We start from the raw sequence: 56,117 nt of genomic DNA on the forward strand, positions 1-56,117 counted from the left end.
TAGTTCAGTCGGTTAGAATACCGGCCTGTCACGCCGGGGGTCGCGGGTTCGAGTCCCGTCCGCTCCGCCACTACTTAAGAAGCCCAGTCGAAAGACTGGGCTTTTTTTCGTTTCCGACACCGTCCTTATTTCCCCCGAATTGCCTCTTTTTCCTCACGCGACTCAGTAAAACACGCAGAGCCAGACGGTGGTCATGTCGGGATGGGTCCACTCGACCCTGTGCTTCTGGCGGGCAGGGATATTGATGTGATCTCCCGGCCCCAGCTGGACCAGCTGCTGTTGCTGAGTTTGCGGATCGATGAACAGCAGGCTGGCTTCACCCTGCACCACCAGGATCCACTCATGTTCGTCCTGATCGTACCATTCACCGGGGGCCGTCTGATGGCCGTGGGAGAGAATGCGCTCGATCCTCAGGTGATTGGTGCTGACCAGATCCTGAAAGAGTTCGGTGGGGAGTGGCGAGGGGATATCGTTCAGCAGATTGCGGGTGTGCATGGGTATCTCCCGTCTGGCGGCGTGAAGGGTTACCTGCAGTATAGGTGGGTCGTTTACGCTCGCAGGGGAAGAGGGGCTGCCTGAACCCGTCATATCTGTGCCCGAACGAGAACGTTCCCTGTGATTTTGATGAAAAAATCAGGGAAATCGCTGCAATCCGGATAAATTCTTGCTATTTTGCGCGCCATTCACGCAAACGATTTCCTTCACACTTTCAGGATTAGTTATGGCAAAGCAAGATATGGCCGCCCAATCAGGGAATGGCGGCTTTCTGGACTCTTATTTTTCCATTTCTGCGCGCGGCAGCAGCGTGCGTCAGGAGCTGGTCGCAGGGCTGACCACCTTCCTGGCTATGGTCTACAGCATCATAGTGGTGCCGAACATGTTGGGTGCTGCTGGCTTTGAGCAGGGGCCGGTGTTTGTGGCGACCTGTTTGATCGCCGCTTTCGGCTCCCTGCTGATGGGGCTGTGGGCCAAGCTGCCGATGGCCATCGGTTGCGCCATCTCCCTCACCGCCTTTACCGCCTTCAGCCTGGTGCTGGGGCAGGGGCTGAGCATTCCGGTGGCGCTGGGCGCCATCTTCCTGATGGGTGTGCTGTTCACCCTGATCAGTGTCACCGGTGTGCGCCAGTGGATCCTGGACAACCTCCCCTCCGGCATCGCCCACGGCACCGGCATCGGTATCGGCCTGTTCCTGCTGCTGATCGCCACCAACGGTGTCGGCATGGTGATCAAGAACGAAGGAGCCGGTCTGCCGGTACAACTGGGTGAAGTGACCGCTTTCCCGGTCATCATGACGGTGCTGGGTCTGGCCGCCATCTTTGGTCTGGAGCGTCGCAAGGTGCCGGGCGGCATCCTGATGGTGATCATCGCCATCTCCATCCTCGGCCTCATCTTCGACCCGAAAGTGACCTGGCAGGGCTTCTTCGCCATGCCGAGCCTGACGGGCGAGAAGGGCTCTCTGGTAGGCAGCATGGATCTGCTGGGTGCCCTCAATCCGGTGGTTATCCCTACTGTGTTGGCGCTGGTGATGACCGCGGTGTTTGATGCCACCGGCACCATCCGTGCCGTAGCTGGCCAGGCGGGCCTCATCAACGAGCGTGGCCATATCATCAGTGGCGGCAAGGCATTGACTGCCGACTCCGTCAGCAGCATGGTGGCAGGCGCCGTCGGTGGCGCACCGGCTGCCGTCTACATCGAGTCCGCCGCAGGCACTGCCGCCGGCGGCAAGACGGGTCTGACCGCCACCCTGGTCGGCGTGCTGTTCCTGCTGATGATCTTCCTCTCGCCGCTGAGCTATCTGGTACCGGCATATGCCACCGCACCGGCGCTGATGTACGTCGGTCTGCTGATGCTGGGCAATGTCACCAAGCTGGACTTCAACGACTCGGTCGATGCGCTCTCCGGCATGCTGTGCGCCGTCTTCATCGTGCTCACCTGCAACATAGTCACCGGCATCATGCTGGGCTTCGTGGCGCTGGTGATCGGCCGCCTGTTTGCCGCCGAGTGGAAGAAGCTCAACATCGGCACCGTCATCATCGCCGTGGCGCTGGTCGTTTTCTATGCCGGTGGTTGGGCCATCTAACCCGTCAGCTTATTGCTGTTGTAGCGAAGGGCCCCTGCGGGGCCCTTTTTGTTGGCTGTGAGACGGCTAACAGTTTTCCTCTTATTTGCTCTGCGCTGTTTCAGATTGAAACGCCAACCTCTCTTCTGCTGTTTCAAATCCGAACCAAACCGCCCGTCATTTTTATCCTCTTTTCTGCCGTTAGACTGGCTCCATCAACCATTTGCCCACCCGAGCGGTGGCAAGCCAAGGAGTGAGCCATGAAGAAACTGATCAATGCCGTCGATGCCGTGGTCCGTGAACAACTGATGGGGATGGCCGCCGCCCACCCCGAGCTCAAGGTGCGTATCGAGCCCCACTTCATCACCCGTGCCGATGCTCCCGTGATGGGCAAGGTGGCGCTGGTTTCCGGCGGTGGCAGCGGCCACGAGCCGATGCACGGTGGCCTGGTGGGCAAGGGGATGCTGGATGGTGCCTGCCCCGGCGAGATTTTCACCTCGCCGACTCCGGATCAGATGTATGAGTGCGGTCAGGCGGTCGACGGCGGTGTTGGCGTGCTGTTTCTGGTGAAGAACTACACCGGCGACGTGCTCAACTTCGAGACTGCGGTCGAGCTGCTGCACGGTGACGGGGTCAAGGTGGGCTTCGCCCTCATCGATGACGATGTGGCGGTGAAAGACAGCCTCTATACCGCCGGTCGCCGTGGCGTTGCCACGACCGTGCTGTGCGAGAAACTGGTCGGTGCCGCCGCCGAGGCGGGCTACGATCTGGCGCGCTGCGAGGCGCTGGCCCGTCGCGTCAACAACCAGAGCCGCACCATAGGGGTAGCCATGCATGCCTGCACAGTTCCCGCTGCCGGCAAGCCCTCTTTCACCCTGGCGGACAACGAGGTGGAGTTCGGCGTCGGCATCCACGGCGAGCCGGGCATCGAACGTCGCCCCTTCAACGACCTCAATGCCCTGGTGGACGACATGTTCAAGGAGCTGGTCGACAACACCCCCTATGGCCGCACCCTGCGCCACTGGGACAGAGCCTCCGGCAGCTGGCAGGAGGAGCACACCTTCATCGAGCCGTTCAACAAGGGCGACCGGGTCATCGCGCTGGTCAACAGCCTCGGCGGCACCCCCATCTCCGAGCTCTACGGCGTCTATGGCCGCCTCGCTACCCTGTGCGAAGAGGCGGGCATCCATCTGGTGCGCAACCTGATCGGCCCCTACTGCACCTCCCTCGACATGACCGGCATCTCCATCACCTTGCTCAAGGTGGATGACGAGCTGATGACCCTGTGGGATGCCCCCGTTCACACCCCCGCCCTGCGTCGCGGCTGCTGAGGAATATTCATGTTAAGCAAGCATCAAATCGTCAACTGGCTGCTCGACTGCGAGCACATCTTCACCGAGCAGCGTGACTACCTCACGGCGCTGGATACCGACATCGGCGACGGCGACCACGGCCTCAACATGCAGCGCGGTTTCGCCAAGGTGGCAGAGAAGCTGCCGGCGGTGGCAGACAAAGACATCGGCCAGGTGCTGAAAACTACCGGCATGACCCTGCTCTCCTCGGTCGGCGGCGCCAGCGGCCCGCTCTACGGCACCTTCTTCATCCGGGCCGCGGCGAGCAGCGACGCCTGCCAGAGCCTGACCCTCGGCCAGCTTGGCAAGATGCTGAGCGACGGGGTGGAGGGGATCGTCTCCCGCGGCCGCGCCGAGCCGGGTGACAAAACTATGTGCGACGCCTGGTGGCCGGCCCTGGCCGCCCTGCAGCAGGCGGAGCAGCAAGGCTTGCCGCTGCCCGAGGCGCTGGACAAGGCGGTGGCGGCCGCTGCCGCCGGCACCGAGGCCACCATCCAGATGCAGGCCCGCAAGGGGCGCGCCAGCTATCTTGGCGAGCGCAGCATCGGCCATCAGGATGCCGGGGCCACCTCGACCCTGCTGCTGCTGACCGCCCTGCGCGACAGAGCGAGGTTGTAAACATGATCGGAATCGTAGTGGTCTCTCACAGCGCCCAGCTTGCGGCCGGCTTGAAAGCGCTGGCCGACCAGCTGGGCAGCCCGGCAAAACTGCTGCTGGCGGCCGGAGTCGATGACCCCGACCACCCCATCGGCACCGACGCCATCGCCGTGATGAGTGCGATTGAAGAAGCTGATGACGGCAGCGGCGTGCTGGTGCTGATGGACTTGGGCAGCGCTCTCCTGAGCGCCGAGACCGCCCTCGAACTACTGCCCCCCGAGCTGGGCGCCCGGGTACGGCTCTGCCCGGCCCCGCTGGTCGAGGGCACCCTGGCCGCCGTGGTGGCGGCCGGTTCCGGCCTGACGCTGGATGAGGTCGCCGCCGAGGCGCTGGGGGCCCTTGGCCCGAAACAGGCGATGCTGCCGGGCAAGGCGGAGCCGCAGGCCGTTGAAGCCGCTCCAGCCCCTGACGACGGCTGGCTGCGCTGCGAAGTAGTGGTGGACAATCCCCACGGCCTGCACGTGCGCCCCGCCGCCCGCCTGGTGGCCGCCCTCAAGCCCTTTGCCGCCGAACTCAAGCTGCAGAAGGGGGACAAAGAGGCCAATCCCCGCAGCCTGACCCGACTCACCATGCTCGATGTGCGCCAGGGGGACACGCTCACCCTGCTGGCACGCGGGGAGGATGCCGAGGCCGCCTTGGCCTGCTTCCAGCAGCTGGCTGCGGAGCGCTTCGGCGACTGACGCCACTGTTTCAAGGCGCTGCACTCGCTTGCTGAGCCGGTGCAGCCCCATTCAAGACGAAGGACTCCCCGGCACTGCCGCCCCTTCGCCTCCTTTAGTTTCAAAAGAAGTCTTACGAAATAAAGAGAGAGGGATAAAATATGGACCGCATCATCATCAGCCCCAGCAAATACGTGCAAGGCAACGGGGCCCTCGCCAATATCGGCAACTACGTCAAAGCGCTCGGCAGCAAGCCACTCATTCTGGCCGACGCCTTCGTCACCAAGCTGGTTGGCGATACCGTGGCCACCAGTTTCCACGGCGCCGGTATCAAGCCGGAGTTCGACTGCTTCAACGGCGAGTGCTCCCGCCCCGAGATCGACCGTCTGCTGGCCCGCTGCAAGCAGACCCCGTTTGACGTCATCATCGGCATCGGCGGCGGCAAAACGCTGGATACCGCCAAGTCGGTCGCCTTCTACCAGAAGGTGCCGGTGGTCATAGTACCCACCATCGCCTCCACCGATGCCCCCACCAGCGCGCTGGCGGTCATCTACACCCCGGAAGGACAGTTCAGCGAATACCTGATGATCCCGACCAACCCCAACATGGTCATCATGGATACCGGCGTGGTCTCCCGCGCTCCGGTGCGGCTCTTGGTCTCCGGCATGGGGGATGCGCTCTCCACCTACTTCGAGGCGCGCGCCAACAAGGTCTCCGGCTGCCAGACCATGGCCGGTGGCGCCTCCACGCTGGCGGCGCAGGCCATCGCCGAGCTCTGCTACCAGACCCTGCTGGCCGATGGCTACAAGGCCAAGCTGGCGGTGGAGCAGGGGCTCTGCACCAAGGCGGTGGAGAACATCATCGAGGCCAACACCTATCTGAGCGGTATCGGCTTCGAGAGCAGCGGTCTGGCCGCCGCCCACGCCGTTCACAACGGCCTGACCCAGCTGGCCGAGTGTCACCACCTCTACCACGGTGAGAAGGTGGCATTCGGTACCCTGGTGCAGCTGGTGCTGGAGAACGCGCCCATGGCGGAGATCGAAACCGTGTTGGGTTTCTGCCGCTCCATCGGCCTGCCCACCAACCTGCATATGATGGGGGTCAAGGAGCTGGACATGGCGCGCCTGATGGAGGTGGCCAAGGCCTCTACCGCGGAAGGGGAGACCATCCACAACATGCCGTTCAAGGTCACCGCCGAGGATGTGCTGGCGGCCATCGTCACCGCCCACCAGCTGGGGTTGTAATGACCAGCCAGCTTGCCATAGAAAAGGCCCCGCATCTGCGGGGCCTTTTTCATGTTCAGCGAACCGATATGTAGTGGCTCGGGCCGGCGTCAGCCGTGATAGTCGGCAGGATCGATCTCGAGCAGCTTGAGCCGCCGCCAGAGGGTGGTGCGGCTGATGCCAAGATGCTGGGCCATCTGGCTCACCTGCCCCTTGCAGGCGTGGGCGCAGCGCAAAATGGCCTGGCGCTCCAGCTCGGCCAGGGTGAGCAGCGGCTGCCCCACCACCTCGTCCGCCACCCGCTGATAGCCGTGGCGAATGGCCGCGGGCAGCGCCTCCGGCGGGATCGGCCCCTGACCGGCATGAAGCAGTGCATGCTCGATGGCGCTGCGCAGCTCCCCGAGATTGCCGGGCCAGGGGTAGGCGAGCAGGCAGTCGAGGGCCGCCGGGCTGAACTGGCGCACCGGCTCGCGCCCCTGCGCAGCCAGCTGCTGGCTGATGAGGCCGGGCAGATCGGCGGCGCGCTCGCGCAGGCCTGGCAGCCACAGCTCGCACGCCTGCAGGGCATAGAGCAGCTGGCGGCCGAAGTGCCCCTCCTGCACCTTCTGCTCCAGCGGGGCGCTACTGGTGGCGATGATCCGCACCTTGAGCGGCAGGATACGGGCCGAGTCGAAGCGCTGAAGGCGACCGGTCTTGAGCAGTTGCAGCAGCGCCGCCTGCATGGGGGCAGAGAGGCACTCCACCTGCTCCAGCACCAGCGTGCCGCCGTGGGCCAGCTCGAACTTGCCGGCCCGCTCCTGTCCGGCCTCATCGGAGCCCATCAGCTCCAGCGCCATCCGCTCGCTCGGCAGGGCCTGACAGTTGAGGGTGATGAGCGGCCCGGCGGCCCGTTCGCTGCCGAAGTGGATCGCCTCCGCCAGCTGGGCCTTGCCCACCTCCTCCTCGCCGCGCAGCAGGATGGGGCCCGGGCTTTGGGCCGCCTGCCGGGCGTAACGCAGCAGCTTGCGCATGGCGCTCGATTCGCCCACCAGCGCCGACAGCTCGGGCACCGTCTGGCGCAGCTGATGAATGGCCCGCAGCCGATCGACCGGGTGCAGCAGGGCGATAAAACTGACCCCGTCCGGCCCGGGCAGCGGCTTGAGGCTCACCAGCGCACTGATGAACTCCGCCTCTTGCCTGCCCACCCGCTCCAGCGTTACCTCCACGTGGCTCAGGGTGGTCTGCCCCTTGATGGCGAGCTGCAACCGCTGGGGCAGCAGCAGGTGCTGCTCCAGCGGTTGGCCGAGGCAGAGCGCCGGATCGAGCCGCAGCCGATTGGCCGCCAGCGCGTTGAGGTAGCGCAGCCGGCCCTGCGGATCCCAGGCCAGTACGCCGTCATCCATGCCATCCAGCAGGGCGTAGAGCTCGCTCAGGTGGTGCTGGGACTCCTGCATCAGGGTCTCCATCTGCAGCAGGTGGGCCAGCTCGCGCCCGGCGCTGACGGTGAGCGCCAGATCGCCGGCGCTCGCCTCCTCCACCTTGCAGGTCAGCGCCATGATGGCGACCTGACGGCCGTTGCTGTTGTAGACCGGGCTGGCGCAGCAGTGCCAGGGGTGCAGGGTCTGGTTGAAGTGCTGGGGGCCGCTGACGCAGAGCGGCACTCCCTCCAGCGCCGCCAGATTGATGGCATTGGTGCCGATGCGCCCCTCGCTGAAGAAGGCGCCGGGGCCAAACCCCAGCGTCGCCAGCTCACGCAGGGTGTCGGGGTGGCCGGTCTGGGCCAGCAGGCAGCCGCTCTCGTCGGTGAGCAGCAGGGCGCAGGGGCGCCCCTCCATGAATTCGTAGAGATCCTCGAGTGCCATCTCGCCGGTGGTGAGCAGGTCGCGCTTGCGCTGGCGCAGGCTCTGCAAGGTCTGCCCCTTGGCGCTGTGGGGCGGATGCCAGAGGGTGGCGCTGGTCTGGTGGGCGCAGCGCAGCCAGGAGGCTTGCAGATAGTCAGGCCAGGCCCGGGCTGGCGGCATGGAGGCGGACAGGATGGTCACGACAAGATCCGGCAAAGAGACGAACGCCCATTTAACCACCCTTGCCGGCCCGATTCAGTGACCTGCCTCAGAGGGATGGCAAACCATTCTCGGCGGGAGCGGAGTCGGCAAACTGCAACTCAAGCCAGCGACAGAAGGCGCGGCACTCCGGCATGGTCTCGCTCTCCTGATGTACCAGCAGATGCCACTGTGGCCCCTTGACCCTGTGGGTGGAGAGCGGCAACAGCTGCCCCTGCTGACGGGCGGGATGGGAGAGCCGCTCGCTCACCAGGGCGATGCCGAGCCCCTGACAGGCGGCGTCCAGCAAGAGGCCGGGATCGGAGAAGTTGAGGCCCCGGGTCTGCAGATGCAGATCTTCTCCGCCCTTGAGGATCCAGTGATGCCAGTCCAGCTCCCGCTCCCCGTGCAATGTGGTGCGCTCTGCCGCCGGCAACGCCAGCACGGCGGGGGCGGCCACCGGCAGCAGGCGGTCTGCCAGCAGCAGCTGGTGGCGGCACTCGGCCTGGGGGGCCAGATCCCAGCGCAAGGCAAGATCGATGGTCTGCTCGGCCATGTCGGGCTCTTCGTCGCTGGTGAACAGCCAGAGATCGACCTCGGGATGGGCGCGATGAAACGCCCCCAGCCGCGGCAGCAGCCAGTGGCGGGCGATGGCTGTGCTGGTGTTGAGCACCAGCTGGTTGGGTTTGCGGTACTGCTCCAGCCGCTGGATCCCCATCGCCAGCTGCAACAGCACGCTCTGGGTGGTTTCCAGCAGATCCTGCCCCGCATCGGTGAGGGTGACCGAGCGCCCCTGCCGGTGAAACAGCGGCTGGCCCAGCAGCTCTTCCAGCGAGCGGATCTGCTGGCTGATGGCTGACTGGGTCAGGTGCAGCTCCTGCGCCGCCTGATGAAAACTGCCGAGCCTGGCCGCCGCCTCAAAGCCCCGCAGCACGTTGAGCGGGGGCCACTGTTTGAACACCATTGATTAGCTCCACTTATCACTTTTACGGAAAATTGATCGTTTGTTCGCCACCCATGCGACAGATAGTCTACTACTCAACGCAATTTGATTAACAGCGCTTGTCATTTTCGGCCACTCATCGACGGTCAAGAGCGCAATCATCCAAGGAGTTTTTCATGTCATCCCGACGCAACGTCTTGAAACAGCTGGCCGCCATTGGCGCGCTGGCCGGGCTCGGCAACCTGCCGGGCAAGGTCAGTGCAGCCAGCAACAACGCAGGTGAAGATACCGCCACCAGCGGCGAGCCGTTCCATATGCCCGATGAGGCCGCCCCCCAGACCCGGGTCTGGGTCGCCTTTGCCGCCAGCGCGGATATCTGGGGTCGTGATTACCAAGAGGTGCAGGCGACCATAGGCCGGCTGGTGCAGGCCATGGTGCCCTATACCCAGGTAAACGTGCTCTGCCGCGCAACCGAACAGGCGCTGGCCCGCCAGCTCTGCGGCGAGCAGAACACCCGCTTTGTCGTCGCCGAGCTGGACGACATCTGGCTGCGCGATACCGGCGGCGTCTTCGTCCAGAACGGCGAAGGGGCGCTGGGGCTGGTGGATTTCAACTTCAACGGCTGGGGTGACAAGCAGGAGCACGAGCAGGATGCGGGGGTGGCCGAGCTGGTCAGCCAGCAGGCCAGCGCCCGTTATCTGCGGAGTAAGCTGACCGGTGAGGGGGGCGGCATCGAGGTGGATGGCAACGGCACCGCCATCCTGACCGAGAGCTGCTGGCTCAACAACAACCGCAATCCGGGGGTGAGCAAGGCGCAACTGGAGGCGGAGCTGAAGGCCAATCTGGGGCTGCGCAAAATCATCTGGCTGCCCGGCATCAAGGGCAAGGACATCACAGATGCTCACGTCGACTTCTACGCCCGCTTCGTGCGCCCCGGGGTGGTGGTGGTCAATCTGGACAACGACCCGCACTCCCACGACTACGAGGTGACCCGCCGGCACCTGGCCATCCTCAAGCAGGCCACCGATGCGGACGGCAACAAGCTGGAGCTGCATGTGCTGCCACCACCGCTGGACGGGCGGGACAACCGCTTTAGCCGCAGCCGCGATTTTGCCGCCGGCTATATCAACTATCTGCCGATCAATGGCGCCGTCATCGCCCCCGAGTTTGGCGACAAGGCCGCCGATAGCTACTGCCACGAGCTGCTGACCCGCCTCTACCCCGGCCGCGAAATCGTGCAGATCAACATTGACCCGGTCGCCGCCGGTGGCGGCGGCATTCACTGCATCACCCTGCACCAGCCAGCCTGATACTCCCTTGCCATGAGCTGACGGGGCGCTTCGGCGCCCCTGTTTTCCTCTCAGCAGTCCTCAGATCCCTGTCATGCCGATCTCGTCCAACTGCACATGGGCGGGTTGACGCAGGGTGTAGAGCACGGCCTCGGCCAGATCCCCGACCTGCAACCAACCGGGTTTGCGCTCATCAGCACAGGCCGGTGGTGGCACCTGGACCAGGCCGGGACAGAGGGTGTGAACCCGAATGCCCTGATGCTGGACTTCTTCCCGCAGCGCCTTGGCAAACCCCAAGACGGCAAATTTGGCGGCGCAGTAGACGCTGGCCCTCGCATAGCCGTTTTTGGCGGCCTGGGAGGCGATGTTGATGATGGTGCCGTGGCGTCGAGACAGCATGTCCGGCAGGCAAACCTGGGTCAGCAGGAAGCTGCCCTTGGCGCAGGTGTCCATCACTCTGTCCCACTCCGATTCCGGCAGATCCTGCACCAGATAATCGCTGCCGACCCCGCTGTTGTTGACCAGCAGATCGATGGGGCCGAGCAGTGCGCTGGCCCGGGCATGCTGGGCTCGAACCTGGGGAGCATCGCAGACATCCAGCACCAGAGGCAGGACTCTTACCCCATATTGCGTCGAGATGCGGGCAGCCTCTTGCTCCAGCAGGGCGTGGCGGCGGGAGGCCAGCACCAGCTCCACCCCTTCCCGAGCCAGCGCCTCGGCGATGGCCAGCCCAATGCCGCTTGCGCCGCCGCTGATCAGGGCGCGGGTTGCTCTCAGTTTGTTCATCTGTTGTTCCTCCTGAATGGTGGCGCCATTGTGGTGGGCGGCAGCGAGAGGGAACAGGGGGAGAAAGGGGTTGGCTCGAACCTTGGTTCGGATTTGGCGGAAAACGTTCGAACTTTGGTTCTGTGCCGGCACAAGGCCTTGCTCTTTGGCTCTTGTCTTTAAAACAACAACGCCGCCCTCTCTGGCGGCGTTTGACCTTATGACAGTGCCTTGTCATGAGGTGGGGCGTCTACTTTGTCACCGGTAGGGTGGTCACCCTCCTTGATCCAGGCATCCAGCAGGGTGTAGCCCACCGCCAGCACCACGGGGCCGATAAAGAGGCCGATGATCCCCATCGCCAGCAAGCCGCCGATAACCCCCACCAGAATGAGGATGAGCGGCAGGTCTGCACCGCGCTTGATCAGGAAGGGGCGCAGGAAGTTGTCCATGGTGCCCGCCAGCAGCGACCAGACCAGCAGGAAGGTGCCCCAGGTGGTGTCGCCGCTCCAGTAGAGGTAGCCGACGCAGGCCAGCAGCACCGGGAAGGGGCCGATCTGGGCGACGATCAGCAGGAACATCACCACCACCAGGATCATGGTGTAGGGGATGCCGGCAATCAGCAGACCGATACCGGCCACCGAGGATTGCACCAGGGCGGTCACCACGACCCCCATGGCCACGGCGCGGATCGCCTGTGAAGCGAGCACGGTGGCGTTGTCGCCGCGCTCGCCGGCCAGCCGGTGGGCGAAGCGGCGAATGCCGGTCGCCACCACTTCACCCGAGTGGTAGAGCAGGCCGCAGATGCCGACAGTCAGCAGGAAGTGGACGAATAGCAGCCCCAGATTGCCCGCCTGGGAGGCGAGCCAGCGGGCAGTCTGGCCGAAGTAGGGGGCCAGCTTGGCGAACAGCACCTGACCACCGCTCGCCAGGATCTGCTGCCAGAAGTCGTAAAGCTTGCCGCCCACCAGTGGCACCTGCTGCAGCCAGAGCAGCTCGGGGGGCGGGGAGTGGCTGATGGTGGTGCCCAGCTCGATCAGCATGGGGGCCTTCTCCGCCACGTTGGCCAGCGCCATGAAGAGCGGGATGACGAACATCAGCAGCAGCACCAGGGTCATGAAGAGGGCCGCCAGGGCGCGCTTGCCCCACAGCAGGCGCTGCACCATCAACATCAGCGGCCAGGTGGCGATGGTGATCATGGTGGCCCACACCAGCGCGGGCAGGAAGGGGCGCAGCACCATGAAGCAGGAGACGATGAGGAGGCTGATAAATAGCACTCCCAGGGTTATCTTGGCTAAATCCACTTTTTTCATATTCATAGCAATCCCTTGTCAGGGCCTGGGCCCTTGGGTAGCGGGTCATTATTCACGAGAGAGAGTATCCACCAGAGACCGGCGCTCAACCAGAGCCCCAGGCAACAATAAAGCAGCCACTGGCCGAGCAGAATGAGCCAGGAGCTGGTCAGCCAGAGCGGCAGCGCCCACCACAATGCCCCCAGCGGCAGGCCACCGAGCAGGGCCAGCAAGGGGAGGCGCCAGCCGGCCTGCACCGTGCGCGGCAGCGGCAACAGCATGCCGAGGGTCAGCCCCAGGCTGAAGGTGGCCAGGCCCGCCAGTGCCGAGGATTGGCTCCACCCGGCGGCCAGCGTGCAGGCGAGGGTCAGCCCGGCCCAGCTCCACGACTTGGCCGCCAGGTTGGCGAGGCGAGGATGCAGGGCCAGCAGCAGGGCGCCAAGCAGCAGGCCGGCCGCCACATCCGACAGGAAGTGAACCCCGAGCCAGACCCGGGCCAGCCCGGTCAGGGTGGCCAGCAGCAAGGCCAGGGCGGCGCTGCGCCAGGGGTTGGCGGGCCAGCAGGGTCTCAGCAATACGCCCCAGAACAGCAGCGCAGAGGCGGCGTGGCCGCTCGGCATGCCGAAGCCCTGGGCGCTGCCCTGTGCCAGGGCGGGGTCGAGGTGGAGGGGTCTGGGCCAGCCAATCCCCTCCTTGGCCACTTGCACCAGCAGGGTGAGGGTCAGCATGGCCAGCAGCAGTTGGCGCACCCGGGGCCAGCCCAGCCAGGGCAGCAGCAAGGGTAGCAGGGCAAGCTGAAAGGCGGCTGAACCGAACAGGTTGCTGACCTCGAGCCAGCGCACCTGGGCACCGAGCCAGGTCTGCAGCTGGTGGATCAGCGGGACTTCCATTTGGTGCAGTGCATTGCCTTCACCACGAAAATCGGGCAGCCACAGCACAGGGCTGTCGGGCATGGTGGCCAGTTGGGGGGCCAGCCAGTCGAGCTGGGCCGGGAAACGGCGTTGATCATCCGGCAACCGGGCCGGCGCGATCAGCCTGGCGTTGAGGATCTCGCCGCCCAGATTGGGGGCCTGCAGCAGGGAGACGAAGCCAGAGCCGGTCTGTGCGCGGATGGGCTCCAGAGTTTCACAGGCAAACAACAGGGCGCGCTGCCATGGCCCCAGCTCGGCGACGACCCTGCCCCGCAGACCGGTCTCTTCATACAGCTCCCGCAGCGCCGCCTGTTGCGGCGTCTCTCCTTCATCTATGTAGCCACCGGTCAGGCTGTAGCGGGAGGAGACCCTGTCCTGCACCAGCAACAACTGCTGCTGGTGCTTGACCACGCAGACGGCCGCCGTCGGGGCGGCAAGGAGGGGCGGTGACGACAGCAGGAGGCAGAGCAGCAAAAAACAGTGGCGCAACATGAAGGCCTGACCGATAGGGGGTGATGGACACAAGCGTCACAGAAATCAGATAGTTGGGCAATGGTTTGTGGCCGGGCGCCGGGGCCGGGCCGGCGTGGCAAGCGGGCGACCCGGCGCGCAAGGATTGCCGTGGGGTAAGGCAGTCCCTAGTATTGGCAGCTATGTTATTTCCATGCAGCAAACCTTGGGACCTTCCATGAAACAGTTTGGTTTTTTTCTGGGCATCGCCATCGGTGTCATCCTGATCCTGTTCGGCAGCATCGTCATCTTCCAGGCCCTGCCTGCCGCGCTGGACGTGCTGGAGATGCCGAGCCGCATCCCCTTCGTGCGCGAGGTGTACACCTGGCTGATGACCAGTGCCAGCGGCCTGACCGGCCAGCTGGAGCAGAACTTCCTGGAGGCGTTCCAGACCGTGCTCAAGCTGATCCTGCTCATCACCTTCATGTGGGTCTGCGTCAAGCTGGTCAACATGGGGGTCTTGATCATCCGGGCCGGGGTCGACCTCATCCGCACCGCCATCGAGCACAGCGAGGGCGCCCAGAGCAAGAAGTCCGAGCACGACCATCACTTCCAGTGAGCGGCTCACACCATGAAACAGGCCACCTTCGGGTGGCCTGCTTGCATCTGGTACTTACTCTATTCGCGGCAGGTGATCGGCCGGCGGTGGCTGCACCACATCCTGGTAGCGGGCGATGAGCTGCTTGAAGGCCTCCCCCTGTCTGACCTTGTCGAGCGCCTGCTGCAGACGGGCGACCTGCTGTTTGTCCGCCGCCGGGTTGAAGGCGAAGCAGTTGTCCTGATCCGCCAGGGTGGCGACGGTGACGAAGGTATCGGACGAAAAACCGAGCTGCCTGGCCTGATGAAACAGCATCACCTCGTTGCCGGCCACCAGATCGGTGCGGGCCATGATGAGCTGGCGCACCACCTGATCCATGCGCTCCACCGACATCAGGTTGGCGGGGCTGATGCCCCGGTTGAGCAGCAGCTGCTCCCCCACGTCCGCCTGCATCACCCCGATCTGCAGCCTGGTCAGATCGGCCTTGCCGGTCACCTTGGGGGCATCCCGCTTGCGGCCCACCAGCGACACCCGCGAGTGGCTGATGGGGCAGACCCAGAGGAAGTGGGGATCCCGCGCCCGGGTGTGGGCCGTGGTGAACAGCACGGCATCCGGCTGCTGGGTCAGCAGGTACCAGGCCTTGGCCCAGGGCATGAAGTGGATGGGCTGCTCCGGCTCCCCCATCTCCTGCCACATCAGCCTCAACAGCTCCACCGCCAGGCCGGTGCTGTTGCCCTTCTCATCCTGGCCGTTGAACGGCATGTTCTGCTCGGAGTAATAGGTGAACGCCGAGGCGGGCAGGGCGGCCCCCAGACAGCAGCAGACAAACAGACCGAGCAGACGCGACATGGCAGCACTCCTTGCGAAAAGTCGTCTTCATCCAGTTTAGGGAGTTATACCGAGAAGTTCATGATTTCCGCTGCCAGGGAGCGGGCGGAAGGGGAGTGCGGGAGGGGAAAACAGCCAGGCCATCTTGCGATGGCCTGGGGAGGGGTTACTTGAGCAGTGCTTCCATCTCGGCTTCGGCGGCGGCGCGCGCGGCTTCGGCCTTGGCGGCCGCATCGGCGACCGCCTTGCCGGCGGTGGTGGCATCCGCGCTGCTGACCGCCTGCTTGGCCGGTTCGGTCACGGTCTTGGCGGCCTGCTGCTGCACGGTGGAAGCGGCACTGCTGACTGCCTGCTTGGCGGGTTCGGTCACGGTTTTGGCGGCCTGTTGCTGTACGGTGGTCGTGGCGCTGCTGACTGCCTGCTTGGCAGGTTCGGTGACTGTCTTGGCAGCCTGCTGTTGCACGGTGGTCGTGGCGCTGCTGACTGCCTGCTTGGCGGGCTCGGTCACTGTCTTGGCGGCCTGCGGCTGCACGGTGGCAGCGGAGCTGCTGACTGCCTGCTTGGCGGGCTCGGTCACTGTCTTGGTGGCCTGCTGCTGCGCGGTGGCAGCGGCGCTGCTGACTGCCTGCTTGGCGGGTTCGGTCACGGTCTTGGCAGCCTGCTGTTGTACGGTAGCAGTGGCACTGCTGGCTGCCTTGCCGGCTTGTTGCTGGGCCGAGGTAGCGGCGCCGTTCACGACCTGCTGGGTGGTGTCAGCCATGGTCTTGCTGGCGCCCTGCTGCAGGGAACCCAGCACGCTGCCGAAGAGCGAGCTGCCGGTGGCCGTGCCACTCAGGCTGTTGGTGGCACCGGAGAGCGCACTGGCTGCCGGATTGCCCTGCGCCTGCCAGTTCTGCATCTCGCTGGGCCAGCTCGGAGTGCTGGCCGCCAGGTTTTCGCCAAAGACCTGGGGCGTGCCGTCGCCCTTGAGCAGCATCACGGACATCTGGTTGGTTTGCGAGTTCCAGACCATGCCTGCCTGTTTGGCCACCTCGGGCATGGGGGCATAGCGGGAGACCACGTAGAACAGTGGCCCCTCCTGCTGCAGCTCGTTGGCGGTCTTGAGCAACTGCATGGTGCTGTCGTAGTTGGGGCCGAGGATGGCGGTCATCCGGTCCTTGATCAGGGGCTGTTCAAACAGGTTGGCCTGGTTGGGATCGAAGCCGACCAGGGGTTTGAGCAGGGCCCACATCAGCTGGCTGGTGGGGCTCATCATCAGCAGGGGGGCAACGCAGGCGGACAACATCAGGCTCAGGCAGGCCGCCTGGAGCAACGGCATGATACGCATTGGGATAATATCCAAATAACGATTTGATTAATAAGGTTATATTTGTCTGGGGCCGACAAATTCAACGGGTTTTCCTGGCCCGGTTCTGAGACGGGCGGGCAGGCGCTGGCAGGCTACCATATTGGCTTGGGAATGCCAGAGAGGGCACCGCTTATTAATCAAGTTTGTGCGGCTGCCGGTCGCTTCCATTCTTCATCAAGCGAGGAGTGACATCATGAATTTAGGCAAGAGGGCAGGCGGCTGGCTGCTGCTGGCGCTGCTGGGCGGTGCGACCGGTATCGGCGTGGCGGCAGAACCGAAGCGGACGGAAGTGGGCAGCGAGCTGGTGTTGCCGCTGGGATCGCTGCCGGAGCGGGTCTGCTGGTATCAGGATCAGAAGTATTCGGCAGGGGCCCGGATCCGGCAGGGTGATGACTGGCTGGAGTGCGCTGCGCAAAACGAACAGGAGAGCAACGGGCCTCTGGTCTGGCGCGAGCCACAAAGGGCGTCGGATGCGGCTGGCAAGGCGACGCAGAGCGGCACCATCACCGTGGACCAGTGAGGCTTTTCTTGATCCAGCTAAAGACATGGACGTGACCTCTATCGCATAATGCGGCTCTTTTCCTCTCTTGACTGGGACTTCAGAAATGGCTCGTCGCTCTTCCAACACTCAACGTCGTCGCAACAGCTGGTGGTACAAACGCCTGTTGGTACGGGAACGTGCAGAGCGCGAAGCGCGTTCCGTTCGAGATTGATACTGCAGTGAAACACGGAGCCTCTGGCTCCGTTTTTTATTCATCATGCGCCGTGATGATGCGGGGGCCCTTGGGCCCCTGTTTTGTGTGTCTGCCGCCCGGTGCAGCCAGCGGACGGGGCCGTTCACCTGGTCCGGCTCGCGGCGCTGACCCATGACGATAGTTGCCGGATCGTCTGCGCAAATAACCGTGGCAGGGGGATGACCGGACCCTTCTGATACTGCATGATGAAGTTTTCGAGAAGGAGCCTCAGATGCAGATCACCATTCGTCACGCCGAACCGGCCGATGCCCCCGCCTTGCGGGATCTCTATGCCATGCCCAATGCCCAGGCGGGCACCCTGCAACTGCCCTATCCGACCCTGGGGGTCTGGCAGAAGCGACTGGAGAGCGGCAGCGTGGTGGCGCTGGTGGCTGAGGTCGACGGTCTGCTGGTGGGGAATATTTCACTCCATATCGAGCCCAACCCGAGGCGCAAACACGTGGCCTGTATCGGCATGGGGGTGCGGGATGACAGGGCGGGCAAGGGAGTGGGCTCCGCCCTGTTGGGGGCCGCGCTGGAGATGGCCGACAACTGGCTCAACCTGCGCCGCATCGAGCTCACCGTCTACACCGACAATCAGGGGGCGCTGGCGCTCTATCGCAAGTTCGGTTTCGTCGAGGAGGGGCTGGCCCGTGGTTTTGCCTTTCGCCAGGGTGAGTATGTGGATGCCCTCTACATGGCGAGGATCCGGCCATGATCGACTACCGCCGCCGGCTCATCCCGGTGCTGCGGGCGCTGGAGCAGGATCCGGATCTCACCATCGAGGCGCTGGCGGAGCGGGCCTGTCTCTCCCTCTACCATTTTCACCGTGTGTTCACCGCCGTGGCGGGGGAAGCTCCGGGCGAGATGTGCCGGCGCCTGCGCATGCAGCGTGCCGCCTGGCAGCTCTGCTACACAGATGCCAGCGTCACCGCCATCGCGCTGGGGGCGGGGCTCGGCAGCTCCCAGGCGTTCGCCAAGGCGTTTCGTCGCTACTATGGCTGTACCCCGGGGGCCTTTCGCCGCGACAAGGGCAAGAATGGACACCTGGAGAGCAAGGATGGACACGCATGGGATGGTCTGTCCCCTTATGCTGAAGGCCACTCATCAGCAAGGAGCAACACCATGAAAACCGTCGAGATGGATGCCCGTACCCTGGCCTATGTGCGGGTCACCGGTCCCTATGGCGAGGGCTATGACGCCGTCTGCGGCCGCCTGCACCAGTGGGCCGCCGCCCGCGGGCTGGAGGGCGGGGAGTGGATCTTCATCTACCACGACAACCCTGAGGTGACGCCGCCGGCCCAGTGCCGCACCGATATCGGCATCACTGTGCCGCCCCAGACCCGGGGCGAAGGGGAGGTGGAGACCCAGCTTATTCCGGCCGGCCGTTATGCCCAGTCCCGCTACCTCATCACCGATCGCAGCCAGTACGGGCCGCGCTGGCAGGAGCATGTGGGCGACATAGTGGCGGCCGGGCTGGAGTTCGGCAGCGGTCCCTGCTTCGAGTTCTACCACAGCGTGAGCAACGATCCCCTGCGCGACGACGTGAGCTTCTGCTCCAGCGTGCGCTAGACGTGCGGCAATAAAACGAGGCGCCTGTGGCGCCTCGTTTTATTTGGGATGAAGGCTGACCGTTACTTCATCAGGGCTGGCTGGGCACCTTGTCCCGCCGGGATTTCCACCACCAGCGCAGGCGGATCTGGGAGATCAACATGCCCGCCAGCATCAGGGCGCAGCCGACGAAGGCGCGCTCGTCCAGGGTTTCCCCCAGCAGCAGGACGCCGCCGATGGCGGCGAACACCGTCTCCAGGCTGAGGATGATGGCGGCATGGGCCGGGTGGGCGCCACGCTGGCCCACCACCTGCAAGGTGTAACCCACCCCCACCGACACCAGACCGGCGTAGAGCAGTGCCTGCCAGCCGGCCACGGCACCGGCCACCGAGGGGGTCTCGATGAGGAAGGCGGTGGCCAGGCTGAGCAGGCCGCACACCACGAACTGCACCCCGGCGAGGCGAATGGGGGCGACCCGGCTCGAGTAGTGATCCAGTACCAGCAGGTGTACGGCCCAGAACAGGGCCCCCACCACCTGCAGCAGGTCGCCGTAGCCGATGGTGAAATCCTCGGTGACGCTGAGGTAGTAGAGCCCCGCCATGGCGATGAGGGCGCCGACCCAGGTGTTGGCGCCCGTCTTGTGGCGCAGGGCCAGGCCGATGACGGGCACCAGTATGATGTAGAGGCCGGTGATGAAGCCTGCCTTGGCGGCCGTGGTGTAGAGCAGCCCCACCTGTTGTAGCGATGCGGCGCTGAACAGCACGGTACCGGCGATGAGGCCGCCGGTCAGCAGCAGGCGGCGATCTCCGGCCTGCCCGCCCGGCTGGCGGGATTTGAGCCACCACAAGAGCGGCAGCAGGGAGAGGGCCCCCAGCAGAAAGCGCAGGCCGTTGAAGGTGTAAGGGCCCATGTGGTCCATCCCGAGCCGCTGGGCGACGAAGCCCAGCCCCCAGATGGCGGCGGCCATCAATAACATCATGTTCGAACGCATAGATTCATCCCTGAAAGACGGACGGGCAGGGCCGTGCCGCAAAGCTTCAGCCTCCAAGATAACCGTGAGCGGGGGGATTTGTCTTGCGCTGTGAGGTTGGCGGCGTGAGCGGTTATCCCGCTGCACTGCCGCAGGCCAGGGGAGTTAGCCGTTGGCGATCCTGGCCAGCAGGGGAATGAGGGCGAGCAGCAAGAGGTTGCCGCGCAGGATCCAGATCACCCAGAACTGCTGCTGAATGGAGACCATGGGGGCGCGTCCCTGGCGCAGGGAGCGGCGCCAGCGATAGAAGAGGCGGCTGGGGTAGCCAAAGCTGATGGCCATCACGAAGAACAGCAGCAGCTTGGTGCGGTAGCCCGGATTGGCGAGCAGCACGGCCGGTTCGTCGGGGTGGGCGAGCACCTGCAGCACCCCGGTGATGAAGATGAGCAGCAGGGCCAGCGCCGCCAGACCGTCGGCCAGCAGCAGCTTGCGCACCTGCTCGATGGACATGCCGCGGCGGAACAGGAAATATTCGGAGGTGATCGCCCCGGTCAGGGTGATCACGGCGCAGTAGTGCAGCGCCATCAACAGGTCCGGGTTCAGCATCCGTGTCGATTACCTCTAATTGAGCAGATAAACAGCTTCCTTTTGGACGCCATCTCGCGCTGCTGATATTCTGACACTACGCGTGGTCTGGCAATAGCAGGAGTCAGGATTGGTTAAACGAGCGGTCGCCAAAAAAACCTGGTCCCTGGTAACAAGGATGCGTCTGGGCCTGCTTTTGCTGTTCATTCCGGTGCTGATGCTGGGTGGTATCTACTACCTGCACATGGAGCGGAGTCTGCAAAGCGAGCTGCAGCAACGCCTGCTCGCCACCAACCACCAGCTTCGTCACGTCTTCATCGAGCCCTATCTGCACGAGATGGAGCGCCAGTTCACCCTCATCTACGACAGGGTCAAGGTTGAGGACATCAGCGGCCCTCGTCTGCTCAACACCGAGACCTATCTGAAGGAGTGGCAGCTCTACAAGGGGATCATGGCCGATCTGGTTTACATCTATGTCGGCACCGCCGAGCGCCAGATGCTGATCTACCCCGATTGGCAGGCGGATGCCAACTTCGATCCCAGAGTACGCCCCTGGTATCAGCTGGCCAGCCAGCACGTGGGCAAGATGGTCTGGACCGAGCCCTATTACGACTACACCAACGGCAACCTGGTGATCGCTCTGGCGCGGGCCCTGACCGACAGGGAGGGCAAGGTGCGCGGGGTCCTTGCGGTCGATGCCATTCTGGCTCCCTTCTCCGCTCAGCTGAATCGTCAGCTGGGTGAGGGCTACCAGATGATCGTCAACCAGTCCGGCAAGGTGCTGGCTCATCCTGACGCGGCCCAGCTGCTCAAGCCCATGACCCATCCAGAATGGCTCGCTCGCTTCACCCAGGAGGACGGCATCTTCCTGGACAAGGACTCCCGCCAGTTCGTGGCCTACAGCAGGCTGCAGGAGCGCAACTGGGTACTGATCAGCGTGCAGCCGGCGGCCAGCGTGATGGCGGTGGTGGACAGGGTCTCCCTCAACGTGCTGCTGATGGTGGCGCTGGCCTGTGTGCTCTACCTGATGCTGGCGCTGATCTGGTCCCGCTATTTTCGCCGCATGCTCGACGAGATCTCGAGCATGATCCGGGCCAGCCGGATGGAGCCTGACGGGGTGCCCCAGGGGGGCATGCGCGAGCTCAGGCACGTTTATGCCGAGCTGGCCGAGGTGAGCAAGGATTATCACGAGGCGCGCCAGCAGGCCAACCTGGACAAGCTGACCGGCCTCTACAATCGCCGCTTCTTCGACGAACGTTTCAACCGACTGCTGCAGGATCAGCAGCCGTTCTGCCTGGCCATGGTGGATCTGGACGACTTCAAGCGGGTCAACGATACCTTCGGTCATCAGACCGGGGATGTGGTGCTCAAGCGGGTGAGCCAGCTCGGCCGGGCCCTGCTGGGGGATCACGGCTGGGTCTGCCGTTACGGTGGCGAGGAACTGGTGGTGTTGCTGGTCAACCCGGACATCCACTTCTGCCAGATGCTGCTGGAGCAGTTCCGCAAGGGGGTGGAGTCACTGGACTGGCGCGAGCCGGGGCTCAGGATCACCTTGAGTGGCGGGCTGGTGGCCAGCCGGGTGGGGATGGATGGCAAGGCGCTGCTGGCGGCGGTCGATGCCGAGGTGTATCGCGCCAAACGCGACGGCAAGAACTGCATCCATCTGGGCCGAGCAGAGGCGAAGGGGCAGGAGGATACACCCCCTGCCGACGATGCACTGCTGAGCAACGAAGAGGCCTGAGGGCCTCTTCTTCATTCAGGAGGCCAACTGCCAGTCGAGGGTGGGCCAGGCCTGCTCGGTGGCGATCTGGCGCAGCCCCGGAGCGGGGTTGACCGCGTGGGGGTGGGTCACCGCCTGCAGCAGCGGCAGGTCGTTGTGGGAGTCGCTGTAGCCGTGGCTCTCCCGCCAGGGGTCGGCGCTTGCGGCAAACAGCTGGTTGATGCGGGCTACCTTGCCCTCGCGAAAACTGAGGGTGCCGCGGGTCTGGCCGGTCAGCATGCCGACCTCTTCATCCAGCAGGATGGCCACGCAGTGATCCATCCCCAGCATCTGCGCCATGGGGGCCACCAGGTGCTCGCCGGAGGCGGAGATGAGCACCAGCTCGTCGCCCCGCTTGCGGTGCCATTCGATGCGCTCCACCCCCTCAGGGTAGATGCGCTCGCGCAGCACCTGCTCGGCAAAGCGGGCACAGAGCGGGTCGAGCCACTGGCGTGACTTGCCTGCCAGCGGCTGCAGGGTGAAGGCCATGTACTGGTGCATGTCCATCTTGCCCTGATGGTAGAGGGACATCATGGCCTGCTCCTCGGCGATCATGCCGGCCGGGGCCAGCTCCTCGGTCACCATGTACTCCAGCCAGAGGCTGGCGGAATCCCCCGCGATCAGGGTCTCGTCCAGATCAAACAGTGCCAGTGCCATGGGTGCTCCTCGCAGTGAAAATGGAAATGTAATGGGGCGTCATGCTACCTCACAGAGTTGATCCCGGGCCACCGCCAGGGTCACGGCGCTGCCCACCGGCAGCAGATCCCGGGCCGAGCGGTTGAGGCAGTCCACCGTCAGCAGGCCCGCCGCGCAGCTCACCTGATAGCGGATCACGTTGCCGAGCAGCTGCTGCCCGCTGATAACCCCCGGCAGGTGCGGCTCGTCGCTGCGGGCGCCGGCCGGCAGCAGGGAGAGGGATTCAGGTCGCAGCGCCAGCTTGCCACGGCAGTGCTGGCCGAACAGGGCCTTGGCCTGCTCGCCATCGAGCAGGTTGTAGTTGCCGATAAAGCCTGCCACGAAGGCGTCGGCGGGGCGGGTGTAGATCTCCTCCGGCGTGCCGCTCTGGACGATGGATCCCTTGTTCATCAGGAAGATCCGGTCCGACATGGTGAGCGCCTCCTCCTGATCGTGGGTGACGAAGATGGTGGTGAGCTCGAGGCGCTGCTGGATCTCGCGGATCTGCTGGCGCAGGCTGCGGCGGATGCGGGCATCCAGCGCCGAGAGCGGTTCGTCCAGCAGCAGGATCCGCGGCTGCACTACCAAAGCCCGGGCCAGCGCGACCCGCTGGCGCTGGCCACCGGAGAGCTCGGCCGGATAGCGGCGCTCGAAGCCGGTCAGCTCCACCAGCGCCAGCGCCTCCTGCACGCTGGCGGCCAGATCCCGCCCCGGCTGGGGCTTCATCTTGAGGCCGAAGGCGACGTTGTCCCGCACCGTCATGTTGGGGAACAGGGCATAGCTCTGGAACACCATGCCGATGCCCCGCTTCTGGGGTTCCTGCCAGGTGATCTCCTCACCGGCCACCTGCACCTGACCGCCATCCACCGGGGTGAGCCCGGCCAGCGCCCGCAGCAGGGTGGACTTGCCGCAGCCGGAGGGGCCGAGCAGGGTCACCAGCTCCCCCTTGCGGATGCCGAATTCAATCCCCTCGAACACTCTGGTGTCGCCGTAGGATTTGTGCAGTTGATTCACTTCTAGATGGAACATCTTGATTCACCTATGAAATCTGTTCGCCGCCCAGGTGAGCAGCAGGGTCAGCAGGAAGTAGCTCATCACCAGCGCGCTGGTGAAGTGGCCCGAGGTCGAACGCATGTTGTAGAGGTAGACCTGCAGGGTCTCGTAACGGGTGCCCACCAGCATGTTGGCGAACACGAACTCGCCAAGCAGGAAGGAGAGCGACAGAAACAGCGCCGCCAGCAGCCCCTTGCGCAGGCAGGGGATCACCACCAGCAGGAAGGCGCGCCGGCTGCTCGCCCCCAGCAGGTGGGCGGCATCCATCAGATCTTTCAGCGGCACCCCCTGCAGGCTGTTGGCCAGCGCCCGGTACATGAAGGGGAGCACCACGGTGAACCAGGTGCCGATCAGGATCCATGGCGTGCCGATAATGGGCAGGGCACCGTCGGCGTAGATCTGCAGCAGCCCTACCGAGGAGACCACAGGCGGCACCGCGAAAGGGAGCAGGATCAACAGGTTCATCCAGGGATCCAGCTTTGGGAAGTAGTAGGCCACCACCAGCACGGTGGGCACCAGCACTAGCGTGCCGAGCAGCAGGGTGGCGAAGCAGACCAGCAGGCTTCGGCCAAACGCTGCCAGAAAGCGCGGATCGCCCCAGAGTTTGAGATACCAGTCGAGGGTGAAGCCGTCTGGCAGCAGGGTGGCTCCCCAGCGGGTGGAGATGGAGTAGAGAAAGGTGGCTAGCAGCGGCAACAGCAGGGTGGCCACCAGAGCCCCCAGCACCCAGCGCGGCCAGCCAGGTTTCAAGTCATGCATGGGGTTGCCCCTTGTTCACGTAGCTCTTTTTCAGCAGCCACTGGTTGGCGGCCGTCACCACCCCCAGCAGCACCATCAGGATCACCGCCAGCGCCGCCGCCATATTGGGCTCGAGGAAGATGTCGCCGGAGACCAGGCTGGCCACCCGGATGGTCACCAGGTTGAAGTTGCCGGTGGTGAGGGCATAGGCGGAGGCATAGGCCCCCACTGCGTTGGCAAACAGGATGATCAGGGTGCCGAGCAGCGCGGGAGTGAGCACAGGCAGCGCCACGTGCCAGACATATTGGCTCTTGCTCGCGCCGAGCAGGGCAGCGGCCTGCGGCCACTCATCCTGCAGGGCGTCGAACGCCGGGTAGAGCAGCAGCAGGGCGAGCGGGATCTGGAAGTAGGTGTAGATGAGGATGAGGCCGGTGCCGGAGTAGAGGTTGAAGCCGTCGATGAGGCCCCAGGATTTCAGCAGCAAGGTCACGGCGCCATTGATGCCGAGAATGATGATGAAGGCGAAGGCCAGCGGCACCCCGCTGAAGTTGCCGGTCATGGTGACGAAGGCCAGCAGCAGCCGTTTTACCCGCTCGCCGCTGTGGCGCAGCGCCGCCGCCCCGAGCGTGCCGATGGCGAGCCCCGCCAGGCTGGCGATGCCGGCGATGCGCAAGGAGTTGCCGAACGATTGCAGGTAGAAGGGGGAACTCAAAATCTCCCGGTAGTAGTCGAGGCCCCAGCCATCCGGGGTCTGAAAACTGCCCACCAGCACCCATACCATGGGGGCGAGCTGGAACAGGATCATCAGGAGAACGAACGGCAGCAGCACCAGGGCGGGCAGCCAGTGGCGACGCAGCCGGCGCCGGGTGACGGTCGGTTGATCCGCGAGGATCTCGGTGGTGGCGGGCATCATCAGTGTACCTCCGGCAGGTTGCCGGCCTTGAGCAGCGGCGGGCAGCCCGGCTTGTCGTGGGAAACTCCCAGCAGGTCGGCCATCAGGGCGCAGAGCTGGGTCTGCTGCATGGCGGGGCCGGCCGGCCACTGGGCCACGAACGCATCGCCAAACAGCCAGAGCGGTACCCGGCGCTCTTCGGTCAGGGTGCCGCCGTGGCTCAAGTCGTTGTTCATGCCATGATCCGAGGTGATCACCACCTGATACCCCTCCGCCAGCCACTGGGGCAGCAGGTCGGCCAAGAGGCTGTCCATCCGGCGCGCCTGATTGCGGTACTGACGGGAGTCGAGGCCGAACTGGTGGCCCGCGTCATCCACTCCCATCGGGTGGATCAAGAGAAAATCGGGGTCGTACTGGCTGCGCAGCCACTCGCCATCCATCAGCAGGTGGCTGTCGGGGTAGCCGTCATCCCAGTAGAAACAGCCGTGCTGGATGGGCAGTCGCTCGTCGTGGGTGAAGCGATCGCGGGCCGCTTGCCAGGGGCTCTGGTTGTAGAGCTCGCTCACCCAGTGATAGGCCGCGGCTGCGGTGCGTTTGCCGCCCGCCCGGGCCAGATGGAAGATGGACTCCTGCCGGCTCAGACGGCTCACCCCGTTGTGGGTGATGCCGCTCTCCACCGGCGTCGCCCCGGTCAGGATGCACTCGTAGAGGGGCCGGGAGAGGGAGGGCAGGGCGCAGCTCAGGGTGGCCTGCAACCCTTGTCCCGCCTCCACCATGCCCGCGAGGTAGCCCATGCAATGGGCTACCTCGGCTGCCAGACCATCCACAAGTACCACTATCACCTTGTGTTGCACTGGCCGCTCCTTACTGCATGTTGATCATGACGGTTTCCTGCCACTGGCGCGGCAGGGCCTTGGAGCTCTGCTCCCAGGCTGCGTGATCCTGGACCGGTTTGGCATTGGCGTACTGCTCGGCCGGCAGCAGCTTGGCCTTGACGTCATCCGGCAGAGTCACGTTGCTGCGGATGGGGCGGGCGTAGCCGCGTGCCAGGTTGATCTGGCCGGCGTCGGAGAGGATGTATTCCCGCGCCAGCTTGGCGGCGTTGGGGTTTTTGGCCCACTTGTTGATGATGGTGGTGTAGCCGGCGATGACGGAACCGTCGCTCGGGATCACCACATCAAACTTCTTGGGGTCGATCTGGTCGCGGTAGTTGAGCGCGTTGAAGTCCCACAGCACACCCACTTCCACCTCGCCCTTCTCGATGTTGGCGATGGTGGGGTCGTTCAGCGACAGACGGCCCTGCTGGGCCAGCTTGCCGAACAGCTCCAGCGCAGGCTTGAGGTTTTTCTCGCTGCCGCCGGTGGCATAGGCCGCCGCCAGCACGCCGTTGTTGGCCTGGGAGGCGACACCCACGTCACCCAGGGTCACCTTGTAGTCGCCGCCCAGCAGGGATTGCCAGCTGGTGGGGGCCGCCTTGACCAGATCCTTGTTGATCAGGAAGGCGATGGTGCCGGTATAGGCCAGCATCCAGTGACCGTCCGCATCCTTGGCCCAGTTCGGAATGTCGGCCCAGGTGGAGGGCTTGTAGGGCTGGGTGACTCCCTGCTTGACCGCCACCGGGCCGAAGGCGCCGCCCACGTCGCCGATGTCGGCGGTGGCGTTGCCCTTCTCGGCGGCGAACTTGGCGATCTCCTGGGCCGAGCTCATGTCGGTGTCCTGATGCTTGATGCCGTAGATGCTGCCGAGTTGCTGCCAGGTATCCTTCCAGTTGGCCCAGCTGTCCGGCATGCCGACGCTGCTGAGCTGGCCTTCACCGCGGGCGGCCTTTTCGAGATCCGCGATGTTCTCGGCGGCAAACAGTGGCTGACTGATGGCCACCAGGGCCAGTGCACTTGCGATCACGCTTTTCATCATTCCATCCCTCTGGACTAGGTCAGTTAAGGTTCGAGAGGGATGCTAGAGGGGAAATATGACGGTGGCGGGGCGCTTTGATGGCAGTTTGATGACAATCGCCCTGTCATGGCGCTGTCATCCTGCACGGTTACAACTCTCAATCCGAGTGAGGCTGGACTACTCCAGCGAGGGATGAACCAGCCACGGCAGCCAGGATGATCGACAGGAAGATGAGCGTGATCGAACCGAGATTGAGCGAGCGGGCAGTGGCCGACGGCCGTGCCTCCAAGTGTGAACAGATTTGCCAGACCCTGCGCCGCTATATCGGCAGCGGCCAGCTGGGTGCGGGGCAGCAGCTGCCCGCCGAGCGGGCCCTGAGCGAGCGCTTCGCCACCACCCGCATCACCATCAAGGAGGCGCTCTCCAGTCTCGAGGCGGATGGCCTCATCTACCGGGCTGAGCGGCGCGGCTGGTTCGTGGCACCGCCCCGCCTCACCTACGACCCCGCCATCCACACCCACTTTCACCAGTGGATCGGCGAGCAGCAGCGCACCGCCGAGACCCGGGTGCTGGCCCACGGCGGCGAGCTGGCCAGCAGCGAGCTCTGCCGCTGGATGGGGCTGGAGCCTTTTACGCCGCTCTATGAAATCCGCCGCCTGCGCCTCATCGACGGTCGTCCTGTATTGCACGTCAGCCACCACCTGCTGGCCAGCCGCTTTCCCGACATCGCCAGCGCGCCGCTGGCCAGCTCCCTCACCGAGCTCTATCGGGAGCGCTATGGCATAGGCCAGGGGGGGGCGAGCCTCGAGATCACCCCCTCGGCGGCGCGCGGCGCCATTGCCCGCGCCCTCAATCTGGCGGAGGGGAGCGCCGTGCTGCGGCTGGTGCGGGTCAACTACGACGAGCGGGGAGCGCTGGTGGATTGCGATATTGAACACTGGCGGCCGGATGCCATCCGCATCTGTCTCGATACGCGAGCATTGCAGCCGCTCGCAGGCAAGCTGCAGCAAACCCGGCTCGTGGATCAGGGGTGATCCGGCGTGTCCTGGCGGGCCATGCCTGTGCGGAAAGGAGGGGGAGCGGATCCCGCGGGATCCGCCGGGATCAGTTGTCGATATTGGGGATCAGATCGTCGAAACTCTGGTAGCCGCAGTCGGCCAGTTGCAGCGACATGGTGTAGGTCTTGCTGCCCTCCCGCTGGCCGATGGCGGGGCGGTTGAGCTTGAGCTCCTGGTGCCAGTACTCCTTCATCCGCTCGATCAGCGCCATCGCCTCGCTCTCGTCCAGGTGGAGCTGACACAGCGCCATGTAGTTGTTGGGCCTGTGCATGTTCTCCACCAGATAGTCCCCCAGCACCGACATCGCCTGGCGTGCCTGCTGACGGGCGAAGCGGCTGTGCTGCTCGAAGCTGATCCGCTCGCTGATGAGGAAGTGGTAACTGTTGTCGATGCCGAGCTGCAGGATGCCTAGCTTCTCCAGCTTGCGCAGATAGAGGTAGCAGGAGGCATCGGTCAGGCCGTACTCCCGCTTGAGATCGATTAACGTCTTGTCGCGCCAGAAGATGTTGGCGAGAAAGGCGTAGAGACCGGGCTCCCTGTGGAACGCCTCGTCCTGCTCCTGGGTGAAGACGGCGCGCCGGCTCTGGGCGTCTTGGGTGCGGTCCAGCAGCTCCTCGAATGAGAGCCCCACCAGGTGGCACACCTCCAGCAGGGTGTCGAACGGCAGGGAGGGCTTGTTCATCATCCGTTTGACGGTGGCGATGGAGACCCCCATGGCTTCTGCCAGGGTCTGATAGCGGATCCCCTTGTCGGTCAGGGTCTTCTTCAGGGTGTCGAGAATATTGTTGGCCAGGGTCTGGCTGTAGGTCATGCAACTATTCCTTTATCTGCATTTTTATGTTGTGTCAGAAATTGAGTTCTTTTGTCGTTGTGGGCTCAGATACTGACACTTTAAAAAACCAGAGGAAACAAACCCGACCTAATCGATTGAAATGGCCAGACCAGTCGCGCTCGAAGGTTGCAGATAGTGATACTCTGCGGTGCATATCCTTCAACCGTTCAACATTTTGCTGGTGGCGCATAAAACATCGCGCATAATTCAAAACGAATCGGATTCAAGACCTTCCTGGTTGAGAAATCGATTGTTTGCTTCCAATTTAAGGGTTTTTTAAACCGCAAGGTTTTTTATTCTTTCCTGGCATTGAGCGGAACTCGCAAGAGGGCCGCTTTTTTCTTTTCCTAGAATCTGAGCCCGCCGTCAAGACAGGGGCTCAGTTTCGGCACTTCCTGCGCCGCCGCCCTCGCGTGGCAGACATTTATTCCCCCTTGCAGGGAAACAGCTTGGGTATCTCCCGGATCAGCCAGCTCTTGGCCTTGCCCATGGTGTCGCGCCGCCAGGCCAGCACCACCTGGATCTGGTGGCGATACTCGGGGCCGATCACCTTGAGCCGTCCGGCCCGGATGTCCTCTTCAATCCAGCTCAGCGGCATGGTGCCAACCCCGATCCCCGCCAGCAGGGCGTCGCGCTTCTCGCCCATGGTGCTGACGGTCAGCCGCGGCTGCTTGTCGAGCAGGCGATAGGTGAGCACCGGCTTGCGCAGCGCCGTGTCGGCCACCGCGATGGCCCGGTAGCGGCGCAGGGTATCGTCCGCCAGGGGCTCGGGCTCCTGATGCAGGGGATGATCCGGGTGGGCGACGTAGAGCATCACCTCCTCTTGCAGCGGCTGGTGCTTGATGCCGGTCATCATGATGTCGGGATTGAGGGAGGAGATGAGCAGATCGGCCCGGCCATCCTCCAGACACTCCCAGCTGCCCGCCAGCACTTCGGCCCGCAGCCGCAGTCGGGTATCGGTCAGCTCGGCCAGCCGTTCCACCAGCGGGTAGAGTGCCTGCAGCGGCACCAGCGCATCGACGGCGATGGTGATGTCGGTCTCCCAGCCGCGGGCCAGCGCCCGGGTCTCGCCCACCAGATGCTCGGCCGCCTCCAGCAGTATCCGGCCACGCTCCAGCAACATGCGGCCGGCCGGGGTGAACTTGGTTCTGTGGCCGCTGCGGTCGAACAGCATGGCGTCCAGCTCGTCTTCCAGCTTCTGTACCGTGTAGCTCAGCGCTGAGGGCACCTTGCCCAGTTCGTCGGCTGCCGCCGCGAAGCTGCCGCGGCGATCGATGGCATCCAGCACCCGGATGGCTTCCAGGGTCAGCGCCCGTTCCTTGTTCAGTTCCTTGGCCATAAATTGCCTTCAATTTTTTTGAACATGTTTGCCAGTTTATCTCGCTAACAAGTTAGGCCAAGTGTCTTTAATATTCAATCAACGCTTAGGCAGGAGCGCCAAGCAGCCAAATAAACGGGTAGTTCCAGACTGTGACCCCCTCAATCAGGGCGTCTGACTTCGGTGAAAGAACAACACACTATTTGAATGACCTCTTGCATGGATGCATTGATTCTGGCCACAGCGGCCTTGGCAATGACATAAAACCAAGAGAGTGAATGAACATGAAAAACGTAATCAAGATGCTGGCCGTTGCAGGCCTGATGACCGCAGGTTTTGCTCAGGCTTCCGTCCCGGCCGACCTCAACGCCGCCCCGGGTGTGCTGTTTGTGAACTGGCACGCCACCGCCGCGGTGGAAGGCAAGGGCAACCCCATGCTGGAAGTGCGTGACGAGTCGGGTGACCTGGTTGCCTCTGTCCATGCCAACCTGATGGGCAGCCAGCAGGTCCAGATCCCGAGCCGCACCCAGGGCAACCTGACCGTGAGCCTGGGTGAGCAGAGCAGCGACTACCGTATTCCGTTCGGCATCGGTAGCGGCAAACAGCGTTAATCAACCGTATCGGTACGTGAGGAGCACACCATGATGAAATTGAGAGCCGCAGAAGCGCGCGGCAAGGCCAACTTCGGCTGGCTGGATGCGCGCCACAGCTTTTCCTTCGGGCACTACTACGACCCGGACTGGATGGGGCATTCAGTGCTGCGGGTCATCAATCAGGATCTGGTGGCACCGGGTGGCGGTTTCGCGACCCACCCTCACGCCAACATGGAAATCCTGACCTGCGTGCTGCAAGGCACCATAGAGCACAAGGACAGCCTCGGCCATGCCGAGCAGATCCCGGCGGGGGATTTCCAGCTGATGAGCGCAGGCTCCGGCATCCGGCACAGCGAGTACAACCCCTCGCAGACCGAGCCGCTCTCCCTGCTGCAAATCTGGATCGAGCCGAACGAACACGGCACGACACCCGGCTATCAGCAGAAGAAGATTGAAGCCAACCCGGGCATGACGCTGGTGGCGTCACCGGACGGCGAAGCCGGATCCTTCAGGATCCGCCAGCAGGCCCGCGTCTGGCGGTTGCAGCTTGAACCGGGTGAGAGCCTCACCTGGGAGCTGGCCGGCCGACACGGTTACCTGCAGATGATTTCAGGGGAGCTTGCCGCCAACGGTCTGGCTGCCCGACCCGGCGACGGGGTACTCAGTCGTGATGAGCCCAAATGGGATCTGGTGGCCATGAGTGCCAGCCAAGCCCTGTTATTTGACCTACCCTGAAGCAGTCAGCGGTGATGTGACGCAAAACGAGGATATTGAAATGGACAAGATGAAAGATTTGGCACTGCTGGTGGGTCGCGTACTGCTGGCTCTGATGTTTGTGATTGCGGGCTGGGGCAAGATCGGCGGTTACGCCGGTACCCAGGGGTATATGGAAGCCATGGGCGTGCCCGGTTTCATCCTGCCGCTGGTGATCCTGCTGGAGCTGGTCGGTGGCCTCGCCATCATGCTGGGCCTGTTTACCCGCAGCCTCTCCGTGCTGATGGCCGGTTTCACCCTGATGGCCGCCTTTATTTTCCACTATCAGCCTGCCGACCAGATGCAGATGCTGATGTTCATGAAGAACGTCTCCGTGGCCGGTGGTTTCCTGGCCCTGGCGGCGGCCGGTGCAGGGGCCTTCAGTCTGGATGCCCGCCTCGGCAAGAATTGGTAATACTGCAGGTTCGAGTTTTCCAACGCCTTTTGGCCGGTGCAATTGCACCGGCTTTTTTATGCCCGTCACATTTGCCTGCGGCAGATGGGCGATGTGATCGGCGACAACAAGCGCCTTTTGCATCTTATCCCCCGATCCCCGACAATCCCGATACCTGTGACGTGACGGGGATCCTTGAGGTTTTCCCGCGCTGACCCCTCTTTTGCACTGGCGGGAATTGCCCATGTTTACCCTCTACCACTCCAATCAGCTGGATCTGCTCAAAGAGTTGCTGGTGAGCCGCATCCGGCAGACCCCCCTCGCTCACCCCTTCGAGCGCGAGCAGATCCTGGTGCAGAGCCCGGGCATGGCCCAGTGGCTCAAGCTGGAGCTGGCCAAGGCCTTCGGCATCGCCGCCAATATCGACTTTCCGCTGCCTGCCAGCTTTATCTGGGAGATGTTCACCCGGGTGCTGGCGGACGTGCCTCGCCAGAGCCCCTACAACAAGGGCTCCATGAGCTGGCAGCTGATGACCATCTTGCCCGCCCTGCTCGACCGCCCCGCCTTTGCGCCGCTGGCCGCCTATCTAGGCGGGGATGACGCGGAGTCATTGCAGGATCCCGAGCAGGTGCGGCTGTGGCAGCTCTGCCAGAAGGTGGCGGATCTGTTTGACCAGTATCTGGTCTACCGGCCGGACTGGATTGCCCGCTGGGAACAGGGTGAAGGATTGAGTCAGGAGCTGGCCGGGGTGAGCGGTCAGGATTGGCAACCGGAGCTGTGGCGCGAGCTGGTGGCTCGGACCCTGGCGCTGGCCCCCAGCGGCTACCACCGTGCCAACCTCTACGAGGAGTTTATCCACGAGCTGGAGCGCACCGCCGAGCTGCCGGGCAAGCTGCCCCGGCGGGTCTTCGTGTTCGGCATCTCGGCGCTGCCGCCGCGCTATGTGGAGGCGCTGCTGGCCCTCGGCAGCCGGGATGAGGTGGAGGTGCACCTGTTCGTCACCAACCCCTGCCGCTACTACTGGGGGGACCTGCTCGATCGCAAGACCCTGGCGCGCCTCGAAAACAAGCTCAAGCCCGGTACCGATCTCAACACCCTGCAGGGCCCCGCCAACCCGCTGCTCGCCTCCATGGGCAAGCTGGGGCGCGACTACCTGCACCAGCTGATGGAGCTGGAGGTGCCGCAGATCGAGGCCTTTGTCGATATCGACGACACCAGCTTGCTGCATTCCATTCAGAAGGATGTATTGGAGCTGGCCGAGCGGGGGGCTGGCGAGTTCGAACTGGATAGCAGTCACCACAAGAGCCCGCTTGATCCGGCCGATGGCTCCCTGCAGATCCACGCCTGTCACGGCCCCATGCGCGAGCTCGAGGTGCTGCACGACCGGCTGCTGGCGCTGTTCGAGCAAGACCCCACCCTCACCCCGAAAGACGTGGTGGTGATGATGCCGGATGTGAACAGCTACGGCCCCTATATCCAGGCGGTGTTCGGGGCGAGAGGCCAGATCCCCTTCGCGGTATCCGATCGAGCGGCGAGTCAGGAGAGCCCGCTGCTGCAGAGCTTCCTCGCCCTGCTGAGACTCCCCAACGCCCGGCTGGGGGCCGGCGAGCTGTTGGCCATTCTCGAGGTGCCCGCCGTGCTGCGCCGCTTCGAGCTCGATGACGACGAATTCAACCAGCTGCGGCGCTGGGTGCAGGAGACCGGCATCCGCTGGGGGCTGGATGACGGCTACCCGGAGCGCTTCGATCTGCCGCGCCTCTCTGGCAACAGCTGGCTGTTCGGCCTGCGCCGCATGCTGCTCGGCTTTGCCATGGGGGATGGCGAACCGGTGGCGGGCATCCTGCCCTATGCCGATATCGAAGGGCAGCAGGGGCTGGCCCTCGGCAAGCTCGCCTGGTTTGTCGACTCCCTGGCGGAATTTCTGCCCCGCCTGCAGCAGGCGCAGGGGCTACCCGAGTGGATCGCCTGCCTCAACGAGCTGCTGGAGCGCTTCTATCTGGCCGATGAGGATGAAGAGCGCCAGCTGCAGCTTATTCGCAGCCAGCTGGCGGACTGGCTCGCCCAGCTCGGCGAGGCCCGCTTCGAGCAGCCCATCAGTGCCGATTTGCTGCAGGATTACCTCGGCAGCGTGCTGGGGGAGTCCCGCTCCAGCCAGCGCTTCCTCGCCGGTCAGGTCAACTTCTGCACCCTGATGCCGATGCGCTCCATCCCCTTCCGGCAGGTCTGTCTGCTCGGCATGAACGACGGCGTCTACCCGCGCATCCTGCCACCCATGGGGTTTGACCTGATGGCGGTGGCCGGCCGGCGCGGGGATCGTTCACGTCGCGACGACGACCGCTACCTCTTCCTAGAGGCGCTGCTGAGCGCCCAGCAGGGGCTCTACATCAGCTATCAGGGTTTCAGTGCCCAGGACAACAGCGAGAAGGTGCCCTCCGTGCTGCTGGCGGAGCTCATCGACTATGTGCGCCAGGGCTTCGTGCTGGCGGGGGATGAGGACCTAGATGACGAGACCTCCGGCAAGCGGCTGCTCGAACACCTGATCGTCGAACACCCGCTCACCCCCTACAGTCGCAGCTACTTCTATCCAGAGGCGAATTTCGGCCTCTTCACCTATGCCGCCGACTGGCTGCCGGCCCTGAGCCCGCAGCGCGGGGCCGCCAACTTCCAGAGCGGCGAGCTGCCGCTGCCCCCCGAATGGGGGAAAGAGCAGGGGTTGGAGCTGGCGGAGCTGCTGCGCTTCTATCGCCAGCCCGCCAAGTATTTCCTCAACCGCCGCCTCAAGGTGTGGTTCGAGCTGGACGAGGCCGAGATCGAGGACAGCGAACCGTTCGAGCTGGACGGCCTGCAAAATTATCAACTTAAGGCGCTGCTGCTCGATGCCCACCTCGAGGAGGGGGAGAGTGAGGAGCGTCGCCAGCGCCTGCAGCTCTCCGGCCTGCTGCCCCAGGGCTGGTTCGGCAGCCTGCTGCTGGATGATCTGGATGCCGAGATGGGCAAGCTGGCGGAGAGGCTACGCCCCTGGGTGGCGGCCAATGAGGCGGACAAACAGGCGGTGGAGATCGATATCTCCCTGACCCAGGGCCAGCTGCAGGGGTGGATCGACACCCAGAAGGGGCGCTTGCTGGTGATCAAACCCGGCAGCTTCAACGGCAAGGATCTGCTGCTGGGCTGGATCCAGCACCTTTGCCTCTCCCTGAGTGATGCCCCCGGTGACACCCTGCTGTTTGACGCCAAGCAGAGCCTGCGCCTGCCCAGGCTTGCGGCCGACGAGGCTCGGCCAAGACTGGCGGCCCTGGTCGCCCTCTGGATGCAGGGGATGAAGCGGCCGCTGCCCTTCTTCCCGAGCTCCGCCTGGGAGTGGCTCAAGGCGATCGAGAAGGATCCGGAGAAACCGGAGGCCGCCGACAAAGCGGCCCTCGCCCGCTTCAACGGCGGCTACATGGTGACGGGGGAGGGGCAGGACGTCTACGTTGCCCGCTGCTTCCCGGAACTCGATGACGAGGTGCTGGCCCAGCTGCAGGCGCTGGCCCGCGAACACCTGACCCCGCTGATCAAGGTGCTGGAGGAGTTGCAATAATGGCCAATCCGCTCAATACCCTGCGTTTTCCCCTCCATGGCGAGCGGCTGATCGAGGCCTCCGCCGGCACCGGCAAGACCTACACCATCGCCGGCCTCTACCTGCGTCTGCTGCTGGGCCATGGCCCGCTCATCGAAGAGGGGGAAGACGCCGGTCAGCCCAGTGCCCACGAGCGGCCCCTGTCGGTGACCGAGATCCTGGTGGTGACCTTTACCGAGGCGGCCACTGCCGAGCTGCGCGGGCGGATCCGCGGCCGCATCCACGAGGCGCGCCTCGCCTTTATGCGCGGGCAAAGCACGGATGCCCTGCTGGCCCAGTTGCTGGCGGAGGTGGCGGATCACGAACTGGCGGCCCGCCGCCTGCTGGCCGCCGAACGGCAGATGGACGAGGCGGCCGTTTTCACCATCCACGGCTTCTGCCAGCGGATGCTCAAGCAGAATGCCTTCGAGTCGGGCGCCCTCTTTGAAACCGAATTTCTCACCGACGACAGCCAGCTCAGGTTGCAGGCGGTGAGCGACTACTGGCGCGCCGAGTTCTATCCGGTGGATAAAACCCTAGCCAGCGCGGTGCGCGCGCTCTGGCCAAGCCCGGCGGCCCTGCTGCGGGAGATGAACGGCTGGCTCGACAACAGCGAACTGGAGATGCGCCCGCCGGCGGGGGACGAGACTCTGGCGGCCCGCCATCAGGCAGCCATGGCCCGCATTGAGGCGGTGAAGCGTGAATGGCTGGCGCAGGTGGACGAGATCCGCCGTCAGACCGACGGCCATATCAGCCGCTACACCGGCAAGAACTACGAGGGGTGGCTCGCCAAGATAGCCGACTGGGCGCAAGACGAGGCCAGCGGCTACGCCATTCCCAAGGAACTGGAGCGCTTCGGCCAGACGGTGCTGGAGGAGAACCTCAAGAAGGGGGGCGCAGTGCCCACCCTGCCGCTGTTCAGCGAGATCGACGCGCTGCTGGCGAGCCGTCCCGGCATCCGCGACCTTATCCTGCAACGGGCCGCCGTGGTGGTGCGCAGCCGGATGCAGGCCAGCAAGCGCCAGGCACATCAGCTCTCATTCGATGACCTGCTCAAAGACCTCGACGGTGCGCTGGGTTCTAGCCTTGGCGAGCGGCTCTGCGAGCGCATTCGCGCCACCTACCGGGTCGCCATGATCGATGAATTTCAGGATACCGACCCCCAGCAGTACCGCATCTTCCATCGTCTTTACGGCGGCCACCAGGACACGGCGCTGTTGATGATCGGTGACCCCAAGCAGGCCATCTACGGCTTTCGCGGCGCCGACATCTTCACCTACATTCAGGCGCGGCGAAATGTGAGCGCCCACTACACCCTGGGGCGCAACTGGCGTTCCAGCGGCGCCCTGGTGGCGGCGGTCAACGGCCTGTTCGAGCGGGCCAAGGATCCCTTTATCTACGAGGCGGATATCCCCTTCCTGCCGGTGGAGGCGCAGGGCAAGAGCAAGGCGCTGCTGCTCGATGGCGAAACCGCCCCCGTGCTGCACTGCTGGCAGCTCACCGGTCAGCCCACCTTCAACCGGGGGGACTACCAGAGCAAGATGGCCCGCGCCACGGCGGCGGAGATCCACCGCCTGCTGACCCTGGCCCGGGAGGGCAAGGCGCTGATCGGCAGTGAGCCGGTGAAAGCCGGGGATATCGCCGTGCTGGTGCGCACCGGCGCCGAGGGCAAGCTGGTGCAGCAGGAGCTGGCACGCCTCGCCATCGCCTCGGTGTATCTGTCGAATCGCGAGAGCGTGCTGGAGCAGGTGGAGGCGCGGGAGATCTTGCTGATCCTGCACGCCTGCCAGAACCCGAGCGAGGAGAGGAGCCTGCGAGCGGCGCTCGCCACCGGCCTGTTCGATCTCGACGCCAAGGCCCTCGACGAGCTTGCCAGTGACGAGCGGGCCTGGGAGAGCGCGGTGCAGGAGTTTATGGAGTACCGCAAGGTCTGGCACAAGCGCGGCGTGCTGGCCATGCTGCGGGCCCTGCTGCACCGGCGCAATCTCGCCGCATCGCTTTTGGCGAGCCCCTACGGCGAGCGGCGGCTGACCAACTTCCTCCATCTGGGGGAGCTGCTCCAGCAAGTGAGCAGCGAGCTGGACGGCGAATACGCCTTGCTGCGCTGGCTGGGGGAGGCGGCGAACCGCCAGAGCGGCCAGGATGCTGAGCAGATACTTCGCCTGGAGTCCGAGCGCAAGCTGGTGCAGATCGTCACCATCCACAAATCCAAGGGGCTGGAGTACCCGCTGGTGTTCCTCCCCTTTATCTGCAGCCATCGCAGCGCCGACACCCCGCTCTATCACGAGGCCGATGAGGAGGGCAATCGCACCATTCTCGATCTCACCGGCGCCGAGGAGTCTCTGGCGGAGGCCGACAAGGAGCGCCTCGCCGAGGATCTGCGCCTGCTCTACGTGGCGCTGACCCGGGGCGTCTACGCCACCTGGCTGGGGCTGGCGCCGGTGCGCTCCGGCAATGGCAAGTCTGAGAAGACCGACCTGCACCAGACCGCCATCGGCTACCTGCTGCAAAAGGGTGAGGAGGGGGACGCCGCAACCCTGGCCACCGCCCTCGGTGCGCTTGCTGAAGATCTGCCCGGAGTGGCCGTCGGTGAGCCCTCGCTCACCCGCCCGGCCCCGCTGCCGGCAGAAGAGGAGCAACTGGGTGAGCCCCAGGTGCGCCGCTTTGGCGGCACCCTTGAGCGGGACTGGTGGATCAGCTCCTACTCCGGTCTCGCGGCCCAGGGCCACGGCCACAGCAAGGGGGTGCTGGCCAACCCCGGCTTCGATGACGAGGTGGTCACCGAGGCGGCGGCGCTGGCTGCCGAAGAGCCAGTGCAGGCGCCCCAGCCCTCCATCTTCACCTTCCCGAAGGGGGCGCGCCCCGGCACATTGCTGCACAGCCTGTTCGAGACCATCGACTTTCAAAGTGCCGCAGGCGAGCCGCTGGCACAGCATATCGCCACCCTGCTGGCGCAGGATGGCTTCGACGAAAGCTGGGCCCAAGTGCTGCAACAGCAGGTGGAGGCGGTGCTCGATACGCCGCTTGAGACCGCGTTACTTGCAGAGAGTGGCGAGCCGTTACGGCTGCGGGATCTGGCCCCCGAGCGCAAGCAGGTGGAGCTGGAGTTCTTCCTGCCCATGGGGCGGGTGACGGCACCTGCGCTGACCGCGCTCTGCCAGCAGCACGACCCGCTGTCGCGGGGCAACAAGCCACTGAGCTTCGCCACCGTGCAGGGGATGCTCAAGGGCTTTATCGACCTGGTGTTCGAGTGGCAGGGGCGCTGGTATCTGCTCGACTACAAATCCAACCACCTCGGCATGAGCCCGGCCGACTACAGCCGGCCGGCGCTGGAGCAGGCCATGGTGGAGCATCGCTACGACCTGCAATACCAGCTCTACTCCCTGGCGTTGCACCGGCTGCTCGCCCTGCGTTTGCCGGGCTACGACTTCGACCAGCACTTTGGCGGGGTCTTCTATCTGTTCCTGCGCGGCATGCCACAAGGGGGGATCTTCCATACCCGCCCCAGCCGCGAGCTGGTGCAGGGGCTGGATCGGCTGTTTAGCGAGGGGGCTACGCCCGCCCTCGCACAAGTTTCGGATAACGGGGTAGAAGCATGAAGAGCGCAATGATGATCGAACGGCTCAAGGCCCTGGCGCTGGCGGGGCGCATCCGCCAGCTGGATCTGCAATTTGCCAAGCTGGTGGCCGACCTTGGCGGCACTCCCGAGTTGGTGCTGGGGGCGGCGCTCGCCTGCTTCGAGCTGGGGCGCGGCCATGTCTGCCTGCCGCTGGAGATGTTATCTGCCGGATCCTTGCGCCCGTTCGGGCTGGATCCGGATCAGGGCCGGGATCTGCTGGCCGATCTGGCGGATCCGGCGAGCTGGCCCGCCCTGTTTGCGGCAAGCCCGCTGGTTGGCGGCGAGCAAGATGAAGGGGAAGCCCCGCGCTGGCCGCTGCGGCTCTGGCACGGCCATCTCTACCTCACCCGCTACCACGATCACGAGCAGGGAGTGGCCCGCCATCTGCGAGCCTTGAGTGAGCGCGCCGAATGGCCGGAGATTGCCCCGGCCCTGTCGCGCCTCTTTGCCCGCGACTACGGCCTGGTGTTCGGAGCCCTGCTCAAGGCCCGCCTCGCCCCCGACTTCTCGGCACGCCACTTTATCGAGAAGTACCTGGATCTGGTGTTCCCGAACGAAGTGGAGTGGCCTGCCATCGAGGCGCTGCTGGCCAGTGCTCAGGCCGCAAACGACCTGAACAAGCTGGATGCGCTGGTGCCCGAGGCGCTCTGCTGCAACGGCCAGAAGCTGGCGGCGGCCACGGCGGCGGCACGCCCCTTTGCGGTGATCTCCGGCGGTCCCGGCACCGGCAAGACCACCACGGTCGCCAAGCTCTTGGCCATTCTGGTGGAGACCGGTCTGCAAGCGGGCAAGGCCCCGGCGATCCGGCTGGTGGCCCCCACCGGCAAGGCGGCGGCGCGTCTGACCGAGAGTATCGGCTCTGCCCTGCAGGCGCTGGATCTGCCCCCCGAGTGGGTGGAAGCCATCCCCACCGAGGCGGGCACCCTGCACCGGCTGCTCGGGGTGATCCCGGGGCGCAGCCAGTTCCGCCATCACAAAGGCAACCCGCTGCACCTGGACTTGCTGGTGGTGGACGAGGCCTCCATGGTGGACCTGCCGATGATGGCGCGGCTGCTCGATGCGCTGCCGAGCCACGCTCGCCTCATTCTGCTCGGCGACAAGGATCAGCTCGCCTCGGTGGAGGCGGGGGCCGTGCTCGGCGATATCTGCAGCTTTATCGAGCAGGGCATCAGCCCCGCTCAGGCACAGTGGCTCTCCCGCCAGACCGGCTACCGGCTGCAGGGCACGCCTGCCGGGGCCCCGGTGCGCGACAGCCTCTGTTTGCTTTCCAAGAGTTGGCGCTTCGATCAGTACTCCGGCATCGGCCAGCTGGCGCGCGCCTGCAATGGCGGCGATGCGGCGGCGGTGGAATCGGTTTGGGGCGCGGGCTTTACGGATATCAGCCTGCACCCCTGGGCGGGGGAGGCCTACGACGAGTTGATTGCCCAGGGGGTAGCCGGTTACGGCAGCTATCTGAAGGCGGCCCGCGCGGGGGAAGCGCCCGCCGCCGTGTTCAAGGCATTCAACAGCTTCCAGATCCTCTGCGCCCTGCGCGATGGCCCGTTTGGCGTCGAGGGGCTCAACGAGCGCCTCGAACTGGCCCTGTCACGGGCCGGGCTGATCGCCCGCGATGGCGACTGGTATGCGGGCCGCCCGGTGATGGTGGTGCGCAACGACCACGGGGTCGGCCTCTACAACGGCGATATGGGGCTCTGCCTGCCCGATGAAACTGGGCGGCTCAAGGTATGGTTCGAGCAGCCGGACGGCACCCTGCGGGCGCTTTTGCCCAGCCGGCTGCCGCCCCACGAAACCGTCTACGCCATGACCATCCACAAATCCCAGGGCTCGGAGTTTGCCCATACAGTGCTGGTGCTGCCCGACAGCCCCAGCCCATTGCTGACCCGCGAGCTGGTCTATACCGGCATCACCCGCGCCAAGGCTCGCCTCGATCTCTACGGCGATCGCGCCCTGTTGGCCCAAGCAGTTCGGAAAAAGACCGAGCGTTATTCCGGATTGGCACAGAGGTTGGGGGAATAGATTAAAAATCCTTACTAATTAAAATCATATCAATATAAGAGAGGGTTTTATGGAAGAAATTAAAAAGATGCTTATATCTCATTTTGATAGTGCAGGATCAGCACCATTTTTATTCATAGGTTCTGGTTTTTCTCGCCGCTATCTAAACTTAGAAGATTGGGATAGTCTTTTGAGGAAGTTCACAGATGGACTAAAACCGTATGAATATTATCTTACTACAGCGGATGGTGATTTATCTAAGGTAGCATCACTAATAGCTGAAGATTTTCATAATAAGTGGTGGACAGATCCAAAATATGATGTCAGCAGAGAAAAGAACAAAGGAAAGCTCAAAGATAAAACTTCTGCCTTAAGAATTGAAATATGTAACTATCTTAATGAAATGGCAACTTCTGGATTTGTGGAAACAGCATACCATGAGGAAATCTCTGCATTATCAAGACTTAATGTGGATGGGATAATAACAACCAACTGGGATCTATTTCTAGAGAAGCTTTTTCCAGATTATAGGGTCTATGTTGGACAGAGTGAGCTATTATTCTCAAACCCACAATCTATAGGTGAGATATACAAAATTCATGGATCTTCTTCTCGTCCAGCATCCTTAGTTCTTACTCGTGAAGACTATGACTTATTCGAGGATAGGAACCCATATTTAGCTGCAAAAATAATTACTTTGTTTGTAGAGCATCCAATTGTTTTTATTGGATATTCACTTTCGGATAAGAATATAGCAAATATATTGAAGGCAATAGTGTCTTGTCTTGGGAATGAAAATGTCAATAAGCTAAGAGATAACTTGATTTTTATTCAAAGGGCTAATGATCAGCCTCCAAGTTATAACAAAACAGTAATTACGATTGACTCAGTTCAATTGCCTATAACAATTGTTAAATCAGATGATTTTTTACCTATATATGAAGCACTAGATGCTACAAAGCGTAAAATACCGGCGAGAATACTACGCTTTTGTAAAGAGCAACTATATACACTCGTTCAATCTGCAACACCAGAAAATAAAATGTGTGTTGTTGATATTGATAATATAGAAAGTGCAAAGGATGTAGAATTCGTTGTTGGGGTTGGAATTGCTGGTTCTAGTACCTCCGGAATTGGTTATCAAGGTTTAACGGCGATAGATCTTTTTAAAGATCTTATATTAGAGGGGGAAATAAAGTTAGACTCAGAGAAATTGTTGTCTTCAACAATCCCTTCAATATCAAAAAATTGTAAATATCTCCCTGTTTACAAATACTTGAATGATTTGGGTATATTGGCTGAGGACAAAGAGAGGTTGGCGGAGTTTGACATAGCAAGGCATATAGAAAAAACACCTGCTGAATTCAGTAGTACTATCTATGCTAGGCAGTTTGTTCAAACAGAGAGGTATAAATCTGCGCAAGAAATAATAGAAACAAACCCGCCTGAAAAAGCAGCAATATTTCTATCCTTTATTACCAGGGAAAAGTTCGATATTGATGTAATCAGAGAGTTTTTGGCAGAGCATATAGATAAATTAGAAACAGCGAATTCAAATTATGCAACATATTTTAGAAAGTTAGCATGTTTATATGACTTCTATGCTTACGGTTGGAAGTAGTTCAATAGCTTCGGTGCTGGTTCAGCTACGGCCTACAGGTTTGTAGGTTATGGCTGATCCAGTGAAGCTCAACGTTTACTGTGTGCTCTCTTTTTTCCTTCCCCTCATTCCCCGCCCTTCTCCCGCAAGGGGAGAAGGGAGGTTGGGCATCTTTTTATATCTTTAGCACCACGGGATTATCCGGCATTTGTAGGTTCGATTAGCGAAGCGTAATCGGACGGTCGCGTAATCGGACGGTCGCGTAATCGGGCAATCGTGTAACCCGACGGTCACGTAATCCGACGATCACCTAATTGGAGGCTCCCTTGGCCGGGATTTCGACAGACCAGAGATTCGAGTGTCGAATATCCACACCCCCCAACCGCCTCTGGCTTATGGTTCGGCCTGCATATCCGGTTGGCAGCCGGGGCCCTGGGCGACCTCCTCCTTGAGCCAGTCGGTAAAGCAGCGGATCCGGGTCAGTCGGGGGGAGTCGGGATCCCAGATCAGGTGGTAGTCGTTGTCGGGGTTGTAGCTCTTGGTGAAGAGGCGGGTCAGCAGGCCGCTTGCGATCAGATCCCCCGCCAGCACATTGCGGCTCAGGGCGACCCCCTTGCCGGAGAGCACCATGTCGATCGCCAGGCTGTTGTTGTTGACCTCGAAGCGCTTGATCCGGCTCAGGTCGAGCCGATAGCCCGACTCCTGCAGCCACTTCTCCCACGAGACTCCGGCGTAGTCGGGCCCGGAGACGATGACGGTGTCGTAGAGATCCTCGATACGCTGCAGCCGCTCGGCCAGGGCCGGCGAGCAGACCGGAAAGACGCACTCCCGGATCAGCAGGCAGGAGCTCAGCTCGGGGTCGACCCGGTTGCAGTAGCGGATCGCCAGATCCATGCCACCCCGGCCTATGGGCTGCACCTGGGGGTTGGCGTTGAGGCGCACTTCGACCTCGGGGTGGCGTTCGACGAAGCGCCAGAGCCTCGGCATCAGCCAGCGGCTGGCGAAGGAGGGGATGACGGTGACGTTCAGCACCCCTGCCAGCGGTTCACACTCGAGGGCGGCCATGCCCTGCTCGAACGCCGCCATGCCCTGGCTGACCCAGGGGAGCAGGCGTGCACCCCGCTCGGTCAGGCGCATGTTGCGCCCCTCGCGGACAAACAGCTTGACCCCCAGACTCTGCTCCAGCCCCCGGATCTGCTGGCTGACCGCCGCCTGGGTGATGAACAGCTCCTCGGCGGCGCGGGAATAGCTGCCGTGGCGGGCTGCCGCCTCGAAGGTGTGCAGGGCGCCGATCTGGGCGATGTATAACTTGCGCTTATGTGTCTGGTTAGCTTTCATCGTTGGCCTTCCTGGCCCGGATTAATAACACTCGACGTCCAATCAAACGGCGAAATCAAGGCGAGGTTATCATGGAAACGGCAGGAAGCAATCTGATCGAATCGATCATGAAAATATTGACCAGAAGGGCCGACAAGACCCGCACATTCAAGCAGGAGAATATGCCAGACTGGTTGCGACACGATATGGGGCTGCACGATGATGACAATCAAAAGCAGCATCACGCCAGAGACAGGATTAAATATTGAGACGTTGTTTTTGGTACCGCGTGCCAGATTAATATTTGTTTTTCTGAATATGATATTGAGTGGCGCTGGTGTCACCCTGTCTGAGATATGTATGGCGCCTCAGGTGATATGATCTGGCGATTGGTAGTCCCGTATATATTTCTGCTCGAGACCCGCATCAATCAGGCTGTTGCGAAGGTGGTGGCTGAGCGTAGCGAAGCCCAACGTTTACCGTGTAATCTCTTTTTCCTCCCCCCTCATCCCCGACCCTTCTCCCGCAAGGGGAGAAGGGAGCAAATACGCTGTCCGATTACGCTTCGCTAATCGAACCTACCTGGCTGATGGTATTGTGGTTAACTGAACCGGTGTGGTGAGCGATCATGCTCCCGATACCGCATGATCCCCTCTCCCGTTGGGAGAGGGCAGGGTGAGGGGAGCATTCAGGTATTAGGTGGTGAGCTCCAGCCGGTTGCCTTCCGGGTCGAGAAAGGTACTCTCGTAATAGCCGTCGCCGGTCCAGCGGGGGCCGTCCAGGTGTTTCACCTCGGCGCCCTTGAGCAGCTTGAGGCGGGCGGTCATCTTGTCCACCGCCTCCACGCTGCCGAGGGAGAAGGCGAGATGGGCCAGCCCCTGCAACGGGTGCGGCAGACTGAGATCCGCCGGAAACAGGATGGGGGTGTGCATCAGCTCCAGGCTGGCGCCCCCCTCGAAGCGCACGAAGTAGGAGCTGAATTGTTTGGCTTGATTGTGGTAACGCTCATTGGCCTGCCCGCCAAACAGGGTGCAGTAGAATGTTGTGAGCGCCTCCAGATCCTGCGCCCAGATGGCAACGTGATGGATATGCATGGCTGGTCTCCTGTGACTTGATGCCTTTAATGCTATGCTGGGGCCTGCCCCTTCGACATGGCTGAGTCCGTCCTGATGATGTCTGAAACTGCCAACACCGAGCTTATAGACGTCTCCCCCGACTGCCGCGAGCAGATCTGCTGTGACAGCCTGCTGCCGGCCCTTGCGCAGGAGCAGGTGTGGCTGGCGGGCTATTCCCGCCTCAAGACCCGCTACCGTATCGCGCGCCGCTTTGCCGATATGCACTGCTTCTTGCTGACCCTGGGGGGCGAGGGGGAGGTGCAGGTGGGCGATCGCATGGCGCGCCTGCAGGTCGGGGAGTGGGCGCTGATCCCGGCCGGGGAGGCGCTCTGCTACCAGCTTAGTGAGCAGTTGAGAGAGCAGCTTAGTGAACAGCCGAGCGAGCCGTTGAGCCAGCAGTCGAGCGAGTGGGAGCTGGTGTGGCTGCTGCTGCACAAGGACTCCCCCTGGGATGCTTTCGCCAGCCAATCCCGGTTGGGTTGCACCTCCCAGCAGGCCACTCTGCTGCGTACCATCGAGAACCTCTATGCGGAGCAGGAGCGCCATCAGGACCCGCTGCTCAGCGCCCTGCTGGTGGAGCAGCTCGGCTTCTATCTGCGCCGTCTGTTGCAGAAGGGGGAGGGGCAGCGGCGCGGAGAGCGGCTGGCGCTGCGCCTCGAGCTGCTGCTCAAGGAGGCGCTGGCCGAGCCCTGGGACATAGCGCGCATGGCCAGCGCCCTGCATCTCTCCGAGCGCCAGCTCTACCGGCTCTGCCAGCAGCACTTCGCGCTGGCACCCATGGCGCTGCTGCAACGGCTGCGGCTGCAACGGGCTGCGCTGTTGCTGGCCAGCCGGGCCGATTCGGTAAAGCTGCTGGCCGAGCAGTGCGGCTTTCGCAACGAGTACCACTTCTCCACCGCCTTCAAACGCCAGCACGGCCTGGCGCCCAGCCACTATCGCCACCGGCATCATCCCGCCTTTAAAACCGGAAAAGGCTAGTGTGTTGAGTCACACTGGTTGCTACTGTTGTTCAGACGAACCTGATTGCGGCCGATAACCGGAGACGGGCCATGAGCCGGCTGGCCGCGACAGAGTTGGGTTTCATGGGAGTCGTCTCCCCATAATCGTTTTTCTTCAATCAGATTGCATTTCCCGCAGTTGGGGGTGAGAGGGCAAGGATGGTCTCTATGCTGCAAGACAGTGACACGATCAGGATCTCGGACGTCAGCGAAGCCGTGGTGCACGGTATCCTGGCGGTGGTGAGCGACGGCATCTGGGACTGGAACGCCAACACCGGGTTCGTCTATCGCAATCCCGGCTGGTACCGGATGCTGGGCTACGAGCCCCACACCCTCGGCAACACTGTCTTCACCTGGGAGAGCGTGATCCATCCCGACGACATGGAGCAGGTGATGGCCTGCTTCGACGCCTACCTGAGCGGCGCCGCCCCCGACTACCGGGTCGAGTATCGCTGCCGCAGCCGCGGCGGCGACTACATCTGGATCGAGGATTGCGGCCGCATCATAGCCCGCAACCCGGACGGGTCGGTGGCCCGGATGATCGGCGCCCACCGCAACATCCACGCCCAGAAGCTGCTGCTGGAGCAGCTGGAGCGGCGCAATCACACCCTGGAGCAGCAGATCGCCTTGCGCACCGCCGAGCTGGTGCGGCTCAACGAGGCGCTGCAGCAGAAGGCGGAGGAGAATCGCCAGCTGGCGGAGACCGACGCCCTGACCGGTGCCGCCAGCCGCTACCGGCTGGAGCGCACCATTCGGCAGGAGTGCGAGCGGGCCAAGCGTTTTCAGCAATCCTTCTCCGTCATCGCCATGGATGTGGACGACTTCAAGCAGATCAACGACAGCCACGGCCACCAGGCGGGGGATCAGACCCTGATCAACATAGTGGCGCTGGTGCGCAGCCACATTCGCGAAATAGACCTGATTGCCCGCTGGGGCGGGGACGAGTTCATGGTGGTGCTGCCCAATACCGGCCTGGCCGATGGCTGGCGGGTGGCCGACAAGCTGCGGCAGTTGCTGATGGATACGCCGGTGTGCGAGCACTTCCCCATCACCATGAGCTTCGGGCTGGCCGAGTACCGGCCGGACGAGAGCATGGGTCAGCTGATGGTCAGAATGGATCGGGCCCTCTATCAGGCCAAGCAGACGGGCAAGAACCAGATCTGCCAGTAGCCGGCCGTCTCACCCCTCTCAGGCAGGCCGCCGGCTGCCGAATGGTGCTAATCCTTCCCCCCGAATGCGTCTTGACCGCAGCCTCATCTTGACTCCGTACGGGTACGCTGGTCTGATGCGCGCTCTTTAATCCCCGTGAGACATGAAACGATGAAAAAGAGCATCCTGGTTGCCCTGACTGCACTGCCCCTGATGGCCAACGCCGGCCTGATGGACTCCCTGACCGACACAGTGACCAGCAGCGTAACCAGCACTGCCAAAGAGATGGCCGGCACCGCCATGGACAGCGCCTCCAACGAAGCAGTCAAGAAGGCGCTGGACATCAAGGAAGGCGGCTCCAACAAGCAGGCCATCAAGGAGAAGCTGGGTGCACCGGCCAGTACCAAGACCGAAGCCGGTCTGGAAGTGTGGACCTATGATCTGGGCGCCCTGAACAAGGTCTCCCCCATGCTGGCAGAGACCTCCAAGAGCCTGTTCAAGGAGTCCGAAGTGGCCCAGAAAACCGTGCTCATCAAGTTCGAAGGCGAAACCGTCAAGACCCTGAACCTGGCCGACAAGACCAAGGCCTGAGTCTGAACGACGTGCATGAAAAAAGGGGCCCGCGGGCCCCTTTTTGCTGCTTTCGAATTACTGGTGCGCTTCGGCGAACTGCTTCATCGCTTCGGCGTGCTTGGTCATGCCGTCGGCACGCAGATTCAGGTTTTTCACGAACTCGGCCTTCTTGGCCGGATCTTCGATCTTGTCGTAACGCTGCTGCAGGTTCGCCTGGATTTGCTCCGGGGTCATGTTCTGCATGCGGGCCATCTTGTCGTGGCGGCCGCCATGGTGCTTGCCGCCCATCATGCCGCTGCCGTCCATCGGGCAGTCGGTCATCATGCCGGGCTGGGCCGTGCTGACGGCTTCGCTGGCGGCATAGGCGCCAAGCGGCAGGCCAAGGATCAGGGTGGCGGTCAGCAGAGTCTTGGTCAGTTTTTTCATGGTCTATCTCCTTGCGGATTGAGTTCGGGGTCGGCTTGCTCGCCTTGACCCTGATTACACACCAGACAGGTGTCTGAACTTTGCCAGTTGAAGCCTATTTTGTAGCAGAGTGTGACACCATGACCCTGTACTGGGCATTGACCGGGCCCATGCTGGGCGGGAAATAAAAATACCCCGTCAGCGTTGGTCGCTGGCGGGGTATTTTTCCGGATGGGCGGGCTTAGCGCTGGCGACCGCTGCCGACGCTGTAGGGCATCCGATAGCTGCTGCTCTCGCCATCCAGGCTGAGGGTCAGGTCACCCTGGGCCCGCATTGGCAGGCGCACCTGCTGCATGCCGTTCAGCCGGGCAGGGACCCGCTTGATCAGATCGCCGGCGGCATTGTGGACCTCCAGGGTCGGATGGGCATCGCTGCTGCTGGCGGTGTCGTGCCAGTTGACGAACAGCAGGCCGGGGGCAACGCTGACGTCGGCCGGCAGGGCGGCCTGGGCCAGTCCGGTGTGGGCCAGTCCGGCCAGCATGAACAGGGCCATGGTCTTGTTGATCATGAGTCGATTCTCCTTGATGAGATGCCGCAGGGGCGGCGGGAAGGTCAGGGTGCGCACCGGAGGGGGCGCATCATGACGAAGGGGGCTCGGTCGCCTGGTCGGCGGGCACGCCGGTATCGTCTGCTGCCGCGTCGACGGCGCCGGCTTGCACCGGGTCGGTCTGGCCGGATGTGCGCCTTGCCTGTCTGGCAAGGGCTTCGCTGGCGGCAAAGGCCAGCAGCAAGGGGGTGGTGAGGGCCAGCATGGCCTGTCTGCTCCTGCAACCGATGGGGTGGTCACAGTAAACAGCCGGTCTGTGTCTCAACTTTGCCGAGCGGCCGCTTTTTTGTAGCAGAGTGTGGCATCTTGCTGATCTGGCACACTTTGACACAAACCGCCCGGCGGATTTTCGTATACTCGTGCCAGCTCTAACAGGAGGTCCCCATGAATCAAAACAGCACCCACATTCTGGTGGTCGACGATCACAGCGAGATCCGCGATCTGCTGAAGCGTTTTCTGGAACAGCACGGCCTGCGGGTCAGCTGTGCCCGCGATGGCAAGGAGATGAAGCGGTTGCTGGAGGAGCGGGAGTTCGATCTGCTGGTGCTGGATCTGATGATGCCGGGGGAGGATGGCCTGACCCTGTGTCGCGAGCTGCGGGCCAAGTCCAGCCTGCCCATCATCATGCTCACTGCCATGGGGGAGGAGACTGACCGCATCATAGGGCTGGAGATGGGGGCCGACGACTACCTCGCCAAGCCGTTCAATCCGCGCGAGCTGCTGGCCCGCATCAAGGCGGTGATGCGCCGCACCCAGGTCGAGCCGCAGCCGGTGGCCGAGGCCTTGACCCGGGATCTGCGCTTCGATCGCTGGCTGCTCGACATCAACCGGCGCGAGCTGGTGGATGAGGAAGGGGTGGGCCTGAGCCTCTCCACCGCCGAATTCGACCTGCTGCGGGTCTTTCTGGAGCGCCCGCAGCGGGTGCTGAGCCGGGATCAGCTGCTGGATCTGGCCCGCGGCCGCGAGGCGGTGGCGTTCGATCGTGCCATCGACACCCTGGTGAGCCGGCTGCGGCGCAAGCTGGAGCGGGATCCCAAGAATCCCGAGCTTATCAAGACCATCTGGGGCGGCGGTTACCTGTTCGCCGCCGATGTGACCCAGGTATAAGGCGGTGGGGATGTTAAGACGCGGCTGGTCGAAGCTGTGGCCCAAGGGGCTGACCGGCCAGATCATCCTGGTAGCGCTGGCCGGGCTGGTGCTGATCCAGCTGCTCAGCATCCAGATCTATCGTACCGATCGGGAGGAGGCGCTCGGCTACGTCAACAGCCGCAACGCCATGCAGCGCATCGTCTCGGTGGTGCGGCTGCTGGCCCTCTCGCCCCCCTCTCTCTATGACGAGATCCTCAAGGCGAGCCGCAGCGAGACCCTGCTGCTGCGCATCGCCGACGAGCCGCTGCAGCCGGACAACCGCAGTCCCCGCTTCGAGCAGCTGGTGCGCTCCCGGCTGGGTTACCCCTCGACCCTGATGGTGGAGATCAGCGCCGAGCTCAAGCAGGATGCCCAGCGCAGCCGGGCCTGGCAGCACCACAACCGGATGATGAAGGACCGCAAGGGGGTGCCTCCACCGCAGGACATGCGGCTGTACGGCTCCATCCAGCTGCCGCGCGGCGGCTGGCTGCAGTTCAGCTCGCTGGTGGACAAGGAGTCGGCCAGCTGGTCCTGGCAGACCACCTTCAACCTGATGCTGGTGGCGAGCCTGGTGATCGGCATGATGATCTGGCTGTTCCGTCGTGCCACCCGGCCGCTCAAGCAGCTGGCCGCCAACGCGGACCGGCTCGGCCGCGGCGAGGACATAGAGCCGCTGCGGGAGGAGGGGCCGACCGAGGTACGCGAATCCATCCAGGCCTTCAACCGCATGCACACCCGGCTCGATCGCTTCGTGCAGGACCGTACCCGTATGCTGGCGGCCATCTCCCACGATCTGCGTACCCCCATCACCAGCCTGCGGCTGCGCACCGAATTTCTGGACGAGGGGGAGGACAAGGAGCGGATCCAGCAGACCCTGCAACAGATGGAACAGATGCTGGCGGCCACCCTCAGCTTCGCCAGGGAGGAGGGGCAGCAGGAGGCGACCCGCGAGCTGGATCTGGTCAGCCTGCTGGAGAGCCTGTGCGACGACTATGCCGACACCGGTCAGCCGGTTACCTGCCTGGCCGAGGGCAAGCAGGTCTACGCCTGCCGCGCCAACACCCTGCGCCGGGTGCTGCAAAACCTCATCGGCAACGCCATCAAGTACGCCGGCAGCGCCGAAGTGTCGCTGGAACGCACCGACAGCGAGCTGGTGATCCGGGTCTGCGATCAGGGGCCCGGTATCGATCCGGCCCGGCTGGAAGATGTGTTCAAGCCGTTCGTGCGCCTCGACGAGGCCCGCAACACCGAATCCGGCAGCGTGGGGCTGGGGCTCTCCATCGCCCGCACCCTGGTGCACCAGCACGGGGGCGAACTGACCCTGCACAACCGGGAGCTGGGCGGGCTGGAGGCTCGCATCAGCCTGCCGCTGTGAGGGGCGAGCGAGTCGATGGAAAGGGCGCCTGCGGGCGCCCTTCTCGTTTTGGGTCTTGCACTGGTCCGGCCGGCATCACGCTCGTTTCATACTCGCTCATGCTTGTTCTCCTATGCTGAAGATGGTGATAATCGATGGCCGCGCAGACGGCCAAACAGCAGGGTCGGTACAGGGATGGCAGGTGAGTCGGGAGTCAGGTGGCGAGTTGGATACGGGTGGTGGCTGCTGCTCTGTGCGCTGGTATTGCCGGCATGGGCGAACATAGCGCCCAAACCGCTCATCGTGGCCAACTCCAAGGCCTGGCAGCCCTTCTCCTATCTCAATGAAGCGGGTCAGCCCGATGGCCTGCTGATCGATCTGTGGCGCGAGTATGGCCGCGTCACCGGTCGCCCCATCCAGTTCAAGCTGGTGGACTGGCAGAGCTCGCTGGATCTGGTCCGCAACGGCCAGGCCGATGTCCATGGCGGCTTGCTCTGGTCGCCGGAGCGCAATATGGTCTACGACTATGGCCAGGCTCTCTCCCACCTCGACGCCCAGCTCTTCTTCGCCAACTCCCTGCGCGGTTCGGACGTGAATTACTACCTGCTGCACGAGAGCGTGGGGGTGGTGGCGGGAGGATTCGAAGAGTACTACGCCCGCAAGAACTTCCCGCGCACCCGGCTGCGCACCTTCGATGACAACGACGCCATGCTGCGGGCTGCCTTGAACGGCGAACTGGAAGCCTTCATCGCCGACCTGCAGGTGGCCAACTTCTACATCTACACCGCGGCGGATCCTACCCGCTTCATCCCGGTGCGCCACCTCTACAGCGATGACGTCCGCTTTGCCGTCGCCAAGGGCAATCAGGCGCTGCTGCAGGAGCTGGAGCAGGGTTTCACCCGCATCGGCGAGGCGGATCGGGAGCGGATCATCCGCAAGTGGATGCATATCGAGACCGTCTACCCGGCACATCTCTGGCCCTGGCTGCTGGCCGTCGGCGGTCTGGTGCTGATGGCCTACATCATCCAGCTGCGGCGGGCGGTGGCGAGCCGTACCGCCGAGCTTATCCAGGCCAACGCCAGGCTGGAGCGTCTCGCCAGCACCGACTCCATGACCGGCATCCTCAATCGGCGCGCCTTCTTGCCGCTGCTGGAGCAACGACTGAGCAGCAGCGAGCCGTGTGCCCTGCTGCTGTTCGATCTCGATCGCTTCAAGGGGATCAACGATCACTTCGGGCACGGGGTCGGCGACGAGGTACTGTCGGCCATGGTGGAGCGCGTGCAGCGGGTGTTGCCCGCCAGCGCCCTGTTCGCCCGCATCGGCGGCGAGGAGTTCTGCATCAGTCTGCTGGTGGCCGACATGGCGACGCTGCAGCAGTGGGCCGAGCGGATCGGGCGGGAGGTCAATGGCCGCAAGCTGTCGACCAGCGCCGGGGAGCTTGGCATCTCCATCAGCACCGGGGCGGTGTGGGTGTCGGCCGAGGTGAGAGCTGAGGGCCGACGAGTGCTGCTGCAGGCGGATCAGCTGATGTATGGCGCCAAGTCGCTGGGGCGCAACACCTGGCAGGCGGCAAGCTATGTGAAAGAGATGGCAGACGAGGCGGGGCAATAAAAAACCGCCGCCCAGGGTGGGCGGCGGCGGGTCATCAGAAGTTGTAGGTCATGCCCAGGGTGTAGCGGCGACCATCCAGCACTGTGCCGAAGCTGCTGTAGTCCACCGTCTTGTCGAACAGGTTGTAGACGCCTGCGGTGACGTTCAGATGTTCGTTGGCCTTGTAGACCAGACCCGTGTCGAAGAAGGTGTAGGAAGGGGTGCCGTCGGCCATTCTGACCCGGCTCAGGTAGTCCGAGGTCTTGCTGCGGAAGTTGACCCGTGACCAGAGGCTGACGTCATCGGTACTCTTCCAGTCGACCGTGGTGTTGAACATGTGGCGCGGCATCTGGTTAAGCGCCTTGCCCTCGTTCGGACCGCTCTTCTGCTCGGACTGGGTGAAGGTGTAGCTGGAGGCCAGCGACCACTTTTCGTTGATGGCCCAGTTGGCCGTGCCTTCCACCCCGCGCATGTTCGCCTTGTCGACGTTGATGCGGTCGCTGATGAAGTCATAGGTGTGACCGTTCAGGGTGCAGGAGGGGTCATCCTTGCTGGTGCAGCGGCGGATCTCGGAGATCTTGTCCTCGAAGTCGGTATTGAACAGAGTCAGCCCTGTGCTCAGCCCCTCCTGACCATCCCACAGCAGGGCGATCTCCTGGCTCACGCTGGTTTCCGGTTTGAGCTGCGGGTTGCCAACCAGCATGCCGTCCTGGGTGCCGCCGCCGGTGGCCTGGCCCCAGTTGGCGGCCGACATGCGCAGATCCGGTGAGCGGTAGCCGGTGGAGACGCCGCCCTTCAGGGTCCAGAATTCGGCCGGGTGCCAGACGCCGTACAGACGCGGGCTCCAGTGGGTGCCGTAGTTCTGGTCACGGTCCATCCGCACGCCGCCGGTGAGGGCGAAGCTGTCGGTCAGCGACCACTCGTCTTCCACGAACAGGGCCCAGCTCCAGCGGGTCAGCTGATTGGCACGGTTGGCCACGTTGAGCTGGTTGCCCTCATCCTGCAGATCCTCGTGACGGTATTGACCGCCCACGCTCAGGTAGTGAGCCCCCAGTTCGAACTGGGTATGGGTGTCGGCGATGGTGTTGATGAGCTTCATCTGACGGCCGGGGTTGGTGTTTTCTTCCCGCTGCAGGTAGCTGGTGGAAGAGCCGAAGTCATAACGGCCGTCGTGGGTGATGGCGTAGTTGGTGCGCCCGTAGGTGTTCAGGCTGGGCTTGGCCTTGGCTGCCAGCGAGTCGCCCGGTGTACGGTTGCGATCCTGCAGACCGCGGCTGGCCTCGAAGTCAAAGCGGTTGTGCTCGTCCGGTGTCAGGCTGAACACCACAGTGCCGCTGCGCATTTCCTGTTCGGCGAACCCGTTCTGGAACTGATCCTCGCCGCGGTGGGAGAGCAGACCGTTCACTCGCACCCCCAGCAGGCCATCCACCAGGGCGCCAGCGGTGTAGGCGTTGCTCTGGAAGATGTTGCCGGAGTCCTTGTTCTCCTGGAAGGTGGAGTCGGCCTGCACCGAACCTTGCCAGGCCGTCATGCTGGCGGTCTTGCGGGTGATGATGTTGATGACGCCGCCCATGGCGTCAGAGCCGTAACGGGAGGACATGGGGCCGCGCACCACCTCGATCCGCTCGATGGCCTGCAGCGGCGGCAGCCAGCCCTGCTCGATGCCGGGGCCGTCGCTGTTGGGACGGGTGCCGCGGCTGTCGACCCGCTTGCCGTCGACCAGCATCAGTGTGTACTTGGAGCTCATGCCGCGAATGCTGATGTCACTGCTGCTGCCGCCGCCGGTGATCACCACCCCCGGCACGTCCTTCAGGGCGTCGGTCACGTCACGGTAGGCGCGTTTCTCCAGTTGCTCGCGCGTCACCACCGAGATGGAGGCGGCGGTGTTCTCGATCTTCTGCTGGAAGCCGGAGGCGGTCACCACCATGACCTCCTGTTCGGCGGCATGGGCGTTGGCGGCGAGGACGGCGAGAATGAGCGTGGTCAGCTTGTTGCGGTGCATTGTTATCATGTTGGCCTGAACTCTTTTTTAGTAAGAAGATGCATTCATCCTTTGGGTGAATCGATGGGGGGTCTCGCCGCATCCCGCGTGAAACCCGGACCAGGCAGGTTCAATCGAATAGTGATCCCGGCGGTCGGCAGGCATTGTAGTGATCACTGATGGCTGTGTAAATGATAATTAATCTCATTAATATTGTGCGGTTATCCTCTCGCCAGCAGAGGAGCGGAGGTATGCAAGGATGGGAGCAGGGCGGGGATGGCGGGCAGGGTGAATTCGAGGCAACAAAAAACCCGCCGAAGCGGGTTTTTTCAATTCTTGCAGTGGATCCGTTCAGCCGGCAGAAGCGGGGTGACGGTATCCCTGACTTGAATTACAGGGCAACTACGTTGGCAGCAGCCGGGCCTTTCTGGCCTTGCTCGATGGTGAACTCAACGCGCTGACCTTCTTCCAGGGTTTTGAAACCGTTGGACTGGATAGCGGAGAAGTGTACGAACACGTCTTTGCTGCCGTCAACCGGGGAGATGAAGCCAAAACCTTTTTCGGAGTTGAAGAATTTTACGGTACCAGTCACTTTGGACATAATAATTACTCTCAAATTTAGTGTTTGAAATGCCATCAGATGGCAAGTTTTGATTTTTCGTCAGCAATACGTAGGGGAAGCACTAAAGAAGGAGAATTATTCGTCAAGCATCATCGAAATAACACTTGCACTAATCACTGCTTTACTAAAATGACTGCCTAACATAAACAGGACTGAACTGCCGAACTATCGCTGTCGATTAGAACACGCACGCTTTGTTAAAGCAAACTTTATCTCTCAGTTGGTACTCTGTGCCGGATGACTGGATTTTCAGGACGATTTTACCTTTTATATCAATAGCAT

Annotated in this window: 51 protein-coding genes; 26 read left to right on the forward strand and 25 right to left on the reverse strand. The window is 63.2% G+C overall.

The features are described 5' to 3' along the window. Window positions 1-162 precede the first annotated feature (162 nt). A complete protein-coding gene (locus ACB031_RS21470) occupies window positions 163-495 on the reverse strand; it encodes a cupin domain-containing protein (RefSeq protein ID WP_005306245.1) in 333 nt (110 codons plus the stop codon). 226 nt (window positions 496-721) lie between these two features. Here ACB031_RS21470 and ACB031_RS21475 point away from each other — a divergent pair, with 226 nt between their 5' ends. The 5 genes from ACB031_RS21475 (at window position 722) to ACB031_RS21495 (ending at window position 5,971) form a co-directional block, all read left to right on the forward strand. Then, the gene (locus ACB031_RS21475; RefSeq protein WP_010635854.1) at window positions 722-2,080 is read left to right on the forward strand and encodes an NCS2 family permease; all 1,359 of its coding nucleotides are present in this window, start codon (window positions 722-724) and stop codon (window positions 2,078-2,080) included. Between the two features lie 239 nt (window positions 2,081-2,319). Next, window positions 2,320-3,390 carry a dihydroxyacetone kinase subunit DhaK gene (gene dhaK / locus ACB031_RS21480; RefSeq protein ID WP_216988892.1) on the forward strand — a complete coding sequence of 357 codons (1,071 nt, stop codon included), beginning with the start codon at window positions 2,320-2,322 and terminating at the stop codon, window positions 3,388-3,390. Between the two features lie 9 nt (window positions 3,391-3,399). Continuing rightward, window positions 3,400-4,029 (forward strand): dihydroxyacetone kinase subunit DhaL, encoded by a 630-nt coding sequence (dhaL, locus tag ACB031_RS21485; protein ID WP_005306235.1) that lies wholly within the window; start codon window positions 3,400-3,402, stop codon window positions 4,027-4,029. Window positions 4,030-4,031: 2 nt separating this feature from the next. Further along, window positions 4,032-4,748, forward strand: a complete 717-nt coding sequence (gene dhaM / locus ACB031_RS21490; protein WP_371140208.1) for a dihydroxyacetone kinase phosphoryl donor subunit DhaM — start codon at window positions 4,032-4,034, stop codon at window positions 4,746-4,748. 140 nt (window positions 4,749-4,888) lie between these two features. Beyond that, entirely contained in the window at window positions 4,889-5,971 is a 1,083-nt protein-coding gene (locus ACB031_RS21495; protein ID WP_371140209.1) for a glycerol dehydrogenase, read from the forward strand. 89 nt (window positions 5,972-6,060) lie between these two features. On the opposite strand, the gene dhaR is transcribed toward ACB031_RS21495, so the two are convergent. Beyond that, complete coding sequence (gene dhaR, locus ACB031_RS21500; protein ID WP_371140210.1) at window positions 6,061-7,971, reverse strand: dihydroxyacetone kinase operon transcriptional regulator DhaR; 1,911 nt, start codon at window positions 7,969-7,971, stop codon at window positions 6,061-6,063. Between the two features lie 67 nt (window positions 7,972-8,038). Continuing rightward, window positions 8,039-8,932, reverse strand: a complete 894-nt coding sequence (locus ACB031_RS21505; protein WP_371140211.1) for a LysR family transcriptional regulator — start codon at window positions 8,930-8,932, stop codon at window positions 8,039-8,041. Window positions 8,933-9,087: 155 nt separating this feature from the next. Here ACB031_RS21505 and ACB031_RS21510 point away from each other — a divergent pair, with 155 nt between their 5' ends. Then, window positions 9,088-10,221 carry an agmatine/peptidylarginine deiminase gene (locus tag ACB031_RS21510; protein ID WP_371140212.1) on the forward strand — a complete coding sequence of 378 codons (1,134 nt, stop codon included), beginning with the start codon at window positions 9,088-9,090 and terminating at the stop codon, window positions 10,219-10,221. A 60-nt stretch (window positions 10,222-10,281) separates the two neighbouring features. On the opposite strand, the gene ACB031_RS21515 is transcribed toward ACB031_RS21510, so the two are convergent. The 3 genes from ACB031_RS21515 to ACB031_RS21525 form a co-directional block, all read right to left on the reverse strand. Next, window positions 10,282-10,986: an SDR family oxidoreductase gene (locus tag ACB031_RS21515; RefSeq protein ID WP_324044225.1), complete on the reverse strand. Its 705-nt coding sequence runs from the start codon at window positions 10,984-10,986 to the stop codon at window positions 10,282-10,284. A gap of 197 nt (window positions 10,987-11,183) precedes the next feature. Further along, window positions 11,184-12,281, reverse strand: coding sequence for an AI-2E family transporter YdiK (gene ydiK / locus ACB031_RS21520; RefSeq protein ID WP_042050169.1), 1,098 nt, complete (start codon window positions 12,279-12,281; stop codon window positions 11,184-11,186). After that, window positions 12,278-13,657, reverse strand: coding sequence for a phosphatase PAP2 family protein (locus tag ACB031_RS21525; RefSeq protein WP_244365438.1), 1,380 nt, complete (start codon window positions 13,655-13,657; stop codon window positions 12,278-12,280). Before ACB031_RS21525 ends, ydiK begins: the two co-directional genes overlap by 4 nt. A gap of 196 nt (window positions 13,658-13,853) precedes the next feature. On the opposite strand from ACB031_RS21525, the gene ACB031_RS21530 reads away from it, so the two are divergent. Continuing rightward, the gene (locus tag ACB031_RS21530) at window positions 13,854-14,234 is read left to right on the forward strand and encodes a hypothetical protein (protein WP_021469736.1); all 381 of its coding nucleotides are present in this window, start codon (window positions 13,854-13,856) and stop codon (window positions 14,232-14,234) included. A 54-nt stretch (window positions 14,235-14,288) separates the two neighbouring features. On the opposite strand, the gene ACB031_RS21535 is transcribed toward ACB031_RS21530, so the two are convergent. Together ACB031_RS21535 and ACB031_RS21540 are read right to left on the reverse strand one after the other, a co-directional pair. After that, window positions 14,289-15,062, reverse strand: coding sequence for an ABC transporter substrate-binding protein (locus ACB031_RS21535; protein WP_017787909.1), 774 nt, complete (start codon window positions 15,060-15,062; stop codon window positions 14,289-14,291). 145 nt (window positions 15,063-15,207) lie between these two features. Then, entirely contained in the window at window positions 15,208-16,368 is a 1,161-nt protein-coding gene (locus ACB031_RS21540) for a hypothetical protein (protein WP_371140213.1), read from the reverse strand. A 214-nt stretch (window positions 16,369-16,582) separates the two neighbouring features. Here ACB031_RS21540 and ACB031_RS21545 point away from each other — a divergent pair, with 214 nt between their 5' ends. The 3 genes from ACB031_RS21545 to ACB031_RS21555 all read left to right on the forward strand — a co-directional run bounded on the left by ACB031_RS21545 (window position 16,583) and on the right by ACB031_RS21555 (window position 18,695). After that, entirely contained in the window at window positions 16,583-16,909 is a 327-nt protein-coding gene (locus tag ACB031_RS21545; RefSeq protein WP_371140214.1) for a YnjH family protein, read from the forward strand. A gap of 446 nt (window positions 16,910-17,355) precedes the next feature. Next, entirely contained in the window at window positions 17,356-17,841 is a 486-nt protein-coding gene (locus ACB031_RS21550) for a GNAT family N-acetyltransferase (RefSeq protein ID WP_371140215.1), read from the forward strand. Beyond that, window positions 17,838-18,695: a GyrI-like domain-containing protein gene (locus ACB031_RS21555; RefSeq protein WP_214454623.1), complete on the forward strand. Its 858-nt coding sequence runs from the start codon at window positions 17,838-17,840 to the stop codon at window positions 18,693-18,695. Before ACB031_RS21550 ends, ACB031_RS21555 begins: the two co-directional genes overlap by 4 nt. A 70-nt stretch (window positions 18,696-18,765) precedes the next feature. On the opposite strand, the gene ACB031_RS21560 is transcribed toward ACB031_RS21555, so the two are convergent. Both ACB031_RS21560 and ACB031_RS21565 read right to left on the reverse strand, forming a co-directional pair. After that, window positions 18,766-19,665 (reverse strand): DMT family transporter, encoded by a 900-nt coding sequence (locus ACB031_RS21560; protein WP_024941245.1) that lies wholly within the window; start codon window positions 19,663-19,665, stop codon window positions 18,766-18,768. 144 nt (window positions 19,666-19,809) lie between these two features. Further along, window positions 19,810-20,250 carry a DUF2214 family protein gene (locus tag ACB031_RS21565; RefSeq protein ID WP_005306181.1) on the reverse strand — a complete coding sequence of 147 codons (441 nt, stop codon included), beginning with the start codon at window positions 20,248-20,250 and terminating at the stop codon, window positions 19,810-19,812. 109 nt (window positions 20,251-20,359) lie between these two features. Between ACB031_RS21565 and ACB031_RS21570 the strand changes: the two genes are divergently transcribed. Continuing rightward, entirely contained in the window at window positions 20,360-21,970 is a 1,611-nt protein-coding gene (locus ACB031_RS21570; protein WP_371140216.1) for a diguanylate cyclase, read from the forward strand. A gap of 15 nt (window positions 21,971-21,985) precedes the next feature. On the opposite strand, the gene ACB031_RS21575 is transcribed toward ACB031_RS21570, so the two are convergent. The 6 genes from ACB031_RS21575 to ACB031_RS21600 are packed head-to-tail and all read right to left on the reverse strand — an operon-like array spanning window position 21,986 to window position 27,257. Next, window positions 21,986-22,645, reverse strand: a complete 660-nt coding sequence (locus ACB031_RS21575; RefSeq protein ID WP_206221141.1) for an HAD family phosphatase — start codon at window positions 22,643-22,645, stop codon at window positions 21,986-21,988. Between the two features lie 39 nt (window positions 22,646-22,684). Next, window positions 22,685-23,692: an ABC transporter ATP-binding protein gene (locus ACB031_RS21580; protein ID WP_371140217.1), complete on the reverse strand. Its 1,008-nt coding sequence runs from the start codon at window positions 23,690-23,692 to the stop codon at window positions 22,685-22,687. Window positions 23,693-23,698: 6 nt separating this feature from the next. Further along, window positions 23,699-24,475: an ABC transporter permease gene (locus ACB031_RS21585; protein ID WP_042050160.1), complete on the reverse strand. Its 777-nt coding sequence runs from the start codon at window positions 24,473-24,475 to the stop codon at window positions 23,699-23,701. Further along, window positions 24,468-25,367 carry an ABC transporter permease gene (locus ACB031_RS21590; protein ID WP_371140218.1) on the reverse strand — a complete coding sequence of 300 codons (900 nt, stop codon included), beginning with the start codon at window positions 25,365-25,367 and terminating at the stop codon, window positions 24,468-24,470. Before ACB031_RS21590 ends, ACB031_RS21585 begins: the two co-directional genes overlap by 8 nt. Further along, window positions 25,367-26,200 carry an alkaline phosphatase family protein gene (locus ACB031_RS21595; protein WP_244365446.1) on the reverse strand — a complete coding sequence of 278 codons (834 nt, stop codon included), beginning with the start codon at window positions 26,198-26,200 and terminating at the stop codon, window positions 25,367-25,369. The genes ACB031_RS21590 and ACB031_RS21595 overlap by 1 nt, the downstream gene beginning before the upstream one ends. 10 nt (window positions 26,201-26,210) lie before the next feature. Then, the gene (locus ACB031_RS21600; protein ID WP_005306158.1) at window positions 26,211-27,257 is read right to left on the reverse strand and encodes an ABC transporter substrate-binding protein; all 1,047 of its coding nucleotides are present in this window, start codon (window positions 27,255-27,257) and stop codon (window positions 26,211-26,213) included. Window positions 27,258-27,469: 212 nt separating this feature from the next. Between ACB031_RS21600 and ACB031_RS21605 the strand changes: the two genes are divergently transcribed. Continuing rightward, window positions 27,470-28,273 (forward strand): UTRA domain-containing protein, encoded by an 804-nt coding sequence (locus ACB031_RS21605; RefSeq protein WP_080689323.1) that lies wholly within the window; start codon window positions 27,470-27,472, stop codon window positions 28,271-28,273. Window positions 28,274-28,343: 70 nt separating this feature from the next. On the opposite strand, the gene ACB031_RS21610 is transcribed toward ACB031_RS21605, so the two are convergent. Then, on the reverse strand, window positions 28,344-29,108 hold the full coding sequence (locus ACB031_RS21610) for a helix-turn-helix transcriptional regulator (RefSeq protein WP_005306152.1): 765 nt from the start codon (window positions 29,106-29,108) through the stop codon (window positions 28,344-28,346). Window positions 29,109-29,553: 445 nt separating this feature from the next. Continuing rightward, window positions 29,554-30,468: a LysR family transcriptional regulator gene (locus ACB031_RS21615; RefSeq protein ID WP_010635876.1), complete on the reverse strand. Its 915-nt coding sequence runs from the start codon at window positions 30,466-30,468 to the stop codon at window positions 29,554-29,556. A gap of 257 nt (window positions 30,469-30,725) precedes the next feature. On the opposite strand from ACB031_RS21615, the gene ACB031_RS21620 reads away from it, so the two are divergent. The 7 genes from ACB031_RS21620 to ACB031_RS21650 all read left to right on the forward strand — a co-directional run bounded on the left by ACB031_RS21620 (window position 30,726) and on the right by ACB031_RS21650 (window position 43,017). After that, on the forward strand, window positions 30,726-31,058 hold the full coding sequence (locus ACB031_RS21620; protein WP_011707661.1) for a hypothetical protein: 333 nt from the start codon (window positions 30,726-30,728) through the stop codon (window positions 31,056-31,058). 30 nt (window positions 31,059-31,088) lie between these two features. Then, on the forward strand, window positions 31,089-31,775 hold the full coding sequence (locus ACB031_RS21625; RefSeq protein ID WP_005306141.1) for a pirin family protein: 687 nt from the start codon (window positions 31,089-31,091) through the stop codon (window positions 31,773-31,775). Window positions 31,776-31,815: 40 nt separating this feature from the next. Next, window positions 31,816-32,208 (forward strand): DoxX family protein, encoded by a 393-nt coding sequence (locus ACB031_RS21630; RefSeq protein ID WP_371140219.1) that lies wholly within the window; start codon window positions 31,816-31,818, stop codon window positions 32,206-32,208. 223 nt (window positions 32,209-32,431) lie between these two features. Then, a complete protein-coding gene (gene recC / locus ACB031_RS21635; protein ID WP_371140220.1) occupies window positions 32,432-35,764 on the forward strand; it encodes an exodeoxyribonuclease V subunit gamma in 3,333 nt (1,110 codons plus the stop codon). Beyond that, on the forward strand, window positions 35,764-39,381 hold the full coding sequence (recB, locus tag ACB031_RS21640; RefSeq protein WP_371140221.1) for an exodeoxyribonuclease V subunit beta: 3,618 nt from the start codon (window positions 35,764-35,766) through the stop codon (window positions 39,379-39,381). Before recC ends, recB begins: the two co-directional genes overlap by 1 nt. Next, window positions 39,378-41,417, forward strand: coding sequence for an exodeoxyribonuclease V subunit alpha (gene recD, locus ACB031_RS21645; RefSeq protein ID WP_371140222.1), 2,040 nt, complete (start codon window positions 39,378-39,380; stop codon window positions 41,415-41,417). The genes recB and recD overlap by 4 nt, the downstream gene beginning before the upstream one ends. Before the next feature lie 49 nt (window positions 41,418-41,466). Next, window positions 41,467-43,017, forward strand: a complete 1,551-nt coding sequence (locus ACB031_RS21650; RefSeq protein WP_139742278.1) for an SIR2 family protein — start codon at window positions 41,467-41,469, stop codon at window positions 43,015-43,017. Between the two features lie 372 nt (window positions 43,018-43,389). Here ACB031_RS21650 and ACB031_RS21655 read toward each other — a convergent pair whose 3' ends face one another. After that, window positions 43,390-44,334: a LysR substrate-binding domain-containing protein gene (locus ACB031_RS21655; RefSeq protein ID WP_019838615.1), complete on the reverse strand. Its 945-nt coding sequence runs from the start codon at window positions 44,332-44,334 to the stop codon at window positions 43,390-43,392. A 71-nt stretch (window positions 44,335-44,405) separates the two neighbouring features. On the opposite strand from ACB031_RS21655, the gene ACB031_RS21660 reads away from it, so the two are divergent. Next, window positions 44,406-44,582: a hypothetical protein gene (locus tag ACB031_RS21660; protein ID WP_017780874.1), complete on the forward strand. Its 177-nt coding sequence runs from the start codon at window positions 44,406-44,408 to the stop codon at window positions 44,580-44,582. Window positions 44,583-45,008: 426 nt separating this feature from the next. Here the strand turns inward: ACB031_RS21660 and ACB031_RS21665 are convergent, their stop codons facing one another. Continuing rightward, window positions 45,009-45,407, reverse strand: coding sequence for a VOC family protein (locus ACB031_RS21665; protein WP_371140223.1), 399 nt, complete (start codon window positions 45,405-45,407; stop codon window positions 45,009-45,011). Window positions 45,408-45,482: 75 nt separating this feature from the next. On the opposite strand from ACB031_RS21665, the gene ACB031_RS21670 reads away from it, so the two are divergent. From ACB031_RS21670 to ACB031_RS21680, 3 genes are all read left to right on the forward strand, one after another. Next, window positions 45,483-46,406, forward strand: a complete 924-nt coding sequence (locus ACB031_RS21670; protein ID WP_371140224.1) for a helix-turn-helix transcriptional regulator — start codon at window positions 45,483-45,485, stop codon at window positions 46,404-46,406. A 188-nt stretch (window positions 46,407-46,594) separates the two neighbouring features. After that, the gene (locus ACB031_RS21675) at window positions 46,595-47,596 is read left to right on the forward strand and encodes a diguanylate cyclase (protein WP_139398408.1); all 1,002 of its coding nucleotides are present in this window, start codon (window positions 46,595-46,597) and stop codon (window positions 47,594-47,596) included. Window positions 47,597-47,746: 150 nt separating this feature from the next. Continuing rightward, window positions 47,747-48,166, forward strand: coding sequence for a hypothetical protein (locus ACB031_RS21680; protein ID WP_017780878.1), 420 nt, complete (start codon window positions 47,747-47,749; stop codon window positions 48,164-48,166). 57 nt (window positions 48,167-48,223) lie between these two features. Here the strand turns inward: ACB031_RS21680 and ACB031_RS21685 are convergent, their stop codons facing one another. The 3 genes from ACB031_RS21685 to ACB031_RS21695 form a co-directional block, all read right to left on the reverse strand. Next, window positions 48,224-48,574: a hypothetical protein gene (locus tag ACB031_RS21685; RefSeq protein ID WP_005306105.1), complete on the reverse strand. Its 351-nt coding sequence runs from the start codon at window positions 48,572-48,574 to the stop codon at window positions 48,224-48,226. A 220-nt stretch (window positions 48,575-48,794) separates the two neighbouring features. Next, window positions 48,795-49,121: a hypothetical protein gene (locus ACB031_RS21690; RefSeq protein ID WP_206221155.1), complete on the reverse strand. Its 327-nt coding sequence runs from the start codon at window positions 49,119-49,121 to the stop codon at window positions 48,795-48,797. Between the two features lie 70 nt (window positions 49,122-49,191). Next, entirely contained in the window at window positions 49,192-49,365 is a 174-nt protein-coding gene (locus ACB031_RS21695; protein ID WP_005306098.1) for a hypothetical protein, read from the reverse strand. Window positions 49,366-49,544: 179 nt separating this feature from the next. Between ACB031_RS21695 and ACB031_RS21700 the strand changes: the two genes are divergently transcribed. The 3 genes from ACB031_RS21700 (at window position 49,545) to ACB031_RS21710 (ending at window position 53,253) form a co-directional block, all read left to right on the forward strand. Further along, entirely contained in the window at window positions 49,545-50,267 is a 723-nt protein-coding gene (locus ACB031_RS21700) for a response regulator (RefSeq protein ID WP_005306095.1), read from the forward strand. Window positions 50,268-50,277: 10 nt separating this feature from the next. Continuing rightward, window positions 50,278-51,663 (forward strand): ATP-binding protein, encoded by a 1,386-nt coding sequence (locus ACB031_RS21705; protein WP_244365455.1) that lies wholly within the window; start codon window positions 50,278-50,280, stop codon window positions 51,661-51,663. A gap of 102 nt (window positions 51,664-51,765) precedes the next feature. Then, window positions 51,766-53,253, forward strand: a complete 1,488-nt coding sequence (locus ACB031_RS21710; protein WP_244365456.1) for a diguanylate cyclase domain-containing protein — start codon at window positions 51,766-51,768, stop codon at window positions 53,251-53,253. A gap of 34 nt (window positions 53,254-53,287) precedes the next feature. Here ACB031_RS21710 and ACB031_RS21715 read toward each other — a convergent pair whose 3' ends face one another. Further along, complete coding sequence (locus ACB031_RS21715) at window positions 53,288-55,234, reverse strand: ligand-gated channel protein (RefSeq protein ID WP_017782169.1); 1,947 nt, start codon at window positions 55,232-55,234, stop codon at window positions 53,288-53,290. Between the two features lie 370 nt (window positions 55,235-55,604). Beyond that, window positions 55,605-55,814 carry a cold-shock protein gene (locus ACB031_RS21720; protein WP_005306081.1) on the reverse strand — a complete coding sequence of 70 codons (210 nt, stop codon included), beginning with the start codon at window positions 55,812-55,814 and terminating at the stop codon, window positions 55,605-55,607. Between the last annotated feature and the right edge of the window lie 303 nt (window positions 55,815-56,117).

Source organism: Aeromonas sp. S8(2024) (assembly GCF_041403085.1).
GTDB lineage: Bacteria > Pseudomonadota > Gammaproteobacteria > Enterobacterales > Aeromonadaceae > Aeromonas > Aeromonas dhakensis.

What these genes read in the sequence shown, in the direction of transcription:
- ACB031_RS21470 (WP_005306245.1), bottom strand. Translation starts at nt 495, where the DNA reads ATGCACACCCGCAATCTGCTGAACGATATCCCCTCGCCACTCCCCACC.
- ACB031_RS21475 (WP_010635854.1), top strand. Translation starts at nt 722, where the DNA reads ATGGCAAAGCAAGATATGGCCGCCCAATCAGGGAATGGCGGCTTTCTG.
- dhaK (WP_216988892.1), top strand. Translation starts at nt 2,320, where the DNA reads ATGAAGAAACTGATCAATGCCGTCGATGCCGTGGTCCGTGAACAACTG.
- dhaL (WP_005306235.1), top strand. Translation starts at nt 3,400, where the DNA reads ATGTTAAGCAAGCATCAAATCGTCAACTGGCTGCTCGACTGCGAGCAC.
- dhaM (WP_371140208.1), top strand. Translation starts at nt 4,032, where the DNA reads ATGATCGGAATCGTAGTGGTCTCTCACAGCGCCCAGCTTGCGGCCGGC.
- ACB031_RS21495 (WP_371140209.1), top strand. Translation starts at nt 4,889, where the DNA reads ATGGACCGCATCATCATCAGCCCCAGCAAATACGTGCAAGGCAACGGG.
- ACB031_RS21505 (WP_371140211.1), bottom strand. Translation starts at nt 8,932, where the DNA reads ATGGTGTTCAAACAGTGGCCCCCGCTCAACGTGCTGCGGGGCTTTGAG.
- ACB031_RS21510 (WP_371140212.1), top strand. Translation starts at nt 9,088, where the DNA reads ATGTCATCCCGACGCAACGTCTTGAAACAGCTGGCCGCCATTGGCGCG.
- ACB031_RS21515 (WP_324044225.1), bottom strand. Translation starts at nt 10,986, where the DNA reads ATGAACAAACTGAGAGCAACCCGCGCCCTGATCAGCGGCGGCGCAAGC.
- ydiK (WP_042050169.1), bottom strand. Translation starts at nt 12,281, where the DNA reads ATGAATATGAAAAAAGTGGATTTAGCCAAGATAACCCTGGGAGTGCTA.
- ACB031_RS21525 (WP_244365438.1), bottom strand. Translation starts at nt 13,657, where the DNA reads ATGTTGCGCCACTGTTTTTTGCTGCTCTGCCTCCTGCTGTCGTCACCG.
- ACB031_RS21530 (WP_021469736.1), top strand. Translation starts at nt 13,854, where the DNA reads ATGAAACAGTTTGGTTTTTTTCTGGGCATCGCCATCGGTGTCATCCTG.
- ACB031_RS21535 (WP_017787909.1), bottom strand. Translation starts at nt 15,062, where the DNA reads ATGTCGCGTCTGCTCGGTCTGTTTGTCTGCTGCTGTCTGGGGGCCGCC.
- ACB031_RS21540 (WP_371140213.1), bottom strand. Translation starts at nt 16,368, where the DNA reads ATGCGTATCATGCCGTTGCTCCAGGCGGCCTGCCTGAGCCTGATGTTG.
- ACB031_RS21545 (WP_371140214.1), top strand. Translation starts at nt 16,583, where the DNA reads ATGAATTTAGGCAAGAGGGCAGGCGGCTGGCTGCTGCTGGCGCTGCTG.
- ACB031_RS21550 (WP_371140215.1), top strand. Translation starts at nt 17,356, where the DNA reads ATGCAGATCACCATTCGTCACGCCGAACCGGCCGATGCCCCCGCCTTG.
- ACB031_RS21555 (WP_214454623.1), top strand. Translation starts at nt 17,838, where the DNA reads ATGATCGACTACCGCCGCCGGCTCATCCCGGTGCTGCGGGCGCTGGAG.
- ACB031_RS21560 (WP_024941245.1), bottom strand. Translation starts at nt 19,665, where the DNA reads ATGCGTTCGAACATGATGTTATTGATGGCCGCCGCCATCTGGGGGCTG.
- ACB031_RS21565 (WP_005306181.1), bottom strand. Translation starts at nt 20,250, where the DNA reads ATGCTGAACCCGGACCTGTTGATGGCGCTGCACTACTGCGCCGTGATC.
- ACB031_RS21575 (WP_206221141.1), bottom strand. Translation starts at nt 22,645, where the DNA reads ATGGCACTGGCACTGTTTGATCTGGACGAGACCCTGATCGCGGGGGAT.
- ACB031_RS21580 (WP_371140217.1), bottom strand. Translation starts at nt 23,692, where the DNA reads ATGTTCCATCTAGAAGTGAATCAACTGCACAAATCCTACGGCGACACC.
- ACB031_RS21585 (WP_042050160.1), bottom strand. Translation starts at nt 24,475, where the DNA reads ATGCATGACTTGAAACCTGGCTGGCCGCGCTGGGTGCTGGGGGCTCTG.
- ACB031_RS21590 (WP_371140218.1), bottom strand. Translation starts at nt 25,367, where the DNA reads ATGATGCCCGCCACCACCGAGATCCTCGCGGATCAACCGACCGTCACC.
- ACB031_RS21600 (WP_005306158.1), bottom strand. Translation starts at nt 27,257, where the DNA reads ATGAAAAGCGTGATCGCAAGTGCACTGGCCCTGGTGGCCATCAGTCAG.
- ACB031_RS21605 (WP_080689323.1), top strand. Translation starts at nt 27,470, where the DNA reads ATGAGCGTGATCGAACCGAGATTGAGCGAGCGGGCAGTGGCCGACGGC.
- ACB031_RS21610 (WP_005306152.1), bottom strand. Translation starts at nt 29,108, where the DNA reads ATGACCTACAGCCAGACCCTGGCCAACAATATTCTCGACACCCTGAAG.
- ACB031_RS21615 (WP_010635876.1), bottom strand. Translation starts at nt 30,468, where the DNA reads ATGGCCAAGGAACTGAACAAGGAACGGGCGCTGACCCTGGAAGCCATC.
- ACB031_RS21620 (WP_011707661.1), top strand. Translation starts at nt 30,726, where the DNA reads ATGAACATGAAAAACGTAATCAAGATGCTGGCCGTTGCAGGCCTGATG.
- ACB031_RS21625 (WP_005306141.1), top strand. Translation starts at nt 31,089, where the DNA reads ATGATGAAATTGAGAGCCGCAGAAGCGCGCGGCAAGGCCAACTTCGGC.
- ACB031_RS21630 (WP_371140219.1), top strand. Translation starts at nt 31,816, where the DNA reads ATGGACAAGATGAAAGATTTGGCACTGCTGGTGGGTCGCGTACTGCTG.
- recC (WP_371140220.1), top strand. Translation starts at nt 32,432, where the DNA reads ATGTTTACCCTCTACCACTCCAATCAGCTGGATCTGCTCAAAGAGTTG.
- recB (WP_371140221.1), top strand. Translation starts at nt 35,764, where the DNA reads ATGGCCAATCCGCTCAATACCCTGCGTTTTCCCCTCCATGGCGAGCGG.
- recD (WP_371140222.1), top strand. Translation starts at nt 39,378, where the DNA reads ATGAAGAGCGCAATGATGATCGAACGGCTCAAGGCCCTGGCGCTGGCG.
- ACB031_RS21650 (WP_139742278.1), top strand. Translation starts at nt 41,467, where the DNA reads ATGGAAGAAATTAAAAAGATGCTTATATCTCATTTTGATAGTGCAGGA.
- ACB031_RS21655 (WP_019838615.1), bottom strand. Translation starts at nt 44,334, where the DNA reads ATGAAAGCTAACCAGACACATAAGCGCAAGTTATACATCGCCCAGATC.
- ACB031_RS21660 (WP_017780874.1), top strand. Translation starts at nt 44,406, where the DNA reads ATGGAAACGGCAGGAAGCAATCTGATCGAATCGATCATGAAAATATTG.
- ACB031_RS21665 (WP_371140223.1), bottom strand. Translation starts at nt 45,407, where the DNA reads ATGCATATCCATCACGTTGCCATCTGGGCGCAGGATCTGGAGGCGCTC.
- ACB031_RS21670 (WP_371140224.1), top strand. Translation starts at nt 45,483, where the DNA reads ATGATGTCTGAAACTGCCAACACCGAGCTTATAGACGTCTCCCCCGAC.
- ACB031_RS21675 (WP_139398408.1), top strand. Translation starts at nt 46,595, where the DNA reads ATGCTGCAAGACAGTGACACGATCAGGATCTCGGACGTCAGCGAAGCC.
- ACB031_RS21680 (WP_017780878.1), top strand. Translation starts at nt 47,747, where the DNA reads ATGAAAAAGAGCATCCTGGTTGCCCTGACTGCACTGCCCCTGATGGCC.
- ACB031_RS21685 (WP_005306105.1), bottom strand. Translation starts at nt 48,574, where the DNA reads ATGAAAAAACTGACCAAGACTCTGCTGACCGCCACCCTGATCCTTGGC.
- ACB031_RS21690 (WP_206221155.1), bottom strand. Translation starts at nt 49,121, where the DNA reads ATGATCAACAAGACCATGGCCCTGTTCATGCTGGCCGGACTGGCCCAC.
- ACB031_RS21695 (WP_005306098.1), bottom strand. Translation starts at nt 49,365, where the DNA reads ATGCTGGCCCTCACCACCCCCTTGCTGCTGGCCTTTGCCGCCAGCGAA.
- ACB031_RS21700 (WP_005306095.1), top strand. Translation starts at nt 49,545, where the DNA reads ATGAATCAAAACAGCACCCACATTCTGGTGGTCGACGATCACAGCGAG.
- ACB031_RS21705 (WP_244365455.1), top strand. Translation starts at nt 50,278, where the DNA reads ATGTTAAGACGCGGCTGGTCGAAGCTGTGGCCCAAGGGGCTGACCGGC.
- ACB031_RS21715 (WP_017782169.1), bottom strand. Translation starts at nt 55,234, where the DNA reads ATGCACCGCAACAAGCTGACCACGCTCATTCTCGCCGTCCTCGCCGCC.
- ACB031_RS21720 (WP_005306081.1), bottom strand. Translation starts at nt 55,814, where the DNA reads ATGTCCAAAGTGACTGGTACCGTAAAATTCTTCAACTCCGAAAAAGGT.